The sequence below is a fragment of the Kribbella sp. NPDC050459 genome (genome assembly GCF_040655315.1).
GTDB lineage: Bacteria > Actinomycetota > Actinomycetes > Propionibacteriales > Kribbellaceae > Kribbella.
Map to the genome: position 1 here is coordinate 1 of NZ_JBFAJQ010000016.1, position 55,586 is coordinate 55,586.

General features: G+C 69.6%; 52 protein-coding genes (1 of these 52 running past the window's edge). 25 read left to right on the top strand and 27 right to left on the bottom strand.

The window, feature by feature from the left end:
• Positions 1 to 690: 690 nt before the first annotated feature.
• The 8 genes from AB0I12_RS36020 to AB0I12_RS36055 form a co-directional block, all read right to left on the bottom strand.
• Complete coding sequence (locus tag AB0I12_RS36020) at positions 691 to 2,295, bottom strand: DUF222 domain-containing protein (protein ID WP_359938753.1); 1,605 nt, start codon at positions 2,293 to 2,295, stop codon at positions 691 to 693.
• Positions 2,296 to 2,393: 98 nt separating this feature from the next.
• Positions 2,394 to 2,591, bottom strand: coding sequence for a hypothetical protein (locus AB0I12_RS36025; protein ID WP_359938755.1), 198 nt, complete (start codon positions 2,589 to 2,591; stop codon positions 2,394 to 2,396).
• A gap of 611 nt (positions 2,592 to 3,202) precedes the next feature.
• Positions 3,203 to 4,201 (bottom strand): hydroxyacid dehydrogenase, encoded by a 999-nt coding sequence (locus tag AB0I12_RS36030; RefSeq protein ID WP_359938758.1) that lies wholly within the window; start codon positions 4,199 to 4,201, stop codon positions 3,203 to 3,205.
• 167 nt (positions 4,202 to 4,368) lie between these two features.
• Positions 4,369 to 5,568 carry an MFS transporter gene (locus tag AB0I12_RS36035; protein WP_359938761.1) on the bottom strand — a complete coding sequence of 400 codons (1,200 nt, stop codon included), beginning with the start codon at positions 5,566 to 5,568 and terminating at the stop codon, positions 4,369 to 4,371.
• Positions 5,565 to 6,773, bottom strand: coding sequence for an MFS transporter (locus tag AB0I12_RS36040; protein ID WP_359938764.1), 1,209 nt, complete (start codon positions 6,771 to 6,773; stop codon positions 5,565 to 5,567). Before AB0I12_RS36040 ends, AB0I12_RS36035 begins: the two co-directional genes overlap by 4 nt.
• Positions 6,774 to 6,860: 87 nt before the next feature.
• Entirely contained in the window at positions 6,861 to 7,766 is a 906-nt protein-coding gene (locus AB0I12_RS36045; protein ID WP_359938767.1) for a hypothetical protein, read from the bottom strand.
• Entirely contained in the window at positions 7,763 to 8,359 is a 597-nt protein-coding gene (locus AB0I12_RS36050) for a sigma-70 family RNA polymerase sigma factor (RefSeq protein WP_359938770.1), read from the bottom strand. The genes AB0I12_RS36045 and AB0I12_RS36050 overlap by 4 nt, the downstream gene beginning before the upstream one ends.
• A 31-nt stretch (positions 8,360 to 8,390) precedes the next feature.
• Positions 8,391 to 9,443, bottom strand: a complete 1,053-nt coding sequence (locus AB0I12_RS36055) for a pyridoxal-phosphate dependent enzyme (RefSeq protein WP_359938772.1) — start codon at positions 9,441 to 9,443, stop codon at positions 8,391 to 8,393.
• A gap of 165 nt (positions 9,444 to 9,608) precedes the next feature.
• On the opposite strand from AB0I12_RS36055, the gene AB0I12_RS36060 reads away from it, so the two are divergent.
• Complete coding sequence (locus tag AB0I12_RS36060) at positions 9,609 to 10,172, top strand: helix-turn-helix domain-containing protein (protein WP_359938775.1); 564 nt, start codon at positions 9,609 to 9,611, stop codon at positions 10,170 to 10,172.
• Here AB0I12_RS36060 and AB0I12_RS36065 read toward each other — a convergent pair.
• Positions 10,130 to 11,092, bottom strand: coding sequence for a helix-turn-helix transcriptional regulator (locus AB0I12_RS36065; RefSeq protein ID WP_359938778.1), 963 nt, complete (start codon positions 11,090 to 11,092; stop codon positions 10,130 to 10,132). The genes AB0I12_RS36060 and AB0I12_RS36065 overlap by 43 nt on opposite strands.
• An 84-nt stretch (positions 11,093 to 11,176) precedes the next feature.
• Positions 11,177 to 12,139, bottom strand: coding sequence for a glycoside hydrolase family 6 protein (locus tag AB0I12_RS36070; RefSeq protein ID WP_359938781.1), 963 nt, complete (start codon positions 12,137 to 12,139; stop codon positions 11,177 to 11,179).
• A 226-nt stretch (positions 12,140 to 12,365) separates the two neighbouring features.
• Between AB0I12_RS36070 and AB0I12_RS36075 the strand changes: the two genes are divergently transcribed.
• Positions 12,366 to 13,235: an NAD(P)H-binding protein gene (locus tag AB0I12_RS36075; protein ID WP_359938784.1), complete on the top strand. Its 870-nt coding sequence runs from the start codon at positions 12,366 to 12,368 to the stop codon at positions 13,233 to 13,235.
• Here the strand turns inward: AB0I12_RS36075 and AB0I12_RS36080 are convergent.
• The 3 genes from AB0I12_RS36080 to AB0I12_RS36090 all read right to left on the bottom strand — a co-directional run bounded on the left by AB0I12_RS36080 (position 13,228) and on the right by AB0I12_RS36090 (position 16,797).
• Positions 13,228 to 13,677, bottom strand: a complete 450-nt coding sequence (locus AB0I12_RS36080; RefSeq protein WP_359938787.1) for a MarR family transcriptional regulator — start codon at positions 13,675 to 13,677, stop codon at positions 13,228 to 13,230. The genes AB0I12_RS36075 and AB0I12_RS36080 overlap by 8 nt on opposite strands.
• A 48-nt stretch (positions 13,678 to 13,725) precedes the next feature.
• The gene (locus tag AB0I12_RS36085; protein WP_359938790.1) at positions 13,726 to 15,522 is read right to left on the bottom strand and encodes a bifunctional metallophosphatase/5'-nucleotidase; all 1,797 of its coding nucleotides are present in this window, start codon (positions 15,520 to 15,522) and stop codon (positions 13,726 to 13,728) included.
• A gap of 123 nt (positions 15,523 to 15,645) precedes the next feature.
• On the bottom strand, positions 15,646 to 16,797 hold the full coding sequence (locus AB0I12_RS36090; RefSeq protein WP_359938793.1) for an ROK family protein: 1,152 nt from the start codon (positions 16,795 to 16,797) through the stop codon (positions 15,646 to 15,648).
• Positions 16,798 to 16,943: 146 nt separating this feature from the next.
• Between AB0I12_RS36090 and AB0I12_RS36095 the strand changes: the two genes are divergently transcribed.
• The 4 genes from AB0I12_RS36095 (at position 16,944) to AB0I12_RS36110 (ending at position 24,334) form a co-directional block, all read left to right on the top strand.
• Positions 16,944 to 20,333 carry a beta-N-acetylglucosaminidase domain-containing protein gene (locus AB0I12_RS36095; protein ID WP_359938795.1) on the top strand — a complete coding sequence of 1,130 codons (3,390 nt, stop codon included), beginning with the start codon at positions 16,944 to 16,946 and terminating at the stop codon, positions 20,331 to 20,333.
• A gap of 150 nt (positions 20,334 to 20,483) precedes the next feature.
• Positions 20,484 to 21,719, top strand: a complete 1,236-nt coding sequence (locus AB0I12_RS36100; protein WP_359938798.1) for a chitosanase — start codon at positions 20,484 to 20,486, stop codon at positions 21,717 to 21,719.
• Positions 21,720 to 21,773: 54 nt separating this feature from the next.
• Positions 21,774 to 22,478, top strand: coding sequence for a 4'-phosphopantetheinyl transferase superfamily protein (locus AB0I12_RS36105; RefSeq protein WP_359938801.1), 705 nt, complete (start codon positions 21,774 to 21,776; stop codon positions 22,476 to 22,478).
• A gap of 68 nt (positions 22,479 to 22,546) precedes the next feature.
• Positions 22,547 to 24,334: a thiamine pyrophosphate-requiring protein gene (locus AB0I12_RS36110; protein ID WP_359938804.1), complete on the top strand. Its 1,788-nt coding sequence runs from the start codon at positions 22,547 to 22,549 to the stop codon at positions 24,332 to 24,334.
• 4 nt (positions 24,335 to 24,338) lie between these two features.
• Here AB0I12_RS36110 and AB0I12_RS36115 read toward each other — a convergent pair whose 3' ends face one another.
• Positions 24,339 to 24,695, bottom strand: a complete 357-nt coding sequence (locus tag AB0I12_RS36115; protein ID WP_359938807.1) for an SRPBCC domain-containing protein — start codon at positions 24,693 to 24,695, stop codon at positions 24,339 to 24,341.
• A gap of 229 nt (positions 24,696 to 24,924) precedes the next feature.
• Between AB0I12_RS36115 and AB0I12_RS36120 the strand changes: the two genes are divergently transcribed.
• From AB0I12_RS36120 to AB0I12_RS36135, 4 genes are read left to right on the top strand one after another with little or no spacing between them, the layout of a single operon-like run.
• A complete protein-coding gene (locus AB0I12_RS36120) occupies positions 24,925 to 25,596 on the top strand; it encodes an alcohol dehydrogenase catalytic domain-containing protein (RefSeq protein WP_359938810.1) in 672 nt (223 codons plus the stop codon).
• 40 nt (positions 25,597 to 25,636) lie between these two features.
• On the top strand, positions 25,637 to 27,229 hold the full coding sequence (locus AB0I12_RS36125; protein ID WP_359938813.1) for an alpha-amylase family protein: 1,593 nt from the start codon (positions 25,637 to 25,639) through the stop codon (positions 27,227 to 27,229).
• A 7-nt stretch (positions 27,230 to 27,236) separates the two neighbouring features.
• A complete protein-coding gene (locus AB0I12_RS36130; RefSeq protein ID WP_359938816.1) occupies positions 27,237 to 27,395 on the top strand; it encodes a hypothetical protein in 159 nt (52 codons plus the stop codon).
• Between the two features lie 2 nt (positions 27,396 to 27,397).
• Positions 27,398 to 28,414, top strand: a complete 1,017-nt coding sequence (locus tag AB0I12_RS36135; RefSeq protein WP_359938819.1) for a DNA topoisomerase IB — start codon at positions 27,398 to 27,400, stop codon at positions 28,412 to 28,414.
• 3 nt (positions 28,415 to 28,417) lie between these two features.
• On the opposite strand, the gene AB0I12_RS36140 is transcribed toward AB0I12_RS36135, so the two are convergent.
• Positions 28,418 to 29,431 carry a Ppx/GppA phosphatase family protein gene (locus AB0I12_RS36140; RefSeq protein ID WP_359938822.1) on the bottom strand — a complete coding sequence of 338 codons (1,014 nt, stop codon included), beginning with the start codon at positions 29,429 to 29,431 and terminating at the stop codon, positions 28,418 to 28,420.
• An 82-nt stretch (positions 29,432 to 29,513) separates the two neighbouring features.
• Here AB0I12_RS36140 and AB0I12_RS36145 point away from each other — a divergent pair, with 82 nt between their 5' ends.
• On the top strand, positions 29,514 to 29,954 hold the full coding sequence (locus AB0I12_RS36145; RefSeq protein ID WP_359938825.1) for an SRPBCC family protein: 441 nt from the start codon (positions 29,514 to 29,516) through the stop codon (positions 29,952 to 29,954).
• 238 nt (positions 29,955 to 30,192) lie between these two features.
• On the opposite strand, the gene AB0I12_RS36150 is transcribed toward AB0I12_RS36145, so the two are convergent.
• Entirely contained in the window at positions 30,193 to 30,372 is a 180-nt protein-coding gene (locus AB0I12_RS36150; RefSeq protein ID WP_359938828.1) for a hypothetical protein, read from the bottom strand.
• Between the two features lie 125 nt (positions 30,373 to 30,497).
• Between AB0I12_RS36150 and AB0I12_RS36155 the strand changes: the two genes are divergently transcribed.
• Together AB0I12_RS36155 and AB0I12_RS36160 are read left to right on the top strand one after the other, a co-directional pair.
• Complete coding sequence (locus tag AB0I12_RS36155) at positions 30,498 to 31,226, top strand: endonuclease/exonuclease/phosphatase family protein (protein WP_359939334.1); 729 nt, start codon at positions 30,498 to 30,500, stop codon at positions 31,224 to 31,226.
• Positions 31,227 to 31,327: 101 nt separating this feature from the next.
• A complete protein-coding gene (locus AB0I12_RS36160) occupies positions 31,328 to 31,651 on the top strand; it encodes a plasmid stabilization protein (protein WP_359938831.1) in 324 nt (107 codons plus the stop codon).
• On the opposite strand, the gene AB0I12_RS36165 is transcribed toward AB0I12_RS36160, so the two are convergent.
• On the bottom strand, positions 31,648 to 32,427 hold the full coding sequence (locus tag AB0I12_RS36165; protein WP_359938834.1) for a sigma-70 family RNA polymerase sigma factor: 780 nt from the start codon (positions 32,425 to 32,427) through the stop codon (positions 31,648 to 31,650). The genes AB0I12_RS36160 and AB0I12_RS36165 overlap by 4 nt on opposite strands.
• Before the next feature lie 147 nt (positions 32,428 to 32,574).
• On the opposite strand from AB0I12_RS36165, the gene AB0I12_RS36170 reads away from it, so the two are divergent.
• Positions 32,575 to 35,034: a nitrate reductase gene (locus tag AB0I12_RS36170; protein ID WP_359938837.1), complete on the top strand. Its 2,460-nt coding sequence runs from the start codon at positions 32,575 to 32,577 to the stop codon at positions 35,032 to 35,034.
• Positions 35,019 to 35,510 carry a hypothetical protein gene (locus tag AB0I12_RS36175; protein ID WP_359938840.1) on the top strand — a complete coding sequence of 164 codons (492 nt, stop codon included), beginning with the start codon at positions 35,019 to 35,021 and terminating at the stop codon, positions 35,508 to 35,510. The genes AB0I12_RS36170 and AB0I12_RS36175 overlap by 16 nt, the downstream gene beginning before the upstream one ends.
• On the opposite strand, the gene AB0I12_RS36180 is transcribed toward AB0I12_RS36175, so the two are convergent.
• Both AB0I12_RS36180 and AB0I12_RS36185 read right to left on the bottom strand, forming a co-directional pair.
• Entirely contained in the window at positions 35,500 to 36,015 is a 516-nt protein-coding gene (locus AB0I12_RS36180) for a hypothetical protein (protein WP_359938843.1), read from the bottom strand. The two genes, AB0I12_RS36175 and AB0I12_RS36180, sit on opposite strands and share 11 nt — an antisense overlap.
• Positions 36,016 to 36,071: 56 nt before the next feature.
• A complete protein-coding gene (locus AB0I12_RS36185; RefSeq protein WP_359938845.1) occupies positions 36,072 to 36,470 on the bottom strand; it encodes a helix-turn-helix domain-containing protein in 399 nt (132 codons plus the stop codon).
• Positions 36,471 to 36,507: 37 nt separating this feature from the next.
• On the opposite strand from AB0I12_RS36185, the gene AB0I12_RS36190 reads away from it, so the two are divergent.
• Entirely contained in the window at positions 36,508 to 37,212 is a 705-nt protein-coding gene (locus AB0I12_RS36190; protein WP_359938847.1) for an SDR family oxidoreductase, read from the top strand.
• Positions 37,213 to 37,269: 57 nt separating this feature from the next.
• Here the strand turns inward: AB0I12_RS36190 and AB0I12_RS36195 are convergent, their stop codons facing one another.
• The 4 genes from AB0I12_RS36195 to AB0I12_RS36210 form a co-directional block, all read right to left on the bottom strand.
• Positions 37,270 to 38,229 carry a hypothetical protein gene (locus AB0I12_RS36195; RefSeq protein WP_359938850.1) on the bottom strand — a complete coding sequence of 320 codons (960 nt, stop codon included), beginning with the start codon at positions 38,227 to 38,229 and terminating at the stop codon, positions 37,270 to 37,272.
• Between the two features lie 128 nt (positions 38,230 to 38,357).
• On the bottom strand, positions 38,358 to 40,916 hold the full coding sequence (locus AB0I12_RS36200; protein ID WP_359938853.1) for a glycosyl hydrolase: 2,559 nt from the start codon (positions 40,914 to 40,916) through the stop codon (positions 38,358 to 38,360).
• Between the two features lie 60 nt (positions 40,917 to 40,976).
• Positions 40,977 to 42,110 carry a hypothetical protein gene (locus AB0I12_RS36205; RefSeq protein WP_359938856.1) on the bottom strand — a complete coding sequence of 378 codons (1,134 nt, stop codon included), beginning with the start codon at positions 42,108 to 42,110 and terminating at the stop codon, positions 40,977 to 40,979.
• Positions 42,097 to 43,632 carry an FAD-dependent oxidoreductase gene (locus AB0I12_RS36210; protein WP_359938858.1) on the bottom strand — a complete coding sequence of 512 codons (1,536 nt, stop codon included), beginning with the start codon at positions 43,630 to 43,632 and terminating at the stop codon, positions 42,097 to 42,099. Before AB0I12_RS36210 ends, AB0I12_RS36205 begins: the two co-directional genes overlap by 14 nt.
• A 72-nt stretch (positions 43,633 to 43,704) precedes the next feature.
• Between AB0I12_RS36210 and AB0I12_RS36215 the strand changes: the two genes are divergently transcribed.
• Both AB0I12_RS36215 and AB0I12_RS36220 read left to right on the top strand, forming a co-directional pair.
• Positions 43,705 to 44,430, top strand: coding sequence for a helix-turn-helix transcriptional regulator (locus AB0I12_RS36215; protein ID WP_359938861.1), 726 nt, complete (start codon positions 43,705 to 43,707; stop codon positions 44,428 to 44,430).
• A gap of 86 nt (positions 44,431 to 44,516) precedes the next feature.
• Positions 44,517 to 44,639: a hypothetical protein gene (locus tag AB0I12_RS36220; RefSeq protein WP_359938864.1), complete on the top strand. Its 123-nt coding sequence runs from the start codon at positions 44,517 to 44,519 to the stop codon at positions 44,637 to 44,639.
• Between the two features lie 10 nt (positions 44,640 to 44,649).
• On the opposite strand, the gene AB0I12_RS36225 is transcribed toward AB0I12_RS36220, so the two are convergent.
• Genes AB0I12_RS36225 through AB0I12_RS36235 form a run of 3 tightly spaced genes read right to left on the bottom strand, consistent with a single transcriptional unit; the run spans position 44,650 to position 48,752 of the window.
• On the bottom strand, positions 44,650 to 46,680 hold the full coding sequence (locus tag AB0I12_RS36225; protein WP_359938867.1) for a glycoside hydrolase family 36 protein: 2,031 nt from the start codon (positions 46,678 to 46,680) through the stop codon (positions 44,650 to 44,652).
• A 6-nt stretch (positions 46,681 to 46,686) separates the two neighbouring features.
• Positions 46,687 to 47,436: an FCD domain-containing protein gene (locus AB0I12_RS36230; RefSeq protein WP_359938870.1), complete on the bottom strand. Its 750-nt coding sequence runs from the start codon at positions 47,434 to 47,436 to the stop codon at positions 46,687 to 46,689.
• The gene (locus tag AB0I12_RS36235; protein WP_359938873.1) at positions 47,433 to 48,752 is read right to left on the bottom strand and encodes an L-fuconate dehydratase; all 1,320 of its coding nucleotides are present in this window, start codon (positions 48,750 to 48,752) and stop codon (positions 47,433 to 47,435) included. Before AB0I12_RS36235 ends, AB0I12_RS36230 begins: the two co-directional genes overlap by 4 nt.
• Before the next feature lie 193 nt (positions 48,753 to 48,945).
• Between AB0I12_RS36235 and AB0I12_RS36240 the strand changes: the two genes are divergently transcribed.
• Genes AB0I12_RS36240 through AB0I12_RS36255 form a run of 4 tightly spaced genes read left to right on the top strand, consistent with a single transcriptional unit; the run spans position 48,946 to position 54,079 of the window.
• Positions 48,946 to 49,938, top strand: a complete 993-nt coding sequence (locus AB0I12_RS36240) for an ABC transporter permease subunit (protein WP_359938876.1) — start codon at positions 48,946 to 48,948, stop codon at positions 49,936 to 49,938.
• Entirely contained in the window at positions 49,935 to 50,885 is a 951-nt protein-coding gene (locus tag AB0I12_RS36245) for a carbohydrate ABC transporter permease (protein WP_359938879.1), read from the top strand. The genes AB0I12_RS36240 and AB0I12_RS36245 overlap by 4 nt, the downstream gene beginning before the upstream one ends.
• Positions 50,886 to 50,920: 35 nt before the next feature.
• On the top strand, positions 50,921 to 52,606 hold the full coding sequence (locus AB0I12_RS36250) for an ABC transporter substrate-binding protein (RefSeq protein WP_359938882.1): 1,686 nt from the start codon (positions 50,921 to 50,923) through the stop codon (positions 52,604 to 52,606).
• A gap of 57 nt (positions 52,607 to 52,663) precedes the next feature.
• The gene (locus AB0I12_RS36255) at positions 52,664 to 54,079 is read left to right on the top strand and encodes an alpha-L-fucosidase (RefSeq protein ID WP_359938885.1); all 1,416 of its coding nucleotides are present in this window, start codon (positions 52,664 to 52,666) and stop codon (positions 54,077 to 54,079) included.
• Between the two features lie 97 nt (positions 54,080 to 54,176).
• On the opposite strand, the gene AB0I12_RS36260 is transcribed toward AB0I12_RS36255, so the two are convergent.
• Positions 54,177 to 54,359 carry a hypothetical protein gene (locus AB0I12_RS36260; RefSeq protein ID WP_359938888.1) on the bottom strand — a complete coding sequence of 61 codons (183 nt, stop codon included), beginning with the start codon at positions 54,357 to 54,359 and terminating at the stop codon, positions 54,177 to 54,179.
• 230 nt (positions 54,360 to 54,589) lie between these two features.
• Here AB0I12_RS36260 and AB0I12_RS36265 point away from each other — a divergent pair, with 230 nt between their 5' ends.
• The 3 genes from AB0I12_RS36265 to AB0I12_RS36275 all read left to right on the top strand — a co-directional run.
• On the top strand, positions 54,590 to 54,805 hold the full coding sequence (locus tag AB0I12_RS36265) for a DUF6458 family protein (protein WP_355697509.1): 216 nt from the start codon (positions 54,590 to 54,592) through the stop codon (positions 54,803 to 54,805).
• 16 nt (positions 54,806 to 54,821) lie between these two features.
• Entirely contained in the window at positions 54,822 to 55,049 is a 228-nt protein-coding gene (locus tag AB0I12_RS36270; protein ID WP_359938891.1) for a hypothetical protein, read from the top strand.
• Between the two features lie 84 nt (positions 55,050 to 55,133).
• Positions 55,134 to 55,586: the 5' portion of a hypothetical protein gene (locus AB0I12_RS36275; RefSeq protein WP_359938894.1), read on the top strand. 531 nt of this gene lie beyond the right edge of the window; the window shows 453 of its 984 coding nt (coding positions 1-453); the start codon lies at positions 55,134 to 55,136; its stop codon lies beyond the right edge, outside the window.

Sequence of the window (55,586 nt, forward strand, 5' to 3'; positions counted from 1 at the left end):
CAGCTCAGAGGCTCGTGTTGGCCTTTCAGGCAAGAGATTGGCAGGAGGTTGAGAGTGGTGGCCGGCTTCGGCGGTCAGTCGTAGGTTTGTCTGCGCGATGTGAGCGCCCACCTGCTCGTACGCCGCCCCCACCAGCTCCCTGACCCTGCGGGCAGCCCGGTTCCGCCCTCGTCGACAACCCAAGTCCGTCTTCGTGGCGTCCGGCTCCAGTTCAGAGGCTCGTGTTGGCCTTTCAGGCAAGAGATTGGCAGGAGATTGAGAGTGGTGGCCGGCGTCGGCGGTCAGTCGTAGGTTTGTCTGCGCGACCTGAGCGCCTCCTTGCTCGTGCGCCGCTTCCATCACCACCGTGACCCCGCGGGCAGCCCGGTTCCGCCCTCGTCGACAGCCCAAGTCCGTCTTCGTGGCAGCCCTGTTCCGCACTTGCGGCGGCCGGCTCGGGGTTCGCTACGAGCGGTGGAGGACAGACGCCGGGCAGGACACTCGGGGGTGCGGGTGTGGCCGGCGAGGCACGACGTGGAGGCGGGTCCGTCCGCGAGCGGGGCGGACCCCTCACCTGTTCGGTGTGGCGACGAGACGGGCCGCCCGCTGCCGGAGGCGGCTGGAAGGATTCCGCCGTCTCCGGACCCCGCCGCAGCACAACGGCCTCCTGCCCGCTTGCCTGCGGACAGGAGGTTGTTGTGTTCTCTGGTCTCAGCCGGTGGCTGCGAAGTCGGCCGCTTGCTGGAGGGCAGCCGCGTCGGCCCGCCATCGCGAGCGGTCGGCGACGGTCTCCACCGCGACGCCCTCGGACACCCGCAGGCCGGCCTCGGCGACCCCGCTGGGGCCGCTGGGCTCGGTGCGCTCGGTGGGCTCGGACTGCCGTGAGCCTGTCGCGTTGTCTGGTGGCCGGGCGCGCGGAGGCGCGGTGCGTCGCGCTGCGGCGGGGGCGGGTGCGGGTTCGGCCCAGCTGGGGCGGCGTACGTGGACGATGCCGTTGGTGATGGTGATGTGCCAGCGGCCCCTGTGCAGGTCGACGTGGTGGCGGCGGCAGAGCAGCGCCAGGTTGTCGACCTTGGTGTCGCCGCCGTCGATCCAGGAGATCAGGTGGTGGGCGTCGCACATGATTGGCGGGGCTCCGCAGACCACGCAGCCGCGGTCGCGGGCGTCCAGGGCGCGGCGCATCGCCCCGGTGACCAGCCGCACGCGGCGCCCGACGTCGAGCGGTTCGGAGTTCGAGCCGAGCACCAGCGGGATGATGTTCGCGTCACAGGCCAGCCGCCGGATTGTCCCGGCCGACAGCCCGTCGCTGTAGACCGTGTGGCCGATCGCGTCCGCGGTGGCGGACCTGAGGACTTCGAGGTCGATCGTGACGGTGATGTTCGCCTTCGCGCCGTACCTGGCCACCCGACCGCCCGTGCCCGCGGCGCCGGCGGTGTGCCCTGTATCGGCGGTGCTCGCGGCGTTCTCGGTGCCCGTGGTGGGGCCCGTGGTGGGGCCGGGTGTGGGGCCGGTGGTGGCCCACACGGCGGCGGCGATGCTCAACGCATCCGACAGCGCGTCGGCCTGGCGCTTGTCACGCGGCCGCGGGTCGTGGTCACCGTCCACGGTCTTGTGCGGGCGGGCACCGGCATGCACGACCGCGCGCAGGAGTTCGGCGTTCTCGTTGGCCAGGAACCCCTTGAACTTCACGCCGTTGTCGGCAGCCGACAGCGTCAGGGACTCGCGTTCATACGCCTTCAGTTCCTCGGGTTCGGGGCCGTCGGAGTCCAGTAGGTCGGCGATCTCCTTGGCGGCGGTGCGCAGTTCGCCGGGCGACAGGTGACCGGCCAGCCCGACCAGCTGTTCCGCGGCTGCGTCCAGGTGCTCCACCGGGACCCGCGACCGGACCCGGTCGAGACCGAACACGATCGCGGCCGCCTGCGCCGGCCGCAGCAGCCAGCCATCACCAGCACCGTCGCCAGATCCGCTGTCGTCTGGTACGCCGTCCCCGGATCCGCTGTCGGGTGCGGCGGTCGTGGCGGGGGCGGGCGAGGCGGTGCGGTCGAGGGCGGTGGCTACGGCCGGGTAGTGCGGGGCGGTCTGGGCGAGGCGGAGGGTGCGGCGGGCGGCCGGTGGGTCGAGGCGGTAGCGGAAGCGCAGGAGTTCGGCGGTGTCGCGGGCGCCGAGCTCCTGCGCGTATCCGGTGGACTCGATGGCGGCGATCACGCTCAGCCGGTAGGCCTCCAGGCGGGCGAGCTCGGCTTCGAGGGTGTCGAGGGTGGACAGCAGTTCGCTGCCACTCATCGACCACACTGGCCGCTCGCCTAGAAGTTCCATGCCACTGACTCTAGACGGCGCCACCGACAGTTTCCGAGCCGGATTCCCCTTATTTTGTGGGCTGTTTGTGGGCCCACACCAGCAAACACCACCAGCCCTCAGGACTCAGGGCCCGGCGGGCTGGTCGACCCGCCACGGGAGAAGAATTGCAGGCCGTCAGGCGCGCTGCCGCCGGCTGTCTGCGCGGTTCCCGGTCGTACCAGGGTCCCGTCGACCAGCAGGTCGCGATTGGCGAACACGCTGGACAACTCGGGTTCGTGCTGGCAGAGCACTTGGTCGAGCCGCGGCATGATCACCGGTAGATCCGCGACGCCTCTGGATACCCTCGGCTGAGTGACGCTGGCTGCCAGGACCTTCTGAGGCTGTACCAGCACGACCTGCTGGCCGGCCCAGAACCCGTCGCCGGGCTTCGAGGAGCTCGAAGGGCGGCCTGACCAACCGGTGATCTCGTCGCGATCGAGCCCGAGTGGAGACTGATACCGCCTCGACCCACCTGTAGGAAGTTGCTGAAGCGTGGTAACTCCAAGTCTCCTGCCGCGGTGGGTCGATTCCTGTTCCCTGCGCTGACTGTCACTGGCCCGGCAAACCCAGACACGCACCCAACTCCCGCTCTATCTTCTCTGTTCTTCTTCTCTTGAGGACCCTCTGCGACATCTCTCTCGCGATCGCCAACGCAGCAAAGGCGGCCCACACCACCTCGACGGTCTCCACCGCCAGGCCCTCCGCATGGCCTCGACGGCGATCTGCTGATCAACTCCTCCGCGCCAGCGCGGCCACGGCGGGCCGCTCCGGCGGGCTCTCGGCGGCGGGCTCTGATCAGTTCGTCTGCGCCAGCGACCACGGCTGCCCACCCGCTCGAGCGACTGCACCGGCGGGGGTTGCAGGTGGTGTTGGCGAGGGCTGCTGGTTAGCCCATTCGGGCCAGGGCGGCCTGGGTCAGCTCGTACTGGAGGGGGCGGCCGGATGCATAGTGTTCGATCTCGTTGATGGTGATTTCGCCCATCTCGAAGTAGCACTCGACGGTGGCGGCGGCCTGGTGGGGTGTGAGGAGGACGTTGGGTAGGCCGCGGAACGGGTTGTCGGGTGGGAGGGGTTCCTCGTCGAAGACGTCCAGGGCGGCGTCGATCCGTCCGGTGCGGAGTTCCTCGAGCAGTGCGGCGGTGTCGACCAGCCAGGAGCGGGCGGTGTTGATCAGCGCGGCGCCGTCCGGCATCAGTGCGAGTTCGCGGGCGCCGATCATGTGGTGGGTCTCGGGCAGGGTCGGCGCGTGCAGGGCGACGACCCGGCTGGTGCGCAGCAGTTCGTCCAGCGCGGTACGACGTACGCCGAGTTCGGCCGCCCGCTCGTCGGTGAGATAGGGATCGTGGACGACGACCTCATGAGTCTGCAGCGCGACGAGCATCCGGATGTACTCGACACCGGTCCGGGACGCCCCGACGACGCCGATCCGCGACGCCGTCAGGCCGTGCTGCGGAGGTACGGCGCTCCGCCACGCACCGGCGTGCATCTGGTGATCGAACCGCTGGAGGCGGTGCAGCATGCTCAACGTGAACGCCAGTGACACCTCGGCGACCGGCTCCGCCATCGCCTGACCCGCCTGTGTGATCCGCAGCCCGCGCCGGAACACCTCCTCGGTGACGAAATGCTTCACCGAGGACGCACTGTGCGCGATCAGCCGCAACCGCTCTGCGTGATCGAGCACCGCCGCGGTGAGCGGCGTCGCACCCCACGACGTGATCAGTACGTCGGCCCCGGGCAGCGCCGCCGTCAACGCGTCCGCATCGCCCGGATCGTCCAGGACGACAACCTCCCCGAGCGCCTCCAGCCGCGCCATACTCGACGGCGCGAACACCATCTCCCGGTACGACGGGGTCGCCGCCAGCACGATGCGCAGGTTTCCGGTCATGGCCGAATTGTAGGCCCTGTCTGGTGGTCCATCGCCTACTGCGGGGCACTCGGCACGGCACCTCGCCGCACGAGTGCAAAGGCCACGATGCTCCGCATCGAGACCTTCGCCCCCGCGCGCCGATGCACCGCACCGAGCACCTCCTCGCTACGGCGCTGGACCACCAGTCAGGACCTAGGCACGCGGGAAACCGTCAGCTGCAGTACCAGCGTGGCGGCGAGGACGACGGCCGCGATGCCGAGCAGATCGTGCGGTGCGGACCCGGCCGTGAGCGCGAGCCCGCCGAGGGCGCTGCCGAGCGCGGACCCGAGCGAGATCGCGCTCCCGTTCAGCGCCATCAGGATCGCCGGGGACTCGGGCGCGAGGCCGGCGAGGCGGACCTGCTGCGGTACGGCGGCGCCGCCGTTGCCGATGCCCTGGGCGAAGAACCAGCTCACGGCGATGACGGCGAGCGCGGCGGCCGAGGTGAGCATCAGGCCGGCCATTCCGAGAATCGAGTTCAGCAGCAGGAAGACCAGGACGACGGTGAGGACGCGCGGTGCGGCGAAGCGGTCGGCCAGCCGGCCGGTGACGGCGTTCCCCAGCGCACTGGCGACGCCGTACCCGAACATGATCACGACGATCATCCAGCCGGCCGGGAAGGACGGGCCGAGGATCAGGACGGCGTACGTGAAGCAGGTGAAACTGCCGGTCAGGATGCCGGTGGTGACGAGCAGCGCGCCGACCAGCCGGGGTCTGGCGAGCGGCCGAAGCTGGTCGGTGAGCCGCGCGGCCGGGAGTTGCCGGCGGGGAAGGCCGCGCAGGATGCCGGCCAGCGCGACGACGCCCATCGCGGCGACCAGGATCATCGGGTAGCGCCAGCTGGACTGCCCGATCAGCAGCCCGAACGGTACGCCGAGGGCGGTCGCGGTCAGCAACCCGCCGAGCACGAACGACAACGCCTTCCCGCGGTGCCGGACCGGCGTCACAGCGATCACGTAGCCGCTCACGGCAGCGTTGAGCAGGCAGGCGCCGAGCGCCGCCAGCACCCGGCCGGCGAACGCGATCGGGTACGTCGTCGCGAGCCCGACGACGAGGTTGCCGAGCACGAACACAGCCAGCGCGACGGCGATCGTCGTCCGCCGCTCCCACCGCGAGGTCAGCGCTCCGAGCACCGGCCCGGCGAATGCCGCGGTCAGCGCGAAGGCGGACATCAACTGGCCCGCGGCCGCCACACTCACGTGCAGGTCCTCGGCGATGCTCGGCAGCAACCCGGTCAGCACGTAGCCGTCGATCCCCATCGAGAAGGTCGCGACCGCCAGCCAGGCCAACGGCCGGTACGAGAACTCCTGATCCGCATCCGTTTCAGCGGCGCACGTCTCCGTCACCCGACGGCGGCTTTGGAGGCACGGGTGACGAGCGCATGCAGTCCGACGGTGAGCGCCAGTACGACGGCGGAGACACCGAGCAGGCCGTTCGGCGCCGCGCCCGCGGTCAGTGCGACACCGCCCAGGCCGCTGCCGAGCGCCGATCCGAGCGAGATCGCGCTGCCGTTGAGCGCCATCACGATCGCGGCCGAGTCCGGCGCCATCTGCGCCAGCCGGGCCTGCTGCGGCACGGCCGCGCCGCCGTTGCCGACACCGGCCGAGAAGAACCAGATCAGCCCCCAGACGGCCGCGACGACAGCCGGCGCGAACATCAGCGCGATCATGCCCAGGACGGCGTTCAGCAGCAGCCCGACGAGTACGACGGTCAGCACCCGCAGCGCGGTGAACTTGTCGACCAGCCGGCCCGTCACCGCGTTGCCGGCCATGCTCGAGACGCCGTACCCGAACATGATCAGGATGATCGCCCACTCGGCGTGGAAGTGCGGGCCGAGGATCAGCGTCGCGTACGTGAAGCAGGCGTAGCTGCTGCACAGGATGCCGGTGGTGACGAGCAGCCCGGCGACCAGCCGCGGCTGCCCGAGCGGGCGGAGGCGCTCGACCAGGGTCCCGCCCGGCAGATGCAGTTGGGGCAGCCGGAGCATGATGCCGAGCAGCGCGATGGTGCCGACGGCCGCGACCAGGATCATCGGGAACCGCCAGCTGGACTGCCCGAGGACCAGCCCGATCGGTACGCCGAGCGCGGTCGCGGTCATCCAGCCGCCGAGCACGAACGACAACGCCTTGCCGTGGTGCCGGACCGGCGTCAGCGCGATCACGTAGCCGGTGACCGCGGCGTTCAGCAGACTGCCGCCCAGCGCGGACAGCACCCGGCCGCCGAGCGCCATCGGGTAGTTCGCGGCGAGCCCGACGACCAGGTTGCCGAGCACGAACACCCCGAGCGACAGCACGATCGTCGTCCGGCGCTCCCACCGCGACGTCAGTGTGCCGAGGACGGGGCCCGCCAGCGCGGCGGTGAACGCGAACACCGACATCAGCTGGCCCGCGGCCGCCGGTGTGACCTCGAGGTCGCCCGCGATCTGCGGCAGCAGTCCGGCCAGCACGTAGCCGTCGATGCCCATCGAGAACGTCGCGACCGCCAGCCAGATGAACGGGCGGTAGGAGAAGTCCCGCCCCTCCGCCGCGTCGGCGGGTCGCGTTTCCGTCATCTGCCAATCTCACCCCGAGCGGATCGCCCTCGGCAAGAGGAATCTGATCAAATCTGCAGAAAACGACCCAGCTACGATCACCGACGGTCAGGACGGCCAGCGGTACTCGACACACTCCGGCTTCACCGGCGGACTCGGCGTGAACGTCTTCCGGCCGTTCGGCAGCGTGACGCTCATGTAGGGACAGGTGATCGGGGCGGCGGTCGGGTTCGGCCCGCTGTCGGTGAAGAGCAGGCCGCCCGCGGCGTCGTACCCGCGCACCACGAAGTCCCCGCGGCCGGGGTCGTCGGCGTCGTACGGGCCCCAGTTGGTGCGGCCGACGGTCGGCGCGAACCAAAACCCGTCCTGCAGGAGCGCCTCGACCGGCTGCTGCCCCTTCGGCTGCACGGTGACCCGGGCGACCGTCCTCGTGTAAACGCCCGCGTTGCGCGCGATCCGCATCCCGGGCGCGCCGCTCAGGATGGCGCCCGGTGAGAACCGGATGCTGGGCTCACTGATCAGGCCGCCGGCCGTGCGACTGCACAGCCAGTACGCCGGATGGCTCCTCTCGGGCATCGGATGCCGGCCGATCGTCGGATACGTCTGGAGGCCGGAGCCGATCAGCCAGGTGCTGACGACGTCCGGATCCTTCACGTCGGTGAACTCGAAGGCCTTCACCACCTTGTAGTCCGTGAACGGGTGCGGCAGGGACTTGCTCGTGATCCGGTTCGCCTCGGCCAGGCATTGGGAACGCAGCGCGTCGGTCTCGGAGGCCGTCAATGCCCTGACGGCGTGCGGCCCGCCCGCGGGCGGCGCGGCCTCGGTGCGGAACGCCCGGACGCCGAGCGCGAGGCCGGCCACCACCGCGAGCACCGCCGCGGCCGCGAGCGCCGGGGCCAGGATCCGCCGGCGTGGGGGCTCGGACTCGATCGCCGCCAGCAGGTCGGCGCGCATCCGCTCGTGCGTCCCGGGTGGCAGCGGCCGGTCGGGCCGGCGGGTGAGCAACTCGTTCATGACAGGTTCTCCAAGGACTCCGACGGTACGGCGACGCTGAGATCGCGAAGGCGCTTGCGGGCCCGGGCCAGCCGGGACTTCACGGTGCCGAGCGGTACGTCGAGTGCGACGGCCGCGGACTGTGCGTCGAGGCCGCTCCAGAAGCACAGCTCGACGATCTCCTGCTCGTGCCGCGGCAACGTCCGCAGCAGCTCCCGCAACCGCTGTGCGTCCCGCTCGTCGTCGATCCGGGCAGCCACCCGGTCGGCGTGATCCGGCTCGTCCGTCGCCGGTACCTGCCGGTTGAGGTTGAGCCATCGGAACCGTTGCCGGCGCCGCTCGTTGCGCACCACGAAGTCGGCAGTCCGCAACAACCACGGCAACGCCGAGTCGTGCACCAGCACAACCTCGCTGCGCCGCCGCCACGCGTGCAGGAACACCAGCGAGGTCAGGTCCTCGGCATCACTCCACGACCCGATCCGCCGGAACACGAAGTTGTACACGGCCGTGGCATGCCGATCGAACAGGACGCCGAACACCTCCGGCTCCCCGCCCGCACCCCGCCGCCACAACTCCTCGTCGCCCACCGCCACCTCCGGATCGTCCGCATTCACCCGGTATGTGTCCCGGCCCGGGAGCCGAGGTTCATCGTTCGGTGTTGACGAGAATGACGGCGGTGGGCGGGCGCAGCTCGGTTGCCTGGAGGGCGGCGAGAGTGGCGGCGCCGCAGGGGCCGGTGTGGACGTGGTGGGAGTGCAGCAGGGCCTGGGCGGCGCGGGTCTCGGCGTCGGTGACGGCGACGGCGGCGTCGAGACCGTTCCGGATGGCGGGCCAGGCGATGGTGGAGACGGTCCCGCAGTTGAGGCCGGCCATGATCGTCGGGGCGGACGTGTCGACGGTGACCGGGTGCCCGGCGGCGAGGGACTCGGTGACGCAGGCGGCGGTGACCGGCTCGGCGGCGAGGATCGACGTACGGCGGCCTGGGGTCCGGTAGTGCTCGATGGCGGATTGGAGCAGCGAGCCGACGCCGGCCGGGACCACGACGAGCCCGATACCGGCCGGATGCTGTTCGTCGAGCTCCGCGAAGAGCGTCGAGTACCCGGCGACGATCGATCGCGGCACGTCCTCGTACCCGGGCCAGGCGGTGTCCTGGATGAGTACGTCGTCGGCGTGGACACTCGCCGCGGCAGCACGGACGGCGTCGTCGTACGACAGGTCAGTGCTCACGACGTCCGCGCCCTCGTCGCGGATCGCCTGCACCGGCTCCGCCGGCAGCCCGGCTGGGATGTAGATGCGCGACCTCAGCCCGAGCAGCCGCGCGAGGTACGCGAGCGCCCGCCCGTGGTTGCCGTCCGTCGCGGTCACCAGCGTGATCCGCCGGCCCGCGACCAGCGCGGCCAGTTCCGCGAAGGTCCGCGCCGGGCCGAGCGCCCGGTTGACCGCCCACGAAGCGCCGAGCACCTTGAACGCCGGCAGTCCGAACCGGTTCGACTCGTCCTTCACCCAGAGGCTCCCGACCCCGAGCGACCCGGCGAGGGCAGGCACCTCGACGAGCGGCGTCACGGCGTACCCGGGCATGCTCCGGTGGAACTCGAGCGCGGACTCCCGCACACCCGGCGCGATCCACCCCGCAGCCTCAGGGTTGGTTGCCCAGGGCCTCGGTCCGCGGAGGCCGGCCGTACGACGAGGTTCGTTCATGGTCCGAGTCTGCCGTGGGCGCAGCCGACGCCGGAATGCGAAGCCGCGCGCCGAGAGGCGAAGGCCGTGCTGGCGCTCCGGATCAGGGCGTGGGTCAATCGGGCTCAGCACGCCGACGGGTCGGGTCGACGCCCTGTCCCGCCGGCAACCTGGGGGAGGGCAGTGATGGACGGACTGGCCCAGCAGTATCGAGGCCGGCTGGAGGGGTTGCTCGGTGAGCCGGTGATGGTCGACGACCCGCTGATCACGACCGCGCAGGCCGCGGTCCTGCTCGGGGTGGCGCCGCAACGAGTCGCCGCGCTGGTCCGGGCCGGGCACCTGCCGGCCCGCTCCCGGACGCACCGCCGGCTGCTGCTGTCGGACGTGGTCCGGTGTGGTCTCGACCAGTGGATGTCGGTCGCGGAAGCGGGCGCCATGCTCGGGCTCGGGCAGACCGGCGTACGACGGCTGATCACGGCCGGACTGCTGGCCGCACACGGCAGGGAGCTGCCGCTGCGGCGCAACGACGTCGAGGTGCTGGCGGTGCTGCGCCGGGGCTGGCTGACCTTGTCGACGGCGGCGAGTGCGCTCGGGACGGAGGTCGACGACATTCAGCAGATGCTGCGCGGTCGTCGCCTCACACACACGTGCGACGTGGCCCGGCCGGTGTACCGGCACGAGATCGCCACCATGCTGACCGCGCGCCGTCAGCTGCTCTCGCGCAGCGTCGTCCCGGGGGACCGCCCGTAGGTTTCCCGGTAGTGGCGGGTGAACCACCCCGTCGACGTGAATCCCCAGCGGAGCGCGATCCCGGCGACCGTCTCGCCGGGCCCCGCGTCCTGAAGCTCGCGATGCGCGCGCTCCAGCCGCACCCGGCGCAGGTAGTCGCGGGGCGTGCAGCCGAGGTGCCGGCGGAAGGCGTACTGCAGCGCGCGAGCGCCGGTCCCAGCGGCCGACGCGATGTCCTCGATCGTGATCGGCCGGTCCGCGTTGGCGTCCACGAACGCGACCGCGCGGCGCAGGGTCGCCGTACCGACCGCTCCTGGGGACGCCACGTGCGTGAGCTGCATCGTGGCGTTCGGGAAGGCCGCGAGCATCGACGAGGCGACGTACTCGACCAGCTGGCCCGCGACCAACGGATGCTCGGCGACCGACGGTGCCGCGGCCAGGGTCCGCCGGACGAAGCCGGTGAGGACCTGCCAATGGGTGTTCATCGCCCGCGACACCGGCCGGCCGCCGACCGGCCAGAGGTCCTTCGGTACGACGTCGAAGTGGCGCGCCGCGGCGCGGGCGACGTCCTCCTGCCCGATGCGGATCACGACCCCCTCCAGCGGCTGTGACCGGAACTGCGTCCCGTCCTTGATCGAGTAGAGGAAGCTGTCGCCCGCGACGAGGGTGTGGTCGTCGATCCCCAGCCGGCCCTTCACAAGGCAGATCGCGGTGAGGTCCCACCACGGGTCGGTGACCGCGTCGAACCGCATCTGCATCCGGCACCGGTCAGCGCCGACGCCCGCGCACTCCGCCGTGCTCAGCGCAAGTGAGCCGCTGTCCGGATTCCTCCCGACCAAGCGCGTCCGGTTCGGGTAGATCTGGTTCAGCAACTGCATCGTCGCGTCGAGCCCGCTGCTGCGGACACTGTCCCGCCGCACTTCCACGGACCCAGGCGTCATCACGTATTCATACACCCGCGATTACGAGACGTGACAGCCTCAGAGCGTGTCTGCGGGCTGACCGAAGGTAGTTGACTCCTTCCGCTAGTTTCCGTTGATCAGGTGTACGGCGAGATCGGGGCTGAACGTGCCGGCCGGGATGCCGGCGCCGATGCCGCAGTCGCCGTCGGAGTCGCCGGGGACCTTGATCCACAACAGCATCTCGGCTCCGCCGCCGGTCTGGGCGGTGACGCCGAGCTTGCGGCCGGGCGGGTTGCACCAGTCGCTGCCCGCGCCGTTGCCGTTCCGGCTGGTGTCGACGACGAACGGCTTCGCCGCCGACAGGTGGCTGTTGACCGCGTTGCCGTAGCTCACCGTCTGCGCGGTGGTGTAGTAGTTCGAGACGTTGAGCGCGAAGCCGTGCGCGTTCGCCAGGCCCGCGCCGTTCAGCCGCTGCGCCATCACATCGGCGGCCACCCACCCGGCGTTGCCGCCGTCCAGGTACGCCCACGCGCTCGGGGCCAGATCCTTGAACTGCTGGACGGCGTAGCTGAGCATGCCGTTGCGCTCGGCGATCTGGTCCGCGTTCATGCAGTTGAAGTCACCGAGCGCGTCGGGCTCGATCACGACCACCGCCGGGCGGTTGCCGATGGCAACGGCGAAGTCGTGGATCCAGGTGCGGTACGCCGCCGGTGTGCCCGCGCCGCCGCCCGAGTGGCCGCCGCACGCGTCCCGGCCGGGGATGTTGTACGCGACCAGCACGGGCAGCTGGTCGGCGGCGTCCGCGGCCCCGACGAAGCTGCCGACCGCCGTGCCGATCGGGTTGCTCCAGTTGCCGAACCAGCGCGCCATCGGCTTGGACGCGATCGAGTTCTGGATCGCGGTCCGGCGGCTGTCGCCGGAGTTGTTGCGGACCCAGACGGCCGGGTTCGAGTTCGGGTCGACGTAGAAGCCGCTGGTCAGCTGGACGGGGTTGCCGGTGGTGGCGGCGCCGGCGCCCTGGTGGGCCGGGACGACCGCGGCGAGGGCGAGGCCGGCCGCGACCAGGCCTCTGAGGATCCATCGCATGTGCTGCTCCTGTCTCGAGATGGGGGCGGGTACTCCGGGAGCGCTTCCAGTTTTCGTGCCGTTCCCGATCGTGTCGGACCAGCCGCCGGTCGTCAACAGCCTGTGACTGGTCACCGGAAACTGCACACAACCTCAGTTCCCGCCTCCGAGAGCGCTTCCAATCTCGAGGAGTAGTTTGAGTCTTAGATAATATGAATCTCAAACGACCAAGACAGAGGAGCGGAGCATGAAGATCGTGGTGACCGGCGCGACCGGTCTGGTGGGCAGGCTGCTGGTCGGCCTGCTGAGGGAGTGCGAGGTCGAGATCCGCGCGGTCGCGCGGTCGTCGGCGACCTGGCCCACAGGGGTTGCGGGATTCACCGCGGACCTCGCCGAACCCGCGAAGCTGCTGCCGGTGCTGGACGGAGCCGACGCGCTGTTCGTGCATCCGCGCGCGGTGGGTGACAATGCCGGCAAGCTCCTGGCGCTGGCCGGTGAGGCAGGCGTACGACGCGTCGTGGTGCTGTCGGCGATCAACGTCGACGACGACCCGGCGTACCAGCCCTCGCGGCTGAACGGCGACCGCAACAAGGAAGTCGAGGAGGCCGTCGTCGCGAGCGGCCTGCCGTGGGTCGCCGTACGGTCGAGTTCGTTCGCGACCAACGTCATCGGGATGTTCGGCGCGCAGGTCCGCGACGGTGCCGTCGTCCGGGCGCCGTACGGCGACTTCGCGGAGGCGCTGATCCACGAGGCCGACCTGGTCGAGGTGATCGTCGAGGCGCTGACGAACGCGGACCTCACCGGTCGCCGGCTCCGCGTGACGGGGCCGCAGTCACTGACGCACGAGCAGCAGGTCGCTGTGCTCGCGGAGGTGCTCGGCCGGTCGCTCGTCTTCCAGGAAGTTCCGGCGCAGGCGGCCGTACAGGGAATGGTCGCGAACGGTCTGCGCGAGGAGTTCGTCACCGCGTTGATGAACCGGTACGAGCGCGGCGCCGGGCAACCGGCCGAGGTCACCGACGAGGTGCGGCGCGTCCTCGGCCGTCCGGCCCGGACCTTCGCGCAGTGGGTTGCCGACCACGCCGCTGTCTTCGGCGGTGTGTTCGGTGGTGTCAGGTAGCCGCGAGCTTCGCGGTGGACGTCTCGCCGGCTTCCGCGCAGCGGCGCAGGAAGCCGGCGATCAGGTCGAGCTCGTCCTCGGAGTACCCGGCGCAGATCCGGTCGACCGCGCTGTTCATCCCGCGGTACAGCTGGTAGACCTCGGCCGCGCGGGCCTTCACGACGCTGACCGTCACCCGCCGGCGGTCGGCCTGGTCACGGTCGCGGACGATCCAGCCGCCGCGCTCGAGCCGGTCCAGGATGCCGGTCATCGTGGCCGGGTGGATCCCGGAGCGCCGGGCCAGGACGCTCGGGGTGAGCGCCCCGTCCCGGGCGAGGACGTCCAGGCAGTCCAGCTCGGCGTCCTTCAGCGACAGCTGGTAGCCGACATGATGGTTCAGCAGCGCGAGCTGGACCCGCAGGTCCCGCAACGCGGTCCGGATCTCGGCACTGCGCTTCGGCATACTTCCGCTCTCGTATCATCCGAGTTTCAGATCATCTCGGACAGCAGCCTAGCTCACCGGAACCGCGCGGCCGAGCGGTGCGGGCGTGAGCACCGGGTGGGCGCGAAGGTAGGAGATGAAGCCTTCGTGGTCGCGGTCGTTGCGGACCGGGTCGGTGAAGCCCTTGAAGACCGTGGTCCCGTCGCCGCCGATCAGCGTGTAGGCCAAGGCGGCGACCCGGTAGTCGCGGTTCAGATCGAGCGGCGTCCCGTCGATCAGCACGGTGGCGGGGTCGACGCGCTGACCGATCGGCTTGGTCTTGTCGTAGCTGTAGCTGACGTTGTGCGACACCGCGAACGGCGCGAACTTCTCGGTCCCGTCGGCCTGCGGCACCCACTGGGCCTCGAAGGCGGCGTGCAACTGGGTGCCCGGCAGTGTCACGGTGAGGATCGGGTTGCCGTACCCGAAGGCGCCCCAGGCCTCGCCGAACAGCACCGTGCCGTCCTCGTCGGACGCATTGGTGCCCTTGGTGAACAGCAGGTCGCCGGTCACCGCGTTCGATCCGGAGACCGGCTTGACCGAGATCAGGGCCAGGTCGGCGCGGCCGTCGCGGTGCTGGTTCGCGTCCCAGTAGGCGAAGTCCGCGGCCAGGTTGCCCATCGTGCTCTCGCCCGATGTGTTCGGCGTCCGGGTGAAGTCGGCGGTGACCCGGGCCAGCGGCGTCGCGTACCGCTTCTTGCCCTGGGCGGTCCAGTAGTCGGCGATGTACTGCAGCTCCTCGTCGAGCGGTACGTCGCGGGAGTTCGCGTGGTTCGTCGAGCGGGTGAGCTCGCGGATCACCTCGCCGGTGCGCGGGTCCAGCTTGAGGTTGATCTCGTTGATCAGCGACCCGTGGTTGCCGGCCTCGACGACCGGCCGCGGTACGCCGTTCGGGTCCGGGACCATCATGTTGAACCGGCAGTGCCAGTGGCCGGTGACGATCGCGCAGATGTCCGCCGACGCGTTCGCGGCGAGCTGGAACACCGGCCCCGACGGGTTCGTGCCCGCGTTGTAGTCGTTGCCGGCGACGCCGCCGTCGTGGATGTTGATGACGATCGCGTTGACCCCGCGCTTCTTGAGCTGGGCGGCCAGCTTGTTCGCCTGCTCGAGGTCGGACAGCGACCGCAGCCCGGGCTGGTACGACGTGGAGCCGACCTCGCTGCCCACCAGGGTCAGATGGATGAACGCGATCGGCAGCTTCCGGCCGTGCCCCGCGTCGACCCACTCGATGTTGTACGGCGGGACGATCGTCTTGCCGGTGTCCGCATGCACGATGTTCGCGGTGTAGAAGCGGAAGTTCGCGCCCTGGAAGCGCTGCCCGGTCGAGTCGACGAAGTTGTCGTCGCGCCCGCTGACCGGGTACGGCTTGCCGCGCTCCATGTGGTCGACGAGGAACTCGACCGAGTGGTCGAGCTCGTGGTTGCCGACCGTGCTGAACTGCAGGCCCATCGCGTTCAGCGCCTCGATGGTCGGCTCGTTCGCGTGCGCGTCGACCTCGAACGGCCAGCCGTTGAAGTTGTCGCCGGAGGAGAAGAAGATCGAGTTCGGTTGGCCCTCGCGGAGCCGCTTCAGGTGCGTCGCGAGGTACCCGGCGCCGCCGACGGTGACCGGGACGCCGCCGGCGCCGGTGATCACGCTGCCCTGGCTGGGCGTCGTCGGCTGCAGGTAGCCGTGGAAGTCGGTGATGTTCAGCAGTTGCACGTCGATGTACTCCGAGGTGTCGTCGAGCGCGTGCGGCGTGGCGTAGGCGACGTCACCGACCGCGGTGGCGGTGGCGATCGCGCCGGTGGCGGTGAGGAACGTCCGGCGGCGGATCCGACTGTTCACGGCAAACCTGCTTCCTGGCGGGAGGGTGCGCGTTAGTGCGCAATTATCGCCTGTTTGCGACATTATTAGCTGCCGGACCGGACATGCGTCAACGGCCCGATGAACAATCGGCCAACGTGCTCGTCAGATGCTGCGCGCGGACAATCGGGGGAGCGGACCGCGGCCGGCAGTCAGCAGCCGGGCGTCGATCGCGTCCTGCGCGAGGCTGGCGGCGCCGAGCGCGACGCACAGCGCGCCGAGCGACGACGCGTGCAGCTCGGGGACCCGTGGACAGATCCGCTCGAGCTCGGCGGTGAGCGGCTCCATGAGGACGTCGGCCGCCTGCGAGAACGCCCCACCGAGTACGAGCAGCCGCGGGTCGACGATCGCGATCGCCGTCGCGGCGGCCACCGCCATCGCGCGGGCGTACTTCCGGACGGCCGCCCGCGCGGCGCTGTTCCCGTCGCGGGCGGCGGCGAACGCGCGCTCCGCCTTGTCCACCGTGGGAACCTCCGCCGGTACGACGGTGTGCAGGTGCTCGAGCGCGGCCTCCCAGGCGACGCCGCGTAGCGCGGACATGTCGGCCGCTGCGCCGTACGCGCCGCGTCGCAGCTGCCCGTCGAGCACCAGCGCCAAGCCGGTACGGCGTCCTGCGTGCAGGAACACCATGTCCGACGCGTGCTGCGCGCCTCCGCGACGCAGCTCGGCCAGCGCCGCGAGCTGGCTGTCGTTGTCGACGACAACGAGTTGCGCCGGGAAGTGGCCGGCGAGGTCGGTGCCGGCCCAGTCCGGGATCGCGTTGGCCCGGACGACGGTACCGGCCGGGTCCACCAGGCCGGTGGTGCCGACGCCGACCGCCCACACCCGCGAGACCGGAACGCCGGCTTCGCGCGCGCAGTCGGCGATCACCTGGTCGGCCGCGGCCAAGCGTTTCTTCCGTGGTGTCTGCGGCGTGACGGAGCGCCGTACGTCCGCGAGCATCCGTCCGTCGAGATCGGTCAGCACCGCACGGATCGAGAACGCGCCGATGTCGAGGCCGGCGACGTACCCCGCCTCCGCGCGGAACCGGTAGCTGCGCGCTGGTCGGCCACGGCCGCGGATCGCCGGACTCTCCTCGACCAGCCACCGCCGCGCCACGAGGCTCGCCAGCACCTCTTCGACCGCGGTCCGGCCGAGCCCGCTGCGCTCCACGATCTGAGCGACCCGCAACTCCCCGGCACCCCGCACCGACGCCAGCACTGCCCGCTCGTTCAACTGCCGCAGGCGAGACTGGTCGCCACCGTCCGAGGGCCCCATGATCGAGCCAGCTTAGACCGAGCTCACCCTCGTCTTCGGAGCCTTCCCCGCTCCGGCACAACAATGCCTGAAGGTGACTAGGTTGAACCCTTGACGAGCAGTTCTGCGCACTGGCTAACTAGAGGCCCGCCTGTCCGAGGAGACTCATGCGCCTGCTCCGGTCTGCCGTCAGTGTGTTCGCTCTGGTTGTCCCGCTCGTGCTCGTGCCGCAGTCGGCCGGTGCCGCCCCGGCCGCGGTTCCTGTGGTTTCTCCGCAGCCGCAACAGGTCGTGCCGCGCGGCGACGGGTTTCCGATCACGCCGGTGGTCGGTCTGGTCCGTACCGCACGGACCGATGCCGATGCCGAGCGCGTCGTCCGCCAGGCCCTGAGCCGGGCCGGTGTGACGACTGTCCGGACCACGGACGGCGCCGATCCGCGGACGCCGGTGACGATCTGGCTGGGCCGTGACGCGTCGGTGCTCAGCGCCCTGCGCGTGCCGGACAGCACCGGACTGCCCGTCGAGGGGTATGTGCTCGCGGCCGGCCGCGACGGGGACGACCGCGGGCATGTCGTGCTCGACGGCGTCGACGCCGACGGCACGTACTACGCCGCCCAGTCCCTCGCACAGCTGATCCAGGCCCGTCCCGGCGCCGACTGGATGCCCGGCGTGGCGATCCGGGACTGGCCGACGATGCGCTACCGCGGCGCGATCGAAGGCTTCTACGGCACGCCCTGGTCGCACGCGGACCGGCTGGACGAGCTCAGCTACCTCGGTGAGCATCGCATGAACACCTACGAGTACGCACCGAAGGACGACCCGTACCACCGGGAACAGTGGCGCGACCCGTACCCGGCGGACAAGCTCGCGCAGCTTGCCGAGCTCGTCACCCGCGCGCGGCAGAACAAGGTCGACTTCACCTTCGCGCTCTCGCCGGGCCTGTCGATCTGCTACACCTCGGACGCCGACTTCCAGGCGCTGATCGCGAAGTTCCAGGCGCTGTACGACGTGGGCGCGAGGTCGTTCAACGTGCCGCTCGACGACATCGACTACAACACCTGGCACTGTGAGGCGGACACGGCGAAGTACGGCACCGGGGGCGGCGCCGCGGGCCGGGCGCAGAGCGAGCTGCTGAACCGGGTGCAGCGCGAATGGGTGGAGACCAAGCCGGACGTCGCACCGTTGCAGATGGTCCCGACCGAGTACTACAACGTCAGCGAAACGCCGTACAAGAAGGCGTTGCGGGAGCAGCTCGACACCGATGTCGTCGTGCACTGGACCGGCATCGGCGTCGTGCCGCGGACGATCACGGCGGCGCAGGCGGCCCAGGCGAAGGCGGTGTTCGGCCACGACATCCTGATCTGGGACAACTACCCGGTCAACGACTACGCCGCCGGGCGGCTGCTGCTGGCGCCGTACAGCGGCCGGGAGCCGGCCATCGCCGATCACGTCGCGGGCGTCATCTCGAACCCGATGAACCAGGCCGCGGTCAGCAAGATCGCGTTGTACTCGTTCGCCGAGCTCGGCTGGAACCCGGCGACGTACGACGAGCAGGCGTCGCATCGCCGCGCCCTGGCCGAGCGCGCGGACAACGACCCGGCGACGATCGCCGCGCTGCAGGTGTTCGCCGACCTCAACACGTACGACGGCACGCTGCATCCGGAGAGTGCGCCGGTGTTCGGGGCCGCGGTCGAGCAGTTCTGGCAGCTGTGGCGGTCCGGGCAGCGGGCTCAGGCGATCGCCGCCCTCCGGCCGAAGGTGGACGCCGTCGTCGCGGCTCCGGCCAGGATCCGGTCCGGTGTCGCCGAACCGGCGTTCGCCGCCGAGGCCGAATCGTGGCTGAAGGCAACGGAACTGTGGGGACAGGCGATGCAGCGCGCACTCGGTCTGCTCGCGGCCCTGGACGCCGGCGACGGGGCGGCGGCGTGGACAGCGCGGCAGCAGATGAGCGGTCTCGTCACCGAGGCGAAGGCGATCCGCGACAGCCGCCTGCCGCACAGCGGTACCTATCCGCGGATCGGCGAGCGGGTGGTCGACGAGCTGATCGCCGAGACCGGCCGGGTCCACGACCGCTGGCTCGGCGTACAGCCCGGCCGGACGGCGACCACGAACCTGGGCACGTACCAGGACAACGTGCCGGCCCGGATGGTCGACGGAGACCTGAACACGTTCTTCTGGAGCAGCGGCGCCCCGGCCCCGGGCTCCGAGATCCGCGTCGACCTGGGCGCGCCCGCGACGATCGGCGCGATCGCGCTCCTGACGGGCAAGTCGTCGAGTCCCAACGACTACATCCACTCGGGAGCGTTGGAGTACTCGCTCGACGGCACGCGGTGGACGGAGTTGACCCGCGCGACGACGGCCGAAGTACGAACCACGGCCCCGGCCGGGACAACAGCACGCTACGTCCGTTACCGCTCGTTGTCGGCGAGCGACTTCTGGCTGGTGGTGCGCGAGTTCTCGGTCGAGACGATCGGTGGACGGCAGACGACGCTGACCGCCGCTGGTACGCCGGCCCCCGCGCCCGGGTCGTCGTACCGGTCCGCCGTGGACGGGAGTCTGGAGACCGCGTACGTGCCGGTCGCGGCGCCCGCGGCCGGTGATGCGCTGACCGTCGGCCTGTCGGCTCCCCGGGAACTGGCGGGTCTCACCGTTCTCCAGCGGTCGTCGGCCGTCGGATCCGCGGACGTCGAGGTCCAGGTCGGCGGCGCCTGGCAGAAGGTCGGTTCCGTCGCGTCGGCGTACGCCGAGGTGCCGGTGAACGACCTGACAGCCGAGGCGGTGCGCCTGGTCTGGAAGAGCGGTACGCCGGCCGTGGCCGAAATCGTGCCGCTGTGGGCGGACACTCCGCTCGCCGCGGTGCGTGTCGACGAGCACCGGGCCGACGTGATCCGCGGTGAGGTGTCGAGCTTGGCGGTGGACATCTCGGCCGGTCGCGGCGTCGATGTGAGCGGCACCCTCACCGTCGCCGCGCCGGCCGGCTGGACCGTCGACCCGGCCAGTACGGCGGTCGCGGTCAAGCGCGGCTTCACCCGGTCCGTGACGGTCAAGGTGACGCCGCCCGCCGGCGCAGCCCTTGCGGACGTGGACATCCCGGTGCGGTTCACCGTCGGTACGACGACCTTCGAGGCGGTGCTGCGCGTCGCGGTGCGGCCGCGCACCGGCAGTGTCAACGTGGCGCTGCATCGCCCGGTCGTTGCCTCGAGCATCGAGCCCGGTACGTCGTTCACCGCGGACCTCGCCGTCGACGGCGACGCCGCCACGCGCTGGGCGTCCGGCTACGACGACGCCTCGTGGTTCCAGGTCGACCTCGGGACGACGACGCGGCTCGGCAAGCTCGTGCTGCGCTGGGAGGCGGCGTACGGCACGGCGTACCGGATCCAGGTTTCGGACGACGCGAGCACGTGGACGACCGCGGCCGAGGTGACCGACGGCGACGGCGGAACCGACACGGTCTGGCTCGACGCGAGCGCCCGCTATGTGCGTCTCCAGGGCGTCGACCGGGCCACGCAGTACGGCTACTCGCTGTACGAGTTCGAGGCGTATGCGGCAGATTTGTAGTTTTTGGTGACGATTTTGTCGTAAAGTGCGGTTCTTCCTCTTGCGGGAGGGCGGGTCGGCGCGCTATCAATGCACGATTAGGAAACTTTCCTAACAGTTTGAGCGCACCTCCCTGACTGGGCTCAGCCCACCCGGAAGAAGGAGAAGAGCATGCGTCAACGCGCGGTGAAGTGGTTCTCGAGATGGTCCGCGGCACTGATACTGGCCGCCGTGCCGGCCACCGTGTTCCTCGGTGCCGGTCACGCGGCCGAGGCGGCGGATCTGGACGACCCGGTGAAGAAGGAGATCGCCCAGCAGATCGTGTCCTCGGCGGAGAACTCGTCGCTGAACTGGCGGGACCAGTTCGGCTACATCGAGGACATCGACGACGGCCGCGGCTATACCGCCGGCATCATCGGCTTCTGCTCGGGAACGCACGACATGCTCGAGCTCGTCGAGTACTACACCGATCAGGTCCCGGACAACCCGCTCGCCGAGTACCTGCCCGCGCTCCGGGAGGTCGACGGCAGCGACTCGCACGAGGGCCTCGACCCCGGCTTCACCGGCGCCTGGAAGGAGGCGGCCGCGACGCCGCAGTTCCAGGCCGCGCAGGAACACGAGCGCGACCGGGTCTACTTCGACCCGGCGGTCGCGCAGGCGAAGGGCGACGGGCTGCGGACCCTCGGCCAGTTCGCCTACTACGACGCGATCGTCATGCACGGCGAGGAAGGTCTGCAGAGCATCCGCGCCGACGCCCGGGCGCATGCCTACACCCCGGCCGACGGCGGCGACGAGGTCGAGTACCTGAACGCCTTCCTCGACGCGCGCGTCGTGGAGATGAAGAAGGAAGCCGCGCACGAGGACACCAGCCGGGTCGACACGGCGCAGCGGGTCTTCCTCGACAACGGCAACCTCGACTTGAACACGCCGCTGAGCTGGGCGGTGTACGGCGAGCCGTTCCGGATCGACTCCGATCCCGACCCCGGCACCGATCCGGAGCCGACCGACGCGCTGATCTCGAAGAGCCGGCCGGCGACGGCGTCGTCCGTCGAGGACTCGACCCTGATCGCCGGCCGCGCCGTGGACGGCAACACGTCCACGCGGTGGGCGAGCGCCGAAGGATCCGATCCGCAGTGGATCCGGGTGGACCTCGGAGCGGGTGCGACGGTGTCGAAGGTCCGGCTCAGCTGGGAGGCGGCGTACGCGAAGGCCTACCGGGTCGAGATGTCCGCCGACGGTTCCACCTGGACGAGGCTGGCCACCGAGACCGCGGGGAACGGCGGCACGGACGAGTGGGCGAACCTGACCGGTCAGGGCCGGTACCTCCGCGTGTACGGGACCGCCCGGGGCACGTCGTACGGCTACTCGCTGTGGGAGCTCGAGGTCTTCGGCAGAAGCGGCGGATGACGAGGGATCTGTAGGAGTCCGGCACCGGCACCTGGCCTCGCTAGAGTGAGGCGCATGAGTCCGGCGACCGTCCGCGTGTGGTGGGTGCGGCTGTCGCAGGTGGACGACGCGCTCGACGCGGCAACGGCTCGCCTGCTCGCCGGTGAGGAGCGGACGCGCGCCGCCGAGTACCGGCTGTCGGACGATCGGCTCCGCTTCCAGATCGGCGTGGCCGTCACGCGGTCGGTCCTGGCGGCTGACATGGATTGTCGCCCGGACGAGATCCAGCTCGACCGGACGTGTCCTGAGTGTGGACGGCCGCACGGCAAGGTTCGGGTGGCGGGGCCGTGGCCGGGCCGGCAGGTGTCGGTCTCGCACTCGGGCGATCTCATCGGGGTTGCCGTGGGCACCGTCGCGCCCCTCGGACTGGACGTCGAGCAGGTCCGCGCCGTCGAGGCGGCTGTGACCCCGCTGGTGCTCACGCCGTCCGAGGAGCGTCAGGTGCGGTCGGCCGCGGATTTCATCAGGTACTGGACGCGCAAGGAAGCCGTCGTCAAGGCCACCGAGGACGGCCTGCGGCAACCCCTCAACCTCATCACCGTGACCGCCCCGACCGAACCGCCCCGCGTCGTCGCCTGGACCGGCCGCGACCAGATCACCGCCACCATCCAGCTGCACGACCTCGCGACCCGCACCGACCACCTGGCGTCCTTGGCCGTCCTCAGCCGCGACGAACTCACGATCACCGAGCATGACGCACGGTCACTCCTCCTGAGCTGAAAGCCGTTTGTCCGCAAGTGGCCCGGGTACCGGCGGGCGGATGCGGACGTGCCGTCAGGAGGGGTGACATGAGCACGACAGTGGGCGACTACGTACTCCAGCGACTGCGGGACTGGGGTGTCGAGCAGGTCTTCGGGTACGCCGGGGACGGCATCAACGGGCTGCTCTCGGCGTGGCAGAAGGCGGAGAACCAGCCACGGTTCATCCAGGCCCGGCACGAGGAGATGGCCGCGTTCGAGGCCGTCGGGTACGCCAAGTTCACCGGCCGGGTGGGCGTGTGTACGGCGACCAGCGGCCCGGGCGCGATCCACCTGCTGAACGGGTTGTACGACGCGAAGCTCGACCACGTCCCTGTGGTGGCGATCGTGGGCCAGACGGCACGCAGCGCGATGGGCGGCAGCTACCAGCAGGAGGTCGACCTGCACACGCTGTTCAAGGACGTCGCGGCCGAGTACTGCGAGACGGTGATGGTCGCCGAGCAGTTGCCGAACGTCCTCGACCGGGCGATCCGCATCGCCACGGCGCGCCGTACGGTGACCGCGCTGATCATCCCGTCGGACCTGCAGGAGCTCGAGTACACGGCGCCGTCGCACGCGTTCAAGATGGTCCCGTCGAGCATGGACCTGAGCTGGTCCGCGGCCGTCCCGGACCCGGAGCAGCTCGACCGGGCGGCGGAGATCCTGAACGCCGGCGACCGGGTGGCGATCCTGGTCGGCCAGGGCGCACGCGGCGCGGCCGCGGAGGTGACGGAACTCGCGGAGCTGACCGGGGCCGGTGTCGCGAAAGCCCTGCTGGGCAAGGATGTTCTGTCCGACGAGCTGCCCTGGGTGACCGGTTCGATCGGGCTGCTCGGCACACGGCCGTCGTACGAGCTGATGACGGACTGCGACACGTTGCTGGTGATCGGGTCGAACTTCCCGTACAGCCAGTTCCTGCCGGAGTTCGGGAAGGCGCGGGCGATCCAGATCGATCTCGATCCGACGATGATCGGGATGCGGTACCCGTTCGAGGTGAACCTGGTCGGGGACGCGGCCCGGACACTGCGGGCGCTGATTCCGCTGGTACGGCGCAAGGAGGACCGGTCCTGGCGGTCGGGGATCGAGAGCAACGTCACGCGCTGGTGGGAGGTGATGGAGCGGCGCGCGCACACGTCGGCGGATCCGATCAACCCGGAGCTGGTGTTCCACGAGCTGTCGGCACGGCTGCCCTCCGACGCGATCCTGGCGGCCGACTCGGGGTCGGCGGCGAACTGGTACGCGCGGCACGTCAAGATCCGCGGGACGATGCGCGGATCGCTGTCCGGGACGCTCGCGACCATGGGGCCCGGCGTGCCGTACGTGATCGGCGCGAAGTTCGGGCTGCCGGACCGGCCGTGCTACGCGCTGGTCGGCGACGGCGCGATGCAGATGAACGGGCTGAACGAGCTGATCACGATCGCGAAGTACTGGCAGGAATGGGCCGATCCGCGGCTCGTGGTCGCCGTACTGCACAACAACGACCTCAATCAGGTGACCTGGGAGCTGCGGGCGATGGGCGGATCGCCGCAGTTCCTGCCGTCCCAGGAGTTGCCGGAGTTCCCGTACGCCGGGTACGCGAAGCTGCTCGGCCTGCACGGGATCACGGCCGAGAAACCCGAGGAGGTCGGCCCCGCCTGGGACGAGGCGCTGCGGTCGGACCGGCCGTGCGTGGTCGAGTTCCGGACCGACCCCGCGGTGCCGCCGATCCCGCCGCACGCCACCTGGGACCAGATGGAGAAGGCCCTGGAGTCGATCGTCCGCGGCGACAGCGACCGGGCCGCCGTCATCAAGGAAGGGCTCAAGTCCAAGGTGCAGGAGTTCCTGCCCGGCAAGTCGTGAGCCGTCAGCCCTCGGCCACCTGTTTCAGGCGGTCGAGGGCCTCGGTCCAGAGGACGTCGTAGCTGTGCAGCATGCCCCGGTGGATGCCGCCGTGGGTCAGGATCAGGTGGCTGTACCCGCCGGCCGGCACCACGTCCACGAGCACCGTGCTCGGATGGTGCGGCGGATTGTTGAAGGCCGCCTGGAGGTAGTGCGGCGGCGCGCACGTCGTCACGATTCCGGTGTGCTGGACATGCGCGCCCGTCGCGATCGTGAAGCCGCCGTGCTGGGTGTCGCTCAGCACCGTCTGCCCGAGCCAGCCGCTGAGCAGCTCCGGCCGGGTGATGAGGCTCCAGAGGCGGTCGGCGTCACACTCCACCATGCGTACATATCTGAGCTGCGGCGCCCGAGCCGAACGGGGCGCCCTTCGTTCCTGCGAAATATGCGCCATGAACAACCAGTGCCCGCTCTCGCAATCACTACGCGTCCGTTTTCGAGCCGGCCAGGTGTGGCACCGGACAGGCAGGAAAGCACTGACCTGGCAGGGAAAACGGTCAATTGGGTACGGCGAGGTTCCGGATCCCCGGATCGAGGAACCGACCGACGCGATCGTGAAGGTGACCTCGAGCGGCATCTGCGGCTCGGACCTGCACCTGTACGAGGTGATGGGCCCGTTCCTGGACGTCGGCGACGTACTCGGTCACGAGGTGATCGGGATCGTGGAGGAGACCGGGGCCGAGGTGGGCCTGTACGGGCAGGTGCCGGGCGGGCAGGCGGAGTACCTGCGGGTGCCGCAGGCGCAGTACGGTCCGATCAAGGTGCCCGAAGGGCCGCCGGACGACAGGTTCGTCTACATGTCCGACGTGCTTCCGACGGCCTGGCAGGCGGTCGAGTACGCCGGGATACCGCCGGACGGCACGGTCGTCGTGCTCGGGCTGGGACCGATCGGCGACATGGCCTGCCGGGTCGCGATGCACCGCGGTCATCGGGTGATCGGCGTCGACCTGGTGCCCGAGCGGCTGGAACGCGCGACGGCGTACGGCGTGGAGGCGCTTCTCTCCTCGGGCGATGTGGCGGCGGGTCTGTTGCCGGACGCGATCCAGCGCAAGGTCATGCAGAAGGCCGGCGTCGACCAGATGGCCGCGCTGCTGCTGGCGATCGACATCGTCCGGCGCGGCGGCACGTTCGCGTCCCACCGCCTGCCCCTCTCGGACGGCCCGGCGGCGTACAAGTCCTTCCAGCAGAAGACCGACGACATGGTGAAGGTCCTGCTGAACCCGTGACCGGGGCGTTCAGGGCATGGTGGACGGGTACCGGCGGGGTATGCGACTCGACGGGCGGGTGATCTATCAGCTGGACCCGGCGACGTTCTTCGACGCCGACGGGGACGGCGTGGGTGATCTCGAGGGGATCGTCCGGAAACTCGATCATGTGCGGGCCGTCGGGGCGGACACGATCTGGGTGCAGCCATTCTACGTGTCGCCGTACCTCGATGCCGGGTACGACATCGTGGATCACTGCGGCGTTTCCTCGCGGTTCGGCACCATGGCGGACTTCGAGCAGCTCGTCGAGCGGTGTCACGAGCTCGATCTGCGGGTGCTTGTCGAGCTGGTCATGCAGCACACCTCGGTGCGGCACCCGTGGTTCCGAGCGGCGCGGGACGACCCCAATTCGCCGTACCGCGACTACTACGTGTGGGCAGCGGAGCCGCGCGACGATCCCGTCGTCCTGGAGCCTGTCTTTGCGGGTGTCGAGGATTCGATCTGGGCGTACGACGAGCATGCCGGGATGTTCTACCGGCACGCGTTCTACCGGCATCAGGCCGATCTGGACGTCGGCCGTCCGGCTGTGCGCGAAGAGATCGCCCGGATCATCCGTTTCTGGCTGGATCGCGGTGTCGACGGATTCCGGGTCGATGCGGTGCCCTACATGGTCCGCCAGGCGGCGTTGACCGACGAGCGTGACAACGGCTACTGGTTCCTGACCGAGCTCGCCGACGCGGCCGGCGGTGCGCCGCTGATGGGTGAGGTGGACGCCCCGCCGGAGGAGTACGACGACTACTTCGGCGACGCGAGCCGCCTGCACGCCGTACTCGACTTCTGGACGAACAACCTGCTGTTCCTCGCGCTCGCCCGCAGCGACGCCGAGCCGCTGGTCCGCGCGTTACGTGCGCAACCGAAGCCGCCGGACGGGTGCACGTACGTCAACTGGCTGCGCAACCACGACGAGCTGGACCTGGACCGGCTGTCGCCGTCCGAGCGCGACGAGGTGATGGCCGCCTTTGCGCCGGCCGCGGAGATGCGCGTGTTCGGGCGCGGGATCCGTCGCCGGCTCGCTCCGATGCTCGGCGACGTCCGCCGGACCGTGCTGGCGCACGCGATCGTCCAGTCGTTGCCGGGGGCACCGGTCATCCGGTACGGCGAGGAGATCGGGATGGGCGAGGACCTGTCGTTGCCGGACCGGTCGGCGGTGCGGACGCCGATGCAGTGGTCGGCGGACCCGAACGGCGGCTTCAGCAAGGCGCCGCCCGACACGGTCCGTCCCGCGGCTGTCCACCGGGGGCCGTACGGGTACTCCCGGGTCAACGTCGCCGACCAGGAACTCCGGCCCGACTCACAGCTGAGCAAGGTCGCACAGCTGGCCCGCACCCGGCGAGACCTCGGCGACTGCCCGTCGGCCCGCTGCGAGGCATTGTCGCTGCGGCAACGCTCGGTCTTCGGGGTCGTGCACCACCGCCCCGGCGACCCGGTCCTGATGCTCGCGAACCTGTCGCCCGGCGATCTCCAGGTCGACATCCCGTACGCCGCACGCTCCGATCTGCTCGCCGACGGCGAGTACGAGCCCGCCTCCGGCACGACAGTCCGACTCACGGGCCACGGCTACCGCTGGCTACGCGTCCACGACGACACGAGGTGATCCCATCATGACGAAGCTGGCCGAATCGGTCCGTGAGACGGCCGACGAATATCGCCAAGGCGCCAACCGACCGCTCGGCGGCTACGCGGTCGCGCTGACCTCGTTCGCCGGGGCCGACTACCTGCAGCTGATCTGCGCCAAGCTCCAGCAGTCGGCCGAGGGCTGATCGTGCGGTTGCGGCGTAGTCGTCCGGACGGAGCGGGGTTCAGTCGCCGGCGGCGGGGTCGGGGATTCAGCTATCTGGACGAGGACGGCAACGTCATCGACGACACGGACGTGGTGGAACGGATCCGGACGCTGGCGATCCCGCCGGCCTGGGAGGACGTGTGGATCTGCCCTTTTCCGAACGGGCACATCCAGGCCGTCGGGACCGACGAGGCCGGGCGGCGGCAGTACCTCTACCACGACGACTGGCGGACGGCGCAGGACGCGGACAAACACGACAGGGTCCGGCAGTTGGCGCGCAAGCTGCCGGCCTTTCGTGAGGCTGTGGACAAGGATCTCGGCGCGAAGGGCCTGCAGCGGCAGCGGGTACTGGCGGTCGCGTTGCGCATGCTCGACTACGGCGTTTTCCGGACGGGCAACACCGAGTACGCCGAGGAGTACGGCAGCCGGGGCGCGGCGACGCTGCTGCGCGACGACGTCCGGGTCAGCCGCGGGAAGCTGGTGTTCGACTTCCGCGCGAAGGGCGGGCAGCGGCGGACGCTCGAGCTCGACGACGACAACCTGGTCGCGGCGGTGCGATCGCTGAAACGCGCCCGGCACGGTGCGAAGCAGCTGCTGGTGTATCGCGAGGACGGCGAGTACCACGAGATCGACGCCGGGATGATCAACGACCGGTTCCGTGAACTGGTCGGTGAGGACTTCACTGTGAAGGACCTGCGGACCTGGACCGCGACCGTGCACGCCGCGGTCGATCTGGCCGAGGCCGACCCGCCCGCGACGAAGAAGGCGCTGAACGCGGCGGTGAAGGACATGCTCGAGGAAGTGTCCGAGCACCTCGGCAACACACCGGCCGTGGCGCGAGCGTCGTACGTCGATCCACGCGTCGTCGAGCAGTACGAGCACGGCCGTACGATCGCCGGCGCCGTGGACCGCGTCGGCGACGACCTCTCCGACGAGGAGATCCGGGTCAAGCTGGAACGCGCGGTGAACAAGGTCCTCGACCAGGACCGCCGCGGTTAGGAATCAGCGGTTGATGGTGGTCACCACGGTCGGGACCGGGGCGAGGGCGGTCGCCGGCTGCAGGGACTCGACCGTCGAGGGATGCTCCTGGTCCGTGACGGTCTCGAGGTGGTGCAGCAGGATGCCTTCGCGCAGCGCCCAGGGCGAGACGACGAGGGCCTCGATGTCGAGGGTGGTCATCGTCGCGTTCACAACCACGGCGCCTGCGAGGCTTTGCCGGGCGCGGTACTGCGAGATTCCGCGCAGGTCGGCCCGGTCCGCGCTGGACATGGCGGCCAGCCGCGGCAGCCAGCGGCGTACGTCCTTGCGGGCCAGCGACCGGCGCACGAACGGCCCGCGCCGCTGCGGCGGAGCACCGGCCAGCCGGGCCAACTGCTTGAAGGTCTTCGAACTGCCGATGACCTGCTTCGGATCGCCCTCCCACAGCAAGCGGTCGGAGACCTGGCGCAGGGTGGTGCGTACGTGGTGGCGCAGCTCGTGGAGCTGATCGGCGCTCGGCGGGTCGTCCGGCAGAAACGTCCGGGTGAGGCGGCCGGCGCCCAGCGGCAGCGAGACCGCGACGTCGGGCTGGGCGTCGCGGCCGAGCGCGATCTCCATCGAGCCGCCGCCGATGTCCAGTACCAGCAGCCGTCCCGCCGACCAGCCGTACCACCGGCGAACCGCCAGGTAGGTCAACCGCGCTTCGTCCTCGCCGCTCAGGAACCGCGGGTGGATGCCGGTCTCCGTGCTGAGCCGGGCCGCGATGTCGCCGGCGTTCGTGGCGTCGCGGATCGCGGAGGTGGCGAACGCGTAGAGCCGGTCGACCTGAAGGTCACGGGCGACGGTCGCCGCCGTCCGGACACCGTCGATCACCCGGTCGATACCGTCCTCCGCGATGGTGCCGTCCGGCTGCAGTGCCTCGCCGAGCAGGATGCGCTGCTTGAAGGCATGGGTGGGGAGCGGGGGCGCGCCCGGTACCGCCTCCGTCACCTGGAGTTGCGCGGTGGTCGATCCGATGTCCAGTACGCCGATTTTCATGGCGCTCAGGTTCCCTTCGGCAGGGCCTCTCACTCCTGGTTGCACAGCGTGGCGACGTGTCGGACGGGGTACCGGGTGCAGCGTGAGTGAGAACGAGTGCTTGATCGACGCGAGCGTCGACGACGTGTTCGCAATCCTGACCGACGGATGGTCGTACGCCGCGTGGGTGGTCGGCGCGTCCCGGATCCGGGACGTCGATGCACCGTGGCCCGAAGCCGGTGGGCGGATCCACCACTCGGTGGGCGCCTGGCCGCTGGTGATCGACGACACGACGACGGCCTTGGAGTACGAGCCGTCGCGGCGGCTGAAACTGCAGGTCCGGGTCTGGCCGGCGGGTCGCGGTGAGGTCGAGTTCCGCGCCACCGAGACCCCGACGGGCTGTCGGGTCGTGATGACCGAGCAGGCGACCAGCGGACCGATCTCGCTGCTGCCGACGGCGGTCGCGAACCTGGCGCTGCACCCGCGGAACACAGAGACGCTGAACCGCCTCAAACTCCTGGCCGAGAAGCGATCAGAAGCCTGACCGAGCGCCGACTCCGCCGCCGACGTGCGCGGCTACGACGAGTACTCGCCGTTGCGGGGTCCGCTGAGCCGATGGCAAACCTGGACAAGCACCGGAATGCGGACGGTTTCGGGCGGTTCCGTTCGAGGTGTCCGCAGGGTGGGAGACTGACTGCGAGGGCGGTCGACTTCGCACGCCGGTTGAGCACACACCCCCCGCACGCTCCCAGCATTTGCGCGAGGCCGGCCGCCTGGGGGTGTCAGCCGTCGCCGGACTCGGGCGAGACCCGCGGGCCGGCCACCTGCCGCTTGTCGGTCTCCGGCTCCCGGTGTGGCACCGGGCAGACCGGGTGCCGGCGTACCGGCCCGCCCCCGAGCCGACGGAACTTCCACTGGTGCTCGTCGTAGTCGTAATAGGTGTCGACGCCACCGACAGTCATAGCCCCTCCCAAGGTTCTACCCCGACCCGGTTCCCGGGCGGCACGGCTGCGCAAACCGCTGCGTGGCGGCCGGATCCGCGGGTACCGGCGAGGGAGGACGAAAGGGTGAGACAGTCGTGAGGTTCATGACGTGGAACGTCTGGGGACGGTCCGGCGACCGATGGTTGCGCCGGCAGCGGGCGATCGCGGAGACGGTACGGGCGCAACGACCGGATTTCGTTGCACTACAGGAAACCTGGCGTGCCGACGGTCGGTCTCAGATCCACCAGCTGGGCTTCGAGCTGGGCATGTCGCCGGCCTTCGCGCCGTCCCGGATGCCGCGGGACCCGGACCCTGACGTCCATCTCGGACTGGGCATCCTGAGTCGCTTCCCGTTGCGGGAGGTCGAGCAGCACAACTTGTCGGAGGGCACCGTCGCGCTGCGGGCGGAGATCCGCCTGGGCGCGCAGAGCCTGCATTTCGTCACGAGCTGCCTGGACTGGGAAGAGAACCACGAACGCGAGCGCCTGGCCCAGGCCGAGGCGCTGGCCGCGTTGGTGTCCGAGCTCAGCGCGGGCGGTGATGAAGTGATCGTGGCCGGAGACCTGAACGCGCCGCCCGACCGACCCGAGCTCAAGCCGTTGCTGGCCGTGCTCGACGACTGCTGGAAGCCGAACGGGTACGACGGTGCGACGTACAGCTCCCGCAACCCGTACCTCGGGCACGGCGAATGGCTCGAGGACCACCGCATCGACTACATCCTCGCCAACGACGGGCTGACCTCTCGCGGAACCCACCTGGTTGGCTTCGACGAGGACCACGGCCGCCCGCCGTCCGATCACTACGCGGTCGTCACCGACATACCCCTCCGCTGAGCCTCAGATTCGGGGCGGGTGCCCGCCCGTCGGCACTCCATGCGCCCGCTTGCCCGGCGGAGCTCCGGGTACCGGACCGGGGCGGAAGGAGCGTGACGAACATGCCGGCAGGATCGAATCGCAAGCGGGAACGGCAGTACGAGCACATCAAGGCGGGGCTGAAGGAGCGCGGCCGGAGCGAGGACGTCGCCGAGGAGATCGCGGCGCGCACCGTGAACAAGGAACGCGCCCGCGCCGGTGAGGCGAAGGAGAAGAGCCGGTCGTCGACCCACGACATCTCCTCCGGGCGCCGCGGCGGTCTGCGGTCGCACAGCGGGTCGAAGGGCCGCACGAAGGAACAGCTCTACAACGAGGCCAAGCAGAAGAACATCAAGGGCCGTTCCTCGATGAGCAAGGCCGAGCTCGCCAAGGCGGTCGGCCGCTAAGCCGACAGCGCCAACTGGAGGCGGCCCATGATGGTCTGCAGGCGCCGGGAGACCTGCATCTGGCTGATGCCGATCTCGGCGCCGATCTCCGCCTGGGTCAGGTGGTCGACGAAACGCCTGCGCAGGATCAGCCGATCGCGCTCGGGCAGTTCGTTGATCACCGGCCACAGCGAATGGACCTGGTCGACCAGTTCGTAGGTGTTGCGCGGGTCGGCGAGCTGCCCGCCGAGGTTCCAGCTGCCCTCCGAAGCCCGCTCGGCGTCCAGTGAGGTCGGCTGGAAACAGCCCCGCGCCTGCTCGGCCGCGCGGAGCTCTGTGACGTCGACGCCGGTTGCCTCCGCGAGCTCGGCGTACGTCGGCCAGTGCCCGAGGTCGACCGCCAGCGCGGTCTGGACACTGTTCACCCGGGCCTGGATCTCCTGCAGACGGCGCGGGAGTCTGATCGCCCACGCGTTGTCCCGGAAGTGGTGCCGGATCCCGCCCCGGATCGTCGGCAGGGCGTACGAGCGGAAGTCGGAGTCGTCGGTCGGCCGATAGTTGCGGGCGGCCCTGATCAGGTGCTCGACGGCGACCTGCTCGAGATCGTCGTTGTCCACGCCGCGGCCGCGGAAGCGGCGGGCCAGCGTCCGGGCCAGCGGGAGGCCGGCGACGATGGCCTCGTCGAGGAGCTCTGCGCGTCGTCGTCCGCGCGCGGCGTGTGCGGCGCGCAGCAGTTGCTCGAGCCGGCGGGATTCTGAGCGACGCGACGAAACGGTGACTGGACTACTCGTTGCCATTGCGGGTGCCCTGTCCGTGTCCGTCCCGGCGAAGTGCGGCGCATGGTTGTACCGCGGCCAGGACTCCCTCCGGGTACCCGAAGAGCGCCGGCCGAATCTCGGACTCGCCCACGGTTTGCCGCCCGTCGGGCCGGGCACCGGCTCCAGATGGGAAGGATCGACCGGATCGCCGAACCCTGGGGGACCCGGACGCCGTACGGGCCGGGGGAGGACTGGCCGCAGCGGGTCGATCTGCGCCTGGACGACGGGCTGGGCCCGGCGGACGTCGACGAGTGGGTGCAGTCGGCAACGATCCTGCACTCGAACGGCGACGGGCTGGACATCGCGGTGAAGGACGGCCGGATCGTCGGCGTCCGCGGCCGCGCCGTCGACCGCGTGAACCACGGTCGGCTGGGTCCGAAGGACCTCTTCGGCTACCAGGCCAACAATGCGCCCGATCGACTCAGGACGCCGCTGATCCGGCGCGACGGACAGCTCGTGGGGACCGACTGGGACACCGCGATGACAGCGGTCGCCGGCCGCACGCAGGAGTTGCTCGCCGAGCGCGGCCCAAGTTCGATCGGGTTCTACACCACGGGCCAGCTGTTCATGGAGGAGTACTACACCCTCGCGCTGATCGGCCACGGCGGCATCGGCACGAACCACCTGGACGGCAACACCAGGCTGTGTACGGCGACCGCGGCGGCCGCGCTGAAGGAGTCGTTCGCGTGCGACGGTCAGCCCGGCTCGTACACCGACGTCGATCACGCCGACGTCATCGCGCTCTACGGGCACAACATGGCCGAGACCCAGACGGTGTTGTGGACCCGGATCCTCGACCGGCTCGCCGGCCCGAACCCGCCGCGGGTGCTCTGCGTGGATCCGCGCCGTACGCCGGTGGCCGCCGCCGCGACGATCCACCTGGCGCCGCGACCCGGGACCAACGTGGCGCTGATGAACGCGCTCCTGCACGAGATCATCGCCAACGACTGGATCGACCGTGAGTACGTCGACCGGCACACCGTCGGGTACGACGAGCTCGAGAAGCAGGTCGCGGACTGCGACCCGGAGTGGGCCGCCGCGATCTGCGACGTCGCGCCCGGCGACATCCGGGACGCGGCACGTCTGCTCGGGACGGCGGAGCGGCTGCTGTCGACCGTGCTGCAAGGGTTCTACCAGTCCCACCAGGCGACCGCGGCCGCCGTCCAGGTCAACAACGTGAACCTGATCCGCGGGATGCTCGGCCGCCCGGGCTGCGGGATCCTGCAGATGAACGGGCAGCCGACGGCCGAGAACACCAGGGAGTGCGGCGCGGACGGCGACCTACCGGGCTTCCGGAACTGGGCGAACGACGAACAGGTGGCCGACCTCGCGACAGTCTGGAACGTCGAGCCGCAGCAGATCCCGCACTACTCCGAGCCGACGCATCTGATGCAGATGCTGCGGTACGTCGAGGACGGCTCGATCCGGTTCCTCTACGTCAGCGGGACGAACCCGGCGGTGTCGCTGCCCGAGCTGCGCCGGATCCGCGACATTCTCACCCAGGAACGCCTGTTCCTCGTCGTCCAGGACATCTTCCTGTCCGAGACCGCGCAGCTGGCCGACGTGGTGTTGCCGGCCGCGACCTGGGGCGAGAAGACGGGGACGTTCACGAACGCCGACCGGACGGTGCACCTGTCGGAGCAGGCGGTGGAGCCGCCGGGGACGGCGCGCGCCGACCTCGACATCTTCATCGACTACGCGCGGCGGCTCGAGCTGAAGGACAAGGACGGGCAGCCGCTGGTGAAGTGGTCGGACGCCGAGGGCGCGTTCGAGGCGTGGAAGGTGTGCAGCGCGGGACGTCCGTGCGACTACAGCGGCCTGAGCTACGCGAAGCTGCGGGGCGGGAGCGGGATCCAGTGGCCGTGCAACGACGAGCATCCGGACGGGACCGAGCGCATTTACGTGGACGGCGAGTTCTGGAGCTCCCCGTCGTACTGCGAGAGCTTCGGCAAGGATCTGCTGACGGGCGCGCCGCTGGATCCGGTCGAGTACAAGGCGATGAATCCGTCCGGGAAGGCCGTGCTGAAGGCCGCGGAGTACCTGCCTGCGCACGAGCCGACGACGCCGGAGTACCCGTACCTGCTGACCACCGGACGGACGCTGTACCACTTCCACACCCGGACCAAGACGGGACGGGTTCGGCAGCTGCAGGACGCGGCGCCGGACGTCTGGGTCGAGCTGTCGGCGTACGACGCCGATCTGCACGGCTGGAGCGAGGGCGATCTGCTGCGGATCTCCACGTCGCGGGGCCGGGTGGAGGCGAAGCTGCGGATCAGCGGTATCCGGCAGGGGACGTTGTTCCTGCCGTTCCACTACGGGTACTGGGACGTGGCGCAGGGACAGCCCGGGCGGGCGGCGAACGAGCTGACGGTCACCGACTGGGATCCGTGCTCGAAGCAACCGTTGTTCAAATGCGCGGCGGCCCGGGCCGAACGGATCGCCGTCGGTGACACACCGGCCCCGGCGCCGACCACGACGGCGTCCAAGCCGGTCGGCGGCCGGGTGCCGCCGACCCGCGGCGGTGACGCCGCTGCGGTGGTGGAGGACCTGGCCGCGGAGGAAGGCAGCCGATGGCGAACAAGGTAGGCCTGGCGCTTCGCGAGCTGCATCGTGCCGAGAACGATCTGGCGGCGGAGCTGTTGCGCGCCTCCAGCCGGCACAAGGCGGACCACGACATCTTCTACCTCGGCCGGGACCTCGCCCGCTGGTCCCAGGACCACGTCCGCGCGCTGGCGAAACACGGGGAGAACTACGGCGTCGGGCTGGACGCGGAGCCGCACGAGGAGGCCGGTCTGCTGGCGGCCGCACGCCACCTGGGCGCGGAGTTCCTCGGCGGGCAGCATGACGCGGCGCTCGTGCTGCTGAGGGATCTGCGCGAGATCCACCGCCAGGCCGCCGGTGTCTCGCTCGATTGGGAGATCCTCGCCCAGACCGCCCAGGCGCTCAAGGACGACGAGCTCCTGGAACTGACCAAGTCCTGCCATCCGCAGACCCTGCGTCAGCTGCGCTGGGCGAACGCCTCCCTGAAGGCGAACGCCGCGCAGATCATGGTCACTCCGTAGGCTGCTGTTCGAGCAGGTGCAGGACCGGTACCCCGAGGTGGCGGCGCGCCTGGGCCGACCAGTCGACGTGCAGGAGTTCGGCGATGACGTGCGGGCGGGTGAGGACGACGACCTCCTGCCCGTGCACGCGCGGAATGTGGTCGACGAGCTCGTCGACCGGGTGCCGATGCGTGATCAGGCCGTCCGCGTCCCGGTCGAAGGACCGCAGCCGCCCGACGCTGCGCTCGAGTGCCGCGGCCGCCTCGGCGTCGACCGCTCGCTGCGCGTCGTCCGCCGCCCTCCGCACGTCCTCGTCCGGCCGGAACGCGTACCGCTGACTGGGCATCCCGAACAGGTCCGACCCGGCGAGCCCGGTCAGTGACGCCTCGACCTGCGCTCTCGCGTTCTCACACGGAACCAGCACGTGGAACTTCACCGCGTCCGCGCGACCGGCGTACAGCTGCACCAGTTCCTTGGCGTCGGCCACGCTGATCTCTTCCTCGACCAGCACCAACACGTCGTACATCGCAATCACCTCGCCCACCCGGTACCCACTCGTGCCGCACTCGTGTCAGTGTGCCGTCATGAACCGTGCCGGGCGCGGGCGGCCTCGATGTCGGGGACGTGTTGCTCGGCCCAGAGCCGTACGGCGCGGAGCGGGACGAGGAGGGACCGCCCCAGCGGAGTCAGCTCGTACTGGACGTGCGGCGGGTTCTCGTCGTACTCGTGCCGGCTGATCAGCCCGTCGGCCTCGAGCGAGCGCAGCGTCTCGGTCAGGACCTTCGGGGTGATGCCCTGGATATGGGCCTTCAGTTCGGTGAAGCGGCGCGGTCCGTCGGCGAGGGCGTTCACGACGAACACGGTCCACCGGGCGCCGATCCGGTGCAGCACGGTGCGGCTCGGGCAGGTCGCCGCCATCACGTTGTACGCCTTGCCCATGCGGGACTCCAGTTCCGTTGAAGATACCGGTATCAAATCCATACCGTTGCACCCGATCCTACGAGAGGGAGTGACGAACATGGAGCGGATCCTGGTCATCGGCGGCGCCCGCGCGCTCGGGGCGGCGGTCGCGCGGCGGGCGGCGAAGGACGGGTACGAGGTCGTGGTCGGGGCGCGCGACGTGGCGGCGGCGGGGGTGGTCGCGGACGAGATCGGCGGGACCGCCGTACGGATCGACCTGCAGGACGAGGCGTCGATCGCGGCGGCGGCCGACCGGCTCGCGGACGGGGTCGACCACATCGTGACCACCGGCTCGGCGCCGCACGACGTCCGCGCGGCCGAGCTGGATCACGCCAAGCTGGTCGAGGCGGTCACCGCGAAGGTGATCGGGCCGATGCTGGTCGCCAAGCACTTCGCGCCGGTGCTGCGGCCCGCCGGGTCGATCGTGCTGTTCTCCGGCGTCGTCGCGTGGCGACCGGGGCCGGGCTCGCTGGTCAAGGGCGTGACGAACGGCGCGGTCGAGTACCTCGCCCGCCACCTCGCCGCGGACCTCGCCCCGGTGCGGGTCAACGCGATCTCGCCCGGCGTGATCGACTCCGGCGCCTGGGACCGGCTCGCCGACGCGAAAGCCGGGCTCCTCGGCAAGAGCGCGGCCGGGACGCTCGTCGGCCGGCACGGCGAGATCGACGACGTGGTCGACGCGGTGATGTGGCTGCTCCGCGCCGGCTTCGTCTCCGGCGAGACGATCCACCTCGAAGGCGGCGCCCGACACAAGTCCGCCTGAACGGGCGAAGGGGCGCCGCGCGGTTGCGCGGCGCCCCTTCTTGGGTGTTCCGGGAGATTACTCGCCGACCAGCTGGTCGTAGTGCGTGGTGAGCAGGACGTGGCTGACGCCGTTGAAGACGCCCGGGATCTTGCCGTACGACGTGAGCGCGGTCGCGGAGCCGTTGGCCTTGCTCATCGCGTACAGGTAGCCGGACTGGGTGTCGTGGTCCACGCCGGTGACGAGCGAGCCGCCGCGGGTGCCGCAGCCCTCGACGACGATCGACTCGTACGCCGCGAAGCCGCTGGAGCGGATCAGCTTCATGACGGGCTTGGCGCCGGCCGCGACCGGGATGTGGGCGGTCCACAGCGCGCCGGCCGTGGTCGTCATCAGCAGCGTGTCGTACGTCGCGGTCTCGCTGAGCACGGTCATCGCCTTGAAGCCGCGGAAGCCCGGGATCGGGCCGAGGCCCCGGAAGCTGGTGCCGACCATCTGGTACCGGTACAGGCTGCCGTTGGTGTTCAGGCCGTACAGGTACGCGTGCCGCGGCGCGGCGACGCTGTAGTTCGACGTGGCGATGGACTTGAACGTGGTCCAGCCCGGTCCGACCTTCTTGAACGTGGGCACCCACGGCTTGGTCTCATCCGCCGGCAGGTACGTCGTGTGCCGGTACAGGTTCCCGCCCTGCAACAGCAGGCCGTAGAAGTAGAACTGCGTGCCCGTGGAGTTGAACGCCGCGTACCACGTCGCGTCGGCGCGGCTACCCACGTACTTGAACGAGTCCCAGGAGAAGGACGTCGGCGGCTTGCCGGCCGTCACGTCGATCTCCTGCATGGTGCCCGCCGCGGTGGGCACGCCGACTGAGGTGCCGCAGGCCTCGCTGGTAGCCGAGGACGACATGGTCTTGGCCAAACCGGACTTGCTGAAGAAGCGCGGCTTCGGGTCAGCCTGACCGGTGGCGGCGGCCGGAGCTGAGGCGGCGGCCGAGGCGATCAGCCCGGCGCCGGCCAGTGCGAGCGCAAGGCGCTGCAGTTTCATGGAATCTTGCCCTTCGGGAATGTCTCGAACAACTCGAGCTCGCGCTGAAAAGGCCCAGCTCGCCTGGCCGGGGGCCGGCGAGCTGGGCAGCAACCACCACATCGTTGCCGAAGGGGCAGGTGTTACAGCTACGGCGCAGTAATCGACGTCACTGTCGATCCGGACACGTACGTCGGCCACACACCGACCGTCACCGTGACCTGACCGTTGCCGTTCGGGGTCACCGTGGTGCTCGAGCCGTACAGGCTGGTGACCTGGATCGGGCCCGTCGCGTTGACGGTCACCGTGGTGTTCGAGCCGCTCGCGGCCCAGACCGCGCGCAACGGCGTACCGTCGTTGGCCGCGTACACCTGGTCGATCAACCCGTTGCCCGGGTTCTCCTTGCCGAGGAACGTCGCGCCGCGGAGCTGGCGTGCCGCGGTGGCGTAGGCGACGTACGACGGCTTGGGGGTGTACTTGCCGAGCGCGTCGCTCTCGTGGTGCACCATCCCGTAGTTGTTCTGCTCGTTGGCCGGGTCGATGCCGTCGTTCTTGAAGTCGTACGCGTAGTACCGGTCGATGTCGTGGCCGGGGACGTCGAGCATCTCGCGGGCCAGGTACATGGCCTGTGTGGGTTCGCTGACCGGTGCCAGGCCGCCGGAGGTGTACCAGCCGGCCTCGGTGATCCAGATCGGCTTGTCCACGCCGCCGTTGTACTGCCGGATCGTGGCCCGGATCTGGTCGAGTTTCGCGCCGAGGCTCTCCGGGGCGCCCAGGAAGTTGTACGGGTGGATGGAGACCACGTCGAGGTACCTGAGCCCGCCGAGCTGGCAGAACGTCTGGAACCAGGCCTGCTGGTTCACGTCGTTGTCGCCACCGCCGACCACGGTGAGACCTGGGTGGTTCGCCTTCAGCTTCGTGTAAGTGGCCTTGAGCAACGCGAGGTAGCTGTCCGGCGTGTAGTTCGACGGCCCGGCCGCGTTCATGTCCCACTCGTTCCAGACCGCGATGTTCTTCACCTGGGGGTACTGGGTGGCGAGCGCGTCCGCGTAGTTGGCGAACGCGGCTCGTCCGGCGTCGGTGTACGGCGCATCGAACGCGTTCCCGGCCACGTCGTCGTACAGGGGATTGCCGTAGTCGGCGATGACCAGCGGATCGACACCGTTGGACTGCCACGACTGCAGGTACGTGGTGACCTTCGCCGGGAAGGAGTAGCTGCCAGGCGTCCTCTCGGCGTCGGTCCAGCTGGCCTCGTCACGGCCGCCGCGGGCCCCGGCCTGGGTCATCAGCGGTACGAGGTCGGGGCTCCAGCTGAAGTTGAAATGCGCGCCCGCGCCTTGGAGCGTGGGCGATGTGGTCGTCGTGACGGCGTCGACGTTGAGTGCGGCCGTCGTACCGCCGCCGCTGATCAGGGCCTTGTCGAGCGTCAGGGTGATCGCCTTCGCCGGCCCGTGCCAGACGCCGTCGTCGGCGCCACCGAAGTGCAGGTACGCCGTGCCGCCGTCGAACCGGGTCACGGTGAGCTGCTGCCACCCGGTCGACGCGGACAGGGCGAGGCGCTGCTGATGGACCTGGCCGGTCGCGTCGGTGAGTCGGAGCCCGATCGCCGAGACCTGGCTGGTCTTGACCCACAGGCTGAGCGACTGCAGGTCGATCGGTACGAACGTGCGCTGGAGAGCGACGTAGTTCCCGCCGCCGGAGAAGTCGGCGGACAGCTTGGCGGACTGAGCGCCCGACTGCGGACCGGCGGTGTCGTACGTGAGGCTGCCGGTGGCACCCGGGAACTCACTGCCGGGGTAGAACGACCAGCCTTCGGCCGCGCTCTCGTAGTTGCCGAGCGGCGTGGTCGGCTTCGCCGCCGGCGCGTTGAGAGTGACGTCGTCGAGGGTGACGCTGCCGCTCGTCGCGCCCGGGATCGCGCCCTTGTCGAGCACCACCTCGACCGCCTTGGCCGGGCCGTGCCAGACGCCGTCGTCGGCGCCGCCGAAATGCACGTACTGCTTGCCGCCGTCGAACCGGGTGACGGCAACCGGCTGCCAGGCACTTGCGCCCGACATTGTCAGGCGCTGCTGGTGGACCTGACCGGTCGAGTCGGTCAGGCGGAAGGTGAGGAAGCTCAGGTTCGGCGACTTGGCCCAGAAACTGACGCTGGTGGCGTTCACCGAGGGAAGCGGACGGCTGACGCTGACGTACGCGCCGCCGGCGCTGAAGTCGGCGGACAGCTTCCCGGAGGCCGTGCCCGAGTGGTTGTCCGCGGTGCTCAGAGCGAAGCTGCCGGTGGCGCCGGGGAATTCGCTGCCGGGGTAGAAGGTCCAGCCCTCGGCAGCGTTCTCGAAGTCGCCGATCCGGTTGGTCGTGAGGCCGGCGACCGCCGACGTACTGAGGGGACTGAGGATCGCGAACGTGGTCTTCGCGCTCGTCGTCCCCGCCTGGACGGTCAGCTGGTACCAGCCGCGGGTGGTGACGGACACCTGCAGCGTGGCGGCCGCGGCCTGGCTGCCGGTCGCCACGACGGTGCCGTTCACGTCGGCGGCCGACCAGGTGACCGACGAGGCGTCGGTGGCGAGACCGATCTTCACCGCCTGACCGTCGGTGAAGACGTTGCCGAGGGTGATGGGGGTGAGGGTGAGTACGGCGGCGTGCGCGGGGGTGATGCTGCCGAAACAGAGAAGGAGGACTCCGAGGACGATGGCGAGGGTGCGTTTCATGCCGGCTCCTTGAGGTTGCGAAACCGCTTTCGCACACCTTGCTGCGGCACCGGGCGGGTGTCAACGGTTCAGGATCACCCGAGGCGGACCTTCCAGCCAGCTCTTCGCCCACCAGTCCGCGAACTCGAGGTCAGCCGGCGCGCCGGCGGGCAGGCCGGCCGTCTCGGCCGCGGGCTCTGGTGCGGGAGCACGCCGAAGCTCCGCGACGACCTCGGCGAAGCGGCGGCCGACCGGCTTCACCCGGTTGCCGACGTCGAGCAGGCCGAGCTCGTACTCGACCGAGTTGAAGCCGGCGTACTCGGGCCGGATGTCGTGCGACGCCCACCAGGACAGACCGGCGACGCCGGGCACCGCCATCGCATGCCTGATCAGCCGCTCGGCGGCGTCCTCGACAGCGACCTCGGTCACCCATTCAGGGGCGACTCCGATCTCCTGGACCCAGATCGGGCGCGGCGCCGTCTGGTGCGCGGCGGCCACCTGCGCGAGGTAGGCGCCGATCGTCCAGGACTTGTCGTCGTGTTCGCCGAAATGGCCGAGGAAACCGCTGAAGTAGGGCCAGGCGTGCACGGTCGTCACATCGAGTTCGTCGGCGAGCAGTGTCCGGCTGAAGCCGGCCTTGCCGGTCGTCCACGGCTGGTGGTCGGCGCCGAGGACGACGGGCAGGCCCGGCGCGGCCGAGCGGACGGCGGCGATCATGGCGCGCGCCCACTCGTCGAGATCCGCACCGGTCGCCGGCTCGCGTTCGCTGCCGACCAGCATGTTGGGTTCGTTGCCGATGTCGATCCCGGCGCCGGCCGGGTGCCGGGCGACGACGTCGGCGACGGCTTCGAGCAACGTCGAAGCGCCGGCGATCGCCAGCGGGTCGGTGAAGACGTTCCGGTCGTGCATCCAGGCCGGGCGGAACACCCAGCCGCTGAGGAATCCGTTGAGAACGGTGACCCAGACGTCCAGCCCCGCGTCGTACGCGCGATCCAGCATCGTCGACAGCCGCCGGAGCGCCGTCGCCGAGACCGAGGTGGGGAACGGCTGGAAGACCGGCCACAGGCACTGGATCCGCACGTGGTCGCAACCGAGCCCTGCGATCGCGTTCAGGTCGTCGGCAATGGACGCCTCGTCGAAGTCGACCCAGGCGTTCCACCACTGCTCGCGCGGCACATAGTTGACCCCGAACGCGGGCCCGTCAGACGTCTGCATGCGTCCCCCAGCTGGTCACCTGGCCGCGTTCGGCAATTCGGGTCAGCAGCTTGGGTACGTCGATCTGCTGTACGTCGGTGCGGTCGCGCAGCGCCTGTACGGCGGCGACCGCGGCGGACTCGGCGAGGACGCAGAAGACGGGCTCCATGCGCGTCGCGGCGTACGCGATGTGCGTCGCGGACAGGCAGACCGGGACCAGCAGGTTCCCGCAGTCGGCCTGTCGCGGGGTGATTGCGCGGTACGGGACCGGGTACGGGCGCCCGGTGCCGAGGTGGCCGCCGATGAACATGTCGCCCTCGGTGGCGACACCCCACTGCCCGGTCTCCGGGTCGCGGTGTGCGATACGCCGTACCGGATAGACGTCCACGCCGAACAGCGCTAGCCCGATGCTGTCCTCGGGATCGGTCCGGTTGACCACGTCGGCGTGGGTGAGGGTGTAGATGCCGTCGAGTCGTCGGGCCACTCGTACGTACAGCTGCGGCGGCCAGCCGTCGGTGTCGGGGAAGATGCTCTTGTCGAGCCCGTACGCGGCTGTCTCCTTTCGGAAGGCCTCGGGTACGGAGGAATCGGTCGAGAGGAAGTGGTGCAGCCCGCGCAGGTAGTCGATGTGCCGGCGCCAGATCCGGGACCGCGTGTCCCAGTCGCCGTCCTGGTACTCGCGGCTGGCACCGAGCGGGGCGTTCGTGACGAGCGACGCGCGCTGGTAGTTGTACTCGCCCGAGTTGAGCCAGCCCGGGAAGATCCCGCGCAGGGCCTCCAGATCGTCCCCGAGGTGCTCGACATACCGCCGTACGAGCTCGTAATCGGCGGCGGAGTAGTCGGCGGGCGGGGTGATCTCGGCGCGGTGGGCCGGGTCGGCGGTGACGTAGAAGCGGAAGTTGTACGCCTGGGTGTAGTCGTCGCGGGCGCCGACCGGCAGGCCGTGATCCTGGTCGAGGAGCGGCAACAGCTCACCGTCGACGTACGGGTCGATCGCGGTCCAGTTCGTGACCGGGCGGACGCCCGCGAAGTCCTCGTGGAAGTCGTCCTGCGATTCGCGGCCGGTCCGGTACGGGACGCCGGCACGCGCCATCAGGTCGCCTTCGTACGACGCGTCGACGAAGACCGACGCGCGGATCTCGAGGTCCGGGACCGACTCGCCGGCCGGCAGCGGGACGCCCCACGGGTCCGGCTGGGACGTCTCCAGCTGGATGGCGGTGATCCGGTTGCCATCACGCTCGGCCGAGCGGACTCGGTGCTCGAAGACGACGGTGATGTCCGCGGAATCGATCCAGTCGTGGAAGGCGCGCAGTACGTCGCGCGGGTTGTCGCCGAAACCGAAGACCGCGTCGCGCGTCAGTCCGCCAACGGCCGCCGGGATCGGGCAGTCCTGGCGCGGCTTGATCCCGGCGCTGAGCATGCCGCCGAGCCGCCGGCCCGGCTCGATCAGGATCACCGAGGCGCCCTCGTCGTACGCCGTCATCGCGGCGACGCAGCCCGCGGGCGTTCCTCCGTACACACAGATGTCGGCTGTCATCGTCATGGCATGTACTGTCGCGCGTCGCTCAGACGCTTGAAAATGGCGGGATCGAGCGTCTCCATATACTTTTTTGCCGTGCTGGTCCTGGATGGTCACCTGCTCGCGGCGCAACGCGACGAGTTCAGCCTGAGCTTCGACACGTACCGCACCTGGTGCCTGCTGCTGCCGCGGACCGGGGCCTTCGCCTTCGAGATCACCGGCCGTCCCGCGGGGGAGGCGCGATTCGGCGACATCGTCGTCTGCCCGCCCGGAGCGACGCTGCGACGCCGGATGCTGCGGCCCACGTCGTTCTTCCACGCCCGCTTCGAGACCGACCTGGAGCCGCCCGCCGGCCGCACCCGCGTGCCGGATCTCGACCGGCTGCGCGCGGACCTCGCGATGCTGGAGCAGGCCGACGCCCCCGCGGAGGTCGTCGCCGCGCACGTCGTCACCGACCTCGTCCTGATGACGCGACGCGCCCGGCGCGACGGTCTCGACGACGAGCTCGTCGGGCGCGCCGCGACGTACCTCCTCGACCACTTCACCTCGCCGGACCTGTCGCTCGCCGACCTGGCGGCGATCCTGGAGATCAGCCCGGCGCAGCTCTCCCGCCGGTTCAAGGCTGTGCTCGGCGTCACACCGGTCGCGTTCCTGCGGGATCGCCGGCTCCAGAAGGCACGCGAACTCCTCGTGGAGACCGACGACACCCTCCAGACGATCGCCGAGCGCTGCGGCTACCGCAGCGCCTTCTACCTCAGCCGCGTCTTCAGCAATCACGCCGGACACTCTCCGTCGGCGTACCGCTACTCCAGCCGATTCTGAAACGCTCAGGTCTCGTTGCCCGATACAACAGGCGGGGAGGAGACCGGATGTGTGAATGCTGCAGGCGCCTGCGCGCCCTGCTCCGAATGATCGAACGCACCGCCGCGCCGTTCGGCGCGGTGGGCGACGACGCTGCTTTGGACGCCTGGTTCGGCTCCCGCTCACCCCTCTTCGGGCCCGACCGTGCCGCGGCGGACCTCCCGGAGTAGTGGACCGGCCTCAGGTGATGGTGGTCACGCGCAGGACGCGGGCGGAGGGCTCGGGGGTCTGCGTGGTGACGGTGAGTACGTCGTCGGCCGCCCAGGTGTAGGTCCAGTCGGTGTCGTCGGCGGGGAAGTGGGGGGTGATCGTGGCGCGGCGGAGGGGGAGGTTGATCGTGGCCGGGCCCGGGCCGCGGTGCCACAGCGTCAGGTACGTCGTGGTCGGACCGGTGAGGGACAGGGCGATCCACTCGTCGGTCCAGTTCGGAAGGCCGAGCGGCCAGGACGGCTCCAGGGTGTCGAGATCCTTGAGGATGTCTCGGTGGGCCGCGAGAGCGGACCGGACCAGGTCGAGCTCGGTCGGCGTCATCCGGTTGAGGTGGCCGGACAGGTACAGACGGCCCGGGACGCCGTTGACGAGTGCGAACGTGAACTGTTCGCGGGTGGTCCCGGTGATCGGGTAGGCCCAGTGACCGGCCTGCTCGGGGAGTACGGCGGCCGGCGCGGCCGCGGTGATCGGTGCGTAGAGCAACGGATCTTCCTGGTCCGAGGTCGACTGCAGGTGCAGGCGGGACAGCATCGCGTAGTCCATCCGCATCGCACCCGAGGCGCAGTTCTCGATCAGCAGGTCCGGATGACGCGTGTGGAGTCCGTCGAGCCAGTCCAGCAGGGCCCGCTGGTGTTCGAGCAGTCCGTGGCCGAGCGACGTGCCGCCCTTGTCGGTTCCGGGGCCGGTCATGGTGTTGTTGTCGAACTTGAAGAAGCCGACGCCGAACTCCGCGACCAGCCGGTCGACGGTGTCGTCGAGGTGCTTGCGGGCGGCCGGGTTGCGCAGGTCGAGCAGGTAGCGCCCGGACTCGGCGACCCGGACGCCGCGGCGGCTGAGGAACGCGTCATCGGGCAGCTCGCCGGCGATCGGGGACCTGACACCGATGACCTCGGGCTCGAGCCACAGACCGGGCACCATGCCGCGCGTGTGGATCCGGTCGATCACCTCGGCGAGCCCGTTCGGGAAGCGGGACGCCGAGGGCTGCCAGGCGCCGACGGTGTTCCACCAGTCGCCCTCGGCGTACCAGCCGGCGTCGATGCAGAAGTAGTCCGCGCCGGCCTCGGCGGCCGCGTCGATCAGCGGCAGCAGCTTCTCGGTGGTCGGATCGCCGAGCAGGGTGTTCATGTAGTCGTTGAAGATCACCGGCATCCGGTCGTCGGCCGGGCGCCGCCGGCGGACGGCGCGCCGCTGCCGGGTGAGCGCGGCGAACGTGGTGTCGCGATCCGTCCCGGCCACGAGTGAGACCGGCACGGACGTGAACGGCGTGTCCTCGGTGAGCTGCACGCTCCACTGGTGTTCCTGGTCCGTCGGGCCGCTCAGCAGCAGGTAGCCGCCGTTCTGGCTCTCGCCGATCTCGTAGTGCCACGGCCCGTTGTGCTCTATCTGCCAGCCGAGCGCGTACGGCGTACCGCGGTCGACGAGCACGCCGATCGGCAGCCGCTCGCCGGTGGACCACGACCCGAGGTTCGTCACCGCGTGCCGTGTCCTGGCGACGTGACGATGGCCGTCGCTGACGATGCCGGCCAGCGCGCCGAGCCGCAGCGTCTCGGCCGACCACCTGCTCTCGGCCATCCAGCTGTTGGCCGCGGAGTACAACTCGGCGTCGACCGACGCGAGACCGACCGCCAGCGAGGACAGGAACGTCAGCTCGAGCGATCCGGGTCCGCTGAGCGATGCCTCCGACCAGGCACGGACGCCGGCGCCCGCCTCGAACACGCTCGTGACGCGCAACGCGCCGTCTTCTTGGACGATGCGCAACGTATCGCCGCTGTCCTCGTGGCGCACGTACCGAAGCCGCTGACCGAGCACCGTCTCGACGTGCCGGTTACTGCTCGGCGATCGCCCGGACCCGACAGCCGCGACTTCGACCAGCGTCTGACTCGTCTCCGCCACCGGCTCGTCGGGGCCGGTCGCGGCGCGTACGGCGACCAGCCGCACCGGCCCGTCGTCGAGGGCGAGGGTCAGGCTCAGCTCAGGAGTACTCCAGCGCAACAGGTTCACGCGGTCTCATTCCGTGGTCGGGCTCACGACGTCTCTCTCGAGGAGGTAGTCCTCGACCGTGAACAGATGGGCGGACATCCGGGTGCGGGCCCGGTCGGCATCGTGGGCGGTGAGTGCGGCGAGGATCGAGAGGTGTTCGCGGTGGGCGGTCTCGTCGGCGCCGGGCTGGGAGATCGATCGGCGCAGCCGGTCCCGCATCGTGCGTCCGCCCAACGCGTCGATCAGCGCGGCCAGCACCGGGTTGCCGGACGCGCCGGCGATGATGCGGTGGAACGCGATGTCGTTCTCGATGACCGTCTCGTGGTCGGGCTCGTCGAGCGCCAGCTCCGCCTCGTTGTGGCTGAGCAGTTCGGCCGCGGCTTCGAGCTCCGCACCGCTGACCCGCTGCGCCGCCAGTGCGGCGGCTTCGGTCTCGAGGACGCGGCGTACCGAGTGCAGGTGGGTCGTTCCACTGCCGTCCTGCAGGTCGACCACGAAGCCCATCGGCGCCAGCAGCATCGACGGGTCGAGCTTGGTGACGTAGGTTCCGTCGCCCTGCCGGGTCTCCAGAACGCCCATCATGGACAGCGCCCGGACCCCTTCGCGGAGAGGGTTCCTGGACACTCCGAGCGCGGCCGCCAGGTCCTTCTCGATCGGGAGCCGGTCGCCAGGCCGGAGCCGGCGGTCGATGATCATCTGCCGGATGCCCTGGACGACGACGTCGGTCTGCGAGACGCCCGGCGTACGGGGCTGCTCGGCCAGCTTGCCCGGCGTCACGGCAGTGGATCCGTATCCGTGCGCGACGTCCAGTAGGCGCCGTCCGGGAACCGGTACGTCTCGACTGACTCCTTGTGCATCTCGGCACTGTAACCGGGCGCCACCGGGAGCATGTACGAGCCGTTTCGCACCACGCACGGCTCGACGAAATGCTCGTGCAGATGGTCCACGTACTCGGTGACGCGACCGTCGAGGCTGCCCGACACGGCGACGTAGTCGAAGATCGCGAGGTGCTGGACGAGCTCGCACAGACCGACGCCGCCGGCATGCGGGCAGACCGGCACGTCGAAGCAGGCCGCGAGAAGGTAGACCGCGAGCACCTCGTTCACGCTGCCGAGGCGGGCCGCGTCGAGCTGGCAGTAGTCGATCGCGCCGGCCTGGAACAGCTGCTTGAACAGCACCCGGTTCATGCCGTGCTCGCCGGTCGCGACGCCGATGGGCGCGACGGCCTTGCGGATCGCGGCGTGACCGAGGATGTCGTCGGGGCTGGTCGGTTCCTCGATCCACAGCGGGTCGAACCCGGCCAATGCCTGCACCCACTCGATCGCCTCCGGGACGTCCCACACCTGGTTCGCGTCGATCATCAGGTGACCGTCCGGCCCGAGCACCTCACGGGCGATCCCGCAGCGCCGGATGTCGTCGGCCAGGTTCGCGCCGACCTTGAGCTTCACATATTTGTAGCCGGAGGCAACGGCTTCCTCGCAGAGCCTGCGCAGCTTGGCGTCGGAGTACCCGAGCCAGCCGGCCGACGTCGTGTAGCACGGGTAGCCGGTGGCCTCGAGCTCGGCGATCCGTTGCTTGCGGCCCTCTTCCTTGCCCGCCAGCAGAGCGACCGCCTGGGCCGGTGTCAGGACGTCGGACAGGTACCGGAGGTCGGCAGCCGCCACGAGTTCTTCGGGGGACATCTCCGACAGCAGCCGCCACAGCGGTACGCCGGCCCGGCGCGCGGCGAGATCCCAGACCGCGTTCATCACCGCGGCGAGCGCGAGGTGGATGACGCCCTTGTCCGGGCCGAGCCAGCGCAACTGGCTGTCCGACTGCAACTCGCGATAGATCCCGCCGAGGTCGGCGCAGAGTTCGTCGACGCTCCGCCCGGTCAGCGCTGCCGCACGTTGTTCGGCCGCGGCCACGCAGAGGTCGTTGCCGCGCCCGATCGTGAACGTGAACCCGTACCCGGACAGCGCCGGGTCGTCGGTGTGCACAACGACGTACGCCGCCGAGTAGTCGCCGTCCTTGTTCATCGCGTCCGACCCGTCCTGGGTCAGCGACGTCGGGAAACGGACATCGACAACCTCTACCGAGGTGATGCGCGGCATGGCGGCCCTCACTGTCAGAGATAGGTGGGATCTTTCGCGACCTCAATTGGCGTTCAGTATGGACCATTGCCGTACACGGCGCTACGATCCCGGCAATTCATAGGATCAATGGTCGTCTTCGGTGGCCCAGGTTTATCGATCATCTTGCCGAATCCGAGGCCGTCCTGACTGCCGGCGTGGACCAGGAGGACGTATGGCAACGCTGACAAGCATCCGGCCGCCGGCCGGCGAGACACCGGCCCGGCCGAAGAAACGACGGCGCCGGGAGCGGCCCGGCATCCAGGGCCTTCGGCGCAGCTTCCGGCGGCACTGGACGCTGTACCTGCTGATGGTCGTGCCGCTGATCTGGTTCGCCGTCTTCAAGTACATCCCGATGTCGAACGCGGTGCTGGCGTTCAAGAGCTTCAACGTCGTCAAGGGCATCTGGGGGAGCCCGTGGGTCGGTTGGCAGAACTTCGAGCTGTTCTTCCACAACCCGGTGTTCTGGAACCTGGTGAAGAACACCTTCCTGCTCTCGGTCTACACCGTGGCGGCCAGCTTCCCGATCGCGATCATCCTGGCGCTGGCGCTGAACGAGATCCGCAACGGCCTGTTCAAACGGACCGTCCAGTTGGTCACGTACGCGCCGTACTTCATCTCCACCGTGGTGGTCGTGTCGATGACGATCCTGGTGCTGTCCCCGCGGCTCGGCATCGTCAACGAGGGGCTCGGGTTCTTCGGCGTACCGTCGGTGGACTTCCTCGGGAACCCGGACTACTTCCGGCACATCTACGTCTGGTCCGACGTCTGGCAGACCACCGGCTACTCCGCGGTCATCTACCTGGCCGCGCTGGCCGGGATCGACCCGGCGCTGCACGAGTCGGCCCGGATCGACGGCGCCAGCCGGCTGCAGCGGATCCGGCACGTCGACCTGCCCGGCATCATGCCGACCGCGGTGATCATCCTCGTCCTTGCCGTCGGCAACATCATGGCGATCGGGTTCGAGAAGGCCTTCCTGCTGCAGAACCCGCTCAACCTGAGCGAGTCCGAGATCATCGCCACCTACGTCTACAAGACCGGCCTGCTGAACGCGGACTTCAGTTCGGCGACCGCCATCGGGCTGTTCAACTCGGTGATCAACCTGGTGCTCCTGCTCGGGGTCAACGCGGTGGCCAAGCGGATCACCGGGAACGGATTGTGGTCATGAGCGTCCAAGCCGAAGCGAGAACCGTGCCGGGCAAGCGGGCCGAACGCCGTGCGGCGCGGGCCCGCCGGATCCGGGAGTCGCGGACCGACCGGATGTTCCTGTTCTGCGTGTACCTGCTGCTGCTCGTCTTCCTGGCGGTGGTGCTGCTGCCGCTGCTGTACATCGTGGCGAGCTCGTTCAGCAGCCCGGAGGCGGTGTCGTCGGGCCGGGTGCTGTTCTGGCCCGTCGAGTTCTCGCTGCGCGGGTACCACGCCGTCTTCGAGAACCCGCAGATCGTGCAGGGGTACGTGAACTCGCTGTTCTACACCGTCGTCGGCACGATCGTCAGTGTCACGATGACGGTCGCGATCGCCTATCCGATGTCCCGCCGTACGCTCGTCGGCCGGAACGTCGTGATGACGGTGATCCTGTTCACGATGCTGTTCACCGGCGGGCTGATCCCGACGTACCTGGTGGTGCAGTCGGCCGGCCTGCTGGACACCCGCTGGGCGCTGATCGTCCCGCAGGCGATCGGCGTGTGGCAGGTGATCATCGCCCGCACCTACTTCCGGACGGCGATCCCGGACGAGCTGGCCGAGGCGGCGCAGCTGGACGGCTGCGGCGACCTGCGGTTCCTGTGGTCGGTGGTGATTCCGCTGGCCAAGCCGATGATCGCGGTGGTCGCGCTGATGTACGCGATCATGCAGTGGAACTCGTACTTCGACGCGCTGATCTACCTCAAGAACCCGGATCTGTTCCCGCTGCAGCTGGTGCTGCGCAACATCCTGATCCTGAACACGACCGGCGGTGGCGCCGTCGACGCCTCGGTCCTCCTGCAACGCCAGCAGCTGGCCGACCTGCTCAAGTACTCGCTGATCGTGGTGGCGAGTGTGCCGGTGCTGCTCATCTACCCGTTCGTCGCGCGCTACTTCACCAAGGGAATCCTGATCGGCGCCGTCAAGGGCTGATCCTCCGCATCCTCTCTACCCCCTGTGAGGGATCTATGTCTGTACAGTTCAGAAGGCGGAGGCGGGCCGCGGTCGTCGGCACGAGTCTCCTGGCACTGGCCCTTGCGGCCTGCTCCGGCGGCGGCTCGGGCGACGAGCAGGCCAAGCCGCTGCCCACGGTGACCGGCAATCCGGCCGTCACCCTCGACGTGTTCGCGCCCCAGGCGGCCGACTGGAACCTGGCCACGAACGACTTCACCAAGGTCGTGAAGGACAAGTTCAACCTCAGCATCAAGTGGCAGACCACGACGTTCGACGGCGGTCCGGCCAAGGAGAAGCGCCAGATCTCGCTGGCCAGCGGCGACTACCCGGACCTGTACCTGCTGATTCCGTGGGTCGACCAGTTCTCGCAGGCCGACCTGCTCAAGCTGTCCAACCAGGGCGTCATCGTGCCGCTGAACCAGCTGATCGACCAGTACGCGCCGAACATCAAGAAGGCCCTGGACGCCACTCCCGAGTGGAAGGCGATGGCGACCGCGCCGGACGGCAAGATCTACGGGATGCCGCAGTGGGTGGACTGCTTCCACTGCACCTACCAGGCCAAGCTGTGGATGAACTCGGCGTGGCTGAAGAAGCTCGGTCTCGAGCAGCCGAAGACCACCGAGGACATGCGCAAGGTCCTCCAGGCGTTCAAGACCCAGGACCCGAACGGCAACGGCAAGGCCGACGAGATTCCGGTCAGCGCGGACGTGCGCGACGTCCTGATCCCGTACTTCATGAACGCCTTCATCTACGACCCGCAGGGCACCAGCGGCAACAACAACTCGACGCTCGTGCTGAACGACGGCAAGGTCGACATCCAGGCGAACAAGGACGGCTGGCGCGAGGGCCTGCGGTACATCAACTCGCTGTACAAGGAAGGCCTCATCGACAAGGGCGCCTTCACGCAGAACCCGGACGCGCTGTCGCAGCAGGGCAACAAGGCCGGCACCGTCGTCCTCGGCGCCGCGACCGTGCTGCACCCGGGGATCTTCGTCAACACCGGCTCGGCGGACGGGCGGGACAAGCAGTACGACGCCGTACCGCCGCTGACCGGTCCGCAGGGCGCGAACTTCACCGGCTACAACTTCCCGAGCGCGCCCGGCGCGACCTTCGTGCTGACCAACAAGGCGACGCCGGAGGAGCAGATCCAGGCGATCAAGCTGCTCGACTACATGTTCACCGAACAGGGCGAGATCAACGCCTTCTGGGGCACCGAGGGCAAGACCTGGATGAAGCCGGAGGCCGGGGACGTCGCGCTCGACAAGTCGCTGAAGCCGGTCTACAAGCAGATCCCGCAGAAGCCGGGGTCGAAGCCGCCGAACTCGGGCTGGCAGGCGCTCGCGCAGTACAACAACACCGCGCAGTACCGGAACTCCGAGGCGATCGGCACCGACATCTACTCGCAGGCCGGGTACGAGCGCCGGCTGTTCGAGGCGACCAAGCTCTACGCCGGCAAGGAGGACAAGTCCAAGGTCTACCCGTACTGGAAGGTGTGGATCGAGCCGACGCTGGCCAACGAGATGGCGACGCTGCAGACCAACATCGACAACTACGTGCAGCAGAACGCGCTCCAGTTCGTCACCGGGTCGAAGAACCTCGACACCGATTGGGACAGCTACGTCAAGGGCCTCGACAGCCTCGGGCTCAAGCGCTACCTGGAGATCCAGCAGACCGCCTACGACAAGATGCCCAACAAGTAGGACCCCTGTGGACCGGCCGCCGCCGGCCGGTCCACACCATCGTGCGAGGAGCAATCAGTGCCGTTCGACGCAACCTTCGAGTCCCTGACCGCCTTCGAATGCCCCGACTGGTTCCGCGACGCGAAACTCGGCATCTGGTCGCACTGGGGGCCGCAGTCGGTGCCTCGGTACGGCGACTGGTACGCGCGGCACATGTACCGCGAGGGCAGCGACCAGTACCGCTACCACCTACGGACGTACGGCCACCCGTCGCGGTTCGGGTACAAGGACGTCGTCAAGCTGTGGAAGGCGGAGCGCTTCGACCCGGACGAGCTGATGGAGCGCTTCGCGGCCGCCGGCGCCCGGTACTTCGTGGCGCAGGCCGTGCACCACGACAACTTCTTCAACTACGAGTCGGCCGTCAACCCGTGGAACTCGGTGAAGGTCGGGCCGGGCAAGGACATCGTGGGGCTGTGGAAGGACGCCGCGGACCGGCGCGGGCTGCCGTTCGGGCTCACCGAGCACCTCGGCGCGGCGTTCAGCTGGTTCGCCGCGGCGAAGGGTCACGACAGGCACGGGCCGTACGCCGGGGTGCCGTACGACGGCGGCGATCCGGCGTACCGGGACTTGTACCTCGACAACGGCGCCTACCTGACCGGGCCGGAGGTCGTGGTGCAGGAGCCGTGGTACGCAGGAGAACCAGCGTGGCACCAGCACTGGCTCGACGCGGTCAGCGAGATGATCGACAAGTACCAGCCGGACTTGCTGTACACCGACGGGCCGCTGCCGTTCGGCGAGCTGGACTACACACCTGGTCTCCGCGCGGTCGCTCACCTCTACAACACCAACCCGCGGGCCGTGTACCAGCAGAAGGACCGGAGCCCCGAGGTCAGCGCCGTCGGGATCATGGACATCGAGCGCAGCCAGACACCGGAGATCCATCCCGCGCCCTGGCAGACCGACACCTCGGTCGGTGACTGGTTCTACAACGTCCGCGATGTCTACAAGACCGCCGGACACGTGATCGAGATGCTGGTCGACATCGTGTCGAAGAACGGCAACCTGCTGCTCAACGTCCCGCAGTTACCCGACGGCACGATCGACGCCGAGTGCTCGCAGCTGCTCGACGACCTCGGCGCCTGGACCCGGCTCTGCGGCGAAGGCATCTACGGCACCCGGCCGTACCGGGTGTTCGGCGAAGGGCCTTCGACGGTGGTCATCAAAGGCTTCACCGAGGACCGCGTGCCCTGGACGAGCTCGGACTTCCGCTTCACCCGCCGCGACAACACGCTCTACGCCTTCCAGATGGCCTGGCCGACCGACGGGCGCGCGGTCGTCCGGAGCCTCGCCGACCACGAGACCGTGACCGGGGTCCGCCTCCTCGGCCACGGCCCGGTCCCCTTCGAGCAGGCGTACGGCGTACTCGTCGTCCGCCTCCCCGACGTCGCCCCGTCCGAGGTCACGAACTGCCTGGCCGTCGATCTCGCAACCTGAGCAAGGCCCGCCGCCGACGTGCGGCCCGACGAAGCCCCCGGTCCGCCGGGGGCTTCTTTTTTGCTGCGCCGATTCCGCGCGGAAACGGGCACGGAATTCACCGTGCCCGAATTCCGGCGTGCTCGTGGTGCCGGCAGCAGGTGAGCTCCTCGATGAGCTCTCCCGCGTCCGACACCGCGAACGGGTCGGCGTGTGTGGCGTGCCGCGTACACCCCGGTCGCACGCAGTACGCCACCACGTCGGCAACACACTCGCCGTGCCGCGACCAGGGAAAACGCATCGTGTCACCCCACCGCTCGAACGAGATGCCGTCCGGTACCCAGCCCCGAGGCGGCCATGCGGATTGCGGAAAATGAAGTGCGTATTTGAATTGGTCGTTTACTTGAACCGACGCGTAATGCAGTCGCACTGCCACGAAAAGTATGCGTGGTTGTGATCGTTTTGCAGCATTTCGCCTGGGTACCGCTTCTTTATCGAATTTCGGAACGGGGCGGTCGTAAGGAGAGATTCATGGGAATCGGAATGTCTGTGTTCTTGCTCGCGGTGGGCGGAATTCTGGCGTTCGGGGTCTCGGACCGGCTCAGCGGCGTCGACCTGACAGTCGTCGGGTACGTGCTGATGGGCGCCGGTGCGATCGGCCTCGCGGTGGTGCTGATGTTCGCCAATCAGCGGAGCCGGACGACGCACACCTCCGTCCACGAACGTCGCGACATCCACGACGTCTGACGGAACGGGAGTGACGATGCCTGAAGGACGCAAGCCGCCCGACGCCCGGGAGGTGCTGATGGACCTGTTGTTCGACAAGGTCGCGGAGGACCGCTTTCCGTCGCTGTCGATGCTGGACATGATCGAGTCGCAGCTCCGGCCCGACGAGGTGGACCTCTACGTCCGGCTGCTGATCCGCAGGATGCGCGACGAGAAGTATCCGAGTCTGCCCATCCTGCGCCGGATCGCCGCACTGACGGAGTGACGCCACTCCGCGAAGCCCAGCTGTTCGTTGCCCCCGGCCACTTCAAGAGGCCGCCGCGGGCGGTACCACTGTAGGGAGAAATCCATGAACACCACCGCCAAGGTGGCGGCCGCCGTCGCGAGCGGCTACCTGCTCGGACGCACCAAGAAGCTCAAGCTGGCGATCACGGTCGGCGGACTGCTGGCCGGTAAGCGGATCGCCACCGATCCACGCGCCATCGTGAAGCAGCTCGCGGAGGTCGTGGAACAGAATCCCGAGTTGTCGAAGCTGTCCGACCAGGTGCGCGGCAAGCTCGTCACCGCCGGCCGCGACGCCGCTGTGGCGGCGGCGAGCAACCGTCTGAACCGGGTGAGCGACTCGATCCGGGACCGCACGGACCGCATGCTGTCGCTCGGCAACGGGCAGGCCCAGGACCAGAGCGACCAGGACGAGAGCCAGGACGAGAGCGAGGACCGGGGCGGGCGCGAGGACGCGGAGCGGCCGCGGCGTCGCCGTCGGCCGGGGCGCCGTCGTGAGGGCGTGCGTGCCCGGCTGCGC

What these genes read in the sequence shown, in the direction of transcription:
- AB0I12_RS36060 (WP_359938775.1), top strand. Translation starts at nt 9,609, where the DNA reads ATGGACGGACTGGCCCAGCAGTATCGAGGCCGGCTGGAGGGGTTGCTC.
- AB0I12_RS36265 (WP_355697509.1), top strand. Translation starts at nt 54,590, where the DNA reads ATGGGAATCGGAATGTCTGTGTTCTTGCTCGCGGTGGGCGGAATTCTG.
- AB0I12_RS36150 (WP_359938828.1), bottom strand. Translation starts at nt 30,372, where the DNA reads ATGACTGTCGGTGGCGTCGACACCTATTACGACTACGACGAGCACCAG.
- AB0I12_RS36140 (WP_359938822.1), bottom strand. Translation starts at nt 29,431, where the DNA reads ATGAAAATCGGCGTACTGGACATCGGATCGACCACCGCGCAACTCCAG.
- AB0I12_RS36020 (WP_359938753.1), bottom strand. Translation starts at nt 2,295, where the DNA reads ATGGAACTTCTAGGCGAGCGGCCAGTGTGGTCGATGAGTGGCAGCGAA.
- AB0I12_RS36170 (WP_359938837.1), top strand. Translation starts at nt 32,575, where the DNA reads ATGGGAAGGATCGACCGGATCGCCGAACCCTGGGGGACCCGGACGCCG.
- AB0I12_RS36115 (WP_359938807.1), bottom strand. Translation starts at nt 24,695, where the DNA reads ATGGTGGAGTGTGACGCCGACCGCCTCTGGAGCCTCATCACCCGGCCG.
- AB0I12_RS36185 (WP_359938845.1), bottom strand. Translation starts at nt 36,470, where the DNA reads ATGGATTTGATACCGGTATCTTCAACGGAACTGGAGTCCCGCATGGGC.
- AB0I12_RS36190 (WP_359938847.1), top strand. Translation starts at nt 36,508, where the DNA reads ATGGAGCGGATCCTGGTCATCGGCGGCGCCCGCGCGCTCGGGGCGGCG.
- AB0I12_RS36030 (WP_359938758.1), bottom strand. Translation starts at nt 4,201, where the DNA reads ATGACCGGAAACCTGCGCATCGTGCTGGCGGCGACCCCGTCGTACCGG.
- AB0I12_RS36045 (WP_359938767.1), bottom strand. Translation starts at nt 7,766, where the DNA reads ATGAACGAGTTGCTCACCCGCCGGCCCGACCGGCCGCTGCCACCCGGG.
- AB0I12_RS36270 (WP_359938891.1), top strand. Translation starts at nt 54,822, where the DNA reads ATGCCTGAAGGACGCAAGCCGCCCGACGCCCGGGAGGTGCTGATGGAC.
- AB0I12_RS36070 (WP_359938781.1), bottom strand. Translation starts at nt 12,139, where the DNA reads ATGCGATGGATCCTCAGAGGCCTGGTCGCGGCCGGCCTCGCCCTCGCC.
- AB0I12_RS36235 (WP_359938873.1), bottom strand. Translation starts at nt 48,752, where the DNA reads ATGCCGCGCATCACCTCGGTAGAGGTTGTCGATGTCCGTTTCCCGACG.
- AB0I12_RS36100 (WP_359938798.1), top strand. Translation starts at nt 20,484, where the DNA reads ATGCGTCAACGCGCGGTGAAGTGGTTCTCGAGATGGTCCGCGGCACTG.
- AB0I12_RS36220 (WP_359938864.1), top strand. Translation starts at nt 44,517, where the DNA reads ATGATCGAACGCACCGCCGCGCCGTTCGGCGCGGTGGGCGACGACGCT.
- AB0I12_RS36080 (WP_359938787.1), bottom strand. Translation starts at nt 13,677, where the DNA reads ATGCCGAAGCGCAGTGCCGAGATCCGGACCGCGTTGCGGGACCTGCGG.
- AB0I12_RS36240 (WP_359938876.1), top strand. Translation starts at nt 48,946, where the DNA reads ATGGCAACGCTGACAAGCATCCGGCCGCCGGCCGGCGAGACACCGGCC.
- AB0I12_RS36195 (WP_359938850.1), bottom strand. Translation starts at nt 38,229, where the DNA reads ATGAAACTGCAGCGCCTTGCGCTCGCACTGGCCGGCGCCGGGCTGATC.
- AB0I12_RS36210 (WP_359938858.1), bottom strand. Translation starts at nt 43,632, where the DNA reads ATGACGATGACAGCCGACATCTGTGTGTACGGAGGAACGCCCGCGGGC.
- AB0I12_RS36040 (WP_359938764.1), bottom strand. Translation starts at nt 6,773, where the DNA reads ATGACGGAAACGCGACCCGCCGACGCGGCGGAGGGGCGGGACTTCTCC.
- AB0I12_RS36090 (WP_359938793.1), bottom strand. Translation starts at nt 16,797, where the DNA reads ATGGGGCCCTCGGACGGTGGCGACCAGTCTCGCCTGCGGCAGTTGAAC.
- AB0I12_RS36245 (WP_359938879.1), top strand. Translation starts at nt 49,935, where the DNA reads ATGAGCGTCCAAGCCGAAGCGAGAACCGTGCCGGGCAAGCGGGCCGAA.
- AB0I12_RS36205 (WP_359938856.1), bottom strand. Translation starts at nt 42,110, where the DNA reads ATGCAGACGTCTGACGGGCCCGCGTTCGGGGTCAACTATGTGCCGCGC.
- AB0I12_RS36175 (WP_359938840.1), top strand. Translation starts at nt 35,019, where the DNA reads ATGGCGAACAAGGTAGGCCTGGCGCTTCGCGAGCTGCATCGTGCCGAG.
- AB0I12_RS36125 (WP_359938813.1), top strand. Translation starts at nt 25,637, where the DNA reads ATGCGACTCGACGGGCGGGTGATCTATCAGCTGGACCCGGCGACGTTC.
- AB0I12_RS36105 (WP_359938801.1), top strand. Translation starts at nt 21,774, where the DNA reads ATGAGTCCGGCGACCGTCCGCGTGTGGTGGGTGCGGCTGTCGCAGGTG.
- AB0I12_RS36180 (WP_359938843.1), bottom strand. Translation starts at nt 36,015, where the DNA reads ATGTACGACGTGTTGGTGCTGGTCGAGGAAGAGATCAGCGTGGCCGAC.
- AB0I12_RS36095 (WP_359938795.1), top strand. Translation starts at nt 16,944, where the DNA reads ATGCGCCTGCTCCGGTCTGCCGTCAGTGTGTTCGCTCTGGTTGTCCCG.
- AB0I12_RS36055 (WP_359938772.1), bottom strand. Translation starts at nt 9,443, where the DNA reads ATGAACGAACCTCGTCGTACGGCCGGCCTCCGCGGACCGAGGCCCTGG.
- AB0I12_RS36200 (WP_359938853.1), bottom strand. Translation starts at nt 40,916, where the DNA reads ATGAAACGCACCCTCGCCATCGTCCTCGGAGTCCTCCTTCTCTGTTTC.
- AB0I12_RS36155 (WP_359939334.1), top strand. Translation starts at nt 30,498, where the DNA reads ATGACGTGGAACGTCTGGGGACGGTCCGGCGACCGATGGTTGCGCCGG.
- AB0I12_RS36260 (WP_359938888.1), bottom strand. Translation starts at nt 54,359, where the DNA reads ATGCGTTTTCCCTGGTCGCGGCACGGCGAGTGTGTTGCCGACGTGGTG.
- AB0I12_RS36165 (WP_359938834.1), bottom strand. Translation starts at nt 32,427, where the DNA reads ATGGCAACGAGTAGTCCAGTCACCGTTTCGTCGCGTCGCTCAGAATCC.
- AB0I12_RS36110 (WP_359938804.1), top strand. Translation starts at nt 22,547, where the DNA reads ATGAGCACGACAGTGGGCGACTACGTACTCCAGCGACTGCGGGACTGG.
- AB0I12_RS36130 (WP_359938816.1), top strand. Translation starts at nt 27,237, where the DNA reads ATGACGAAGCTGGCCGAATCGGTCCGTGAGACGGCCGACGAATATCGC.
- AB0I12_RS36065 (WP_359938778.1), bottom strand. Translation starts at nt 11,092, where the DNA reads ATGACGCCTGGGTCCGTGGAAGTGCGGCGGGACAGTGTCCGCAGCAGC.
- AB0I12_RS36075 (WP_359938784.1), top strand. Translation starts at nt 12,366, where the DNA reads ATGAAGATCGTGGTGACCGGCGCGACCGGTCTGGTGGGCAGGCTGCTG.
- AB0I12_RS36250 (WP_359938882.1), top strand. Translation starts at nt 50,921, where the DNA reads ATGTCTGTACAGTTCAGAAGGCGGAGGCGGGCCGCGGTCGTCGGCACG.
- AB0I12_RS36160 (WP_359938831.1), top strand. Translation starts at nt 31,328, where the DNA reads ATGCCGGCAGGATCGAATCGCAAGCGGGAACGGCAGTACGAGCACATC.